At 72.7% G+C, this 55,948-nt stretch carries 54 protein-coding genes and 1 tRNA gene (2 of these 55 cut by a window edge); 23 read left to right on the forward strand and 32 right to left on the reverse strand.

All coding sequences use genetic code 11. The annotated features are described in order from the left end of the window. The 6 genes from ispD to ACIRD3_RS27715 all read left to right on the forward strand — a co-directional run. Window positions 1-27 carry the 3' end of a 2-C-methyl-D-erythritol 4-phosphate cytidylyltransferase gene (ispD, locus tag ACIRD3_RS27690; protein ID WP_402221828.1) on the forward strand. It extends 699 nt beyond the left edge of the window, so the window shows 27 of its 726 coding nt (coding positions 700-726); its start codon lies off the left edge, out of view; it ends in the stop codon at window positions 25-27. After that, window positions 17-517, forward strand: coding sequence for a 2-C-methyl-D-erythritol 2,4-cyclodiphosphate synthase (gene ispF / locus ACIRD3_RS27695; protein ID WP_402221831.1), 501 nt, complete (start codon window positions 17-19; stop codon window positions 515-517). Before ispD ends, ispF begins: the two co-directional genes overlap by 11 nt. 204 nt (window positions 518-721) lie before the next feature. Beyond that, window positions 722-1,117 carry a PPOX class F420-dependent oxidoreductase gene (locus ACIRD3_RS27700; protein WP_402221834.1) on the forward strand — a complete coding sequence of 132 codons (396 nt, stop codon included), beginning with the start codon at window positions 722-724 and terminating at the stop codon, window positions 1,115-1,117. Window positions 1,118-1,211: 94 nt separating this feature from the next. Further along, complete coding sequence (gene cysS / locus ACIRD3_RS27705; RefSeq protein ID WP_402221837.1) at window positions 1,212-2,606, forward strand: cysteine--tRNA ligase; 1,395 nt, start codon at window positions 1,212-1,214, stop codon at window positions 2,604-2,606. A gap of 147 nt (window positions 2,607-2,753) precedes the next feature. Further along, window positions 2,754-3,746: a 23S rRNA (guanosine(2251)-2'-O)-methyltransferase RlmB gene (gene rlmB / locus ACIRD3_RS27710; protein ID WP_402221840.1), complete on the forward strand. Its 993-nt coding sequence runs from the start codon at window positions 2,754-2,756 to the stop codon at window positions 3,744-3,746. 304 nt (window positions 3,747-4,050) lie between these two features. Continuing rightward, window positions 4,051-5,739 (forward strand): DoxX family protein, encoded by a 1,689-nt coding sequence (locus ACIRD3_RS27715; RefSeq protein WP_402221843.1) that lies wholly within the window; start codon window positions 4,051-4,053, stop codon window positions 5,737-5,739. A 201-nt stretch (window positions 5,740-5,940) separates the two neighbouring features. Here the strand turns inward: ACIRD3_RS27715 and ACIRD3_RS27720 are convergent, their stop codons facing one another. From ACIRD3_RS27720 to ACIRD3_RS27730, 3 genes are all read right to left on the reverse strand, one after another. Further along, the gene (locus tag ACIRD3_RS27720) at window positions 5,941-6,831 is read right to left on the reverse strand and encodes an NDP-sugar synthase (RefSeq protein ID WP_402221846.1); all 891 of its coding nucleotides are present in this window, start codon (window positions 6,829-6,831) and stop codon (window positions 5,941-5,943) included. A 45-nt stretch (window positions 6,832-6,876) separates the two neighbouring features. Continuing rightward, on the reverse strand, window positions 6,877-7,320 hold the full coding sequence (locus ACIRD3_RS27725; RefSeq protein WP_402221848.1) for a hypothetical protein: 444 nt from the start codon (window positions 7,318-7,320) through the stop codon (window positions 6,877-6,879). 237 nt (window positions 7,321-7,557) lie between these two features. Continuing rightward, window positions 7,558-8,655, reverse strand: coding sequence for an ABC transporter ATP-binding protein (locus ACIRD3_RS27730; protein ID WP_402221851.1), 1,098 nt, complete (start codon window positions 8,653-8,655; stop codon window positions 7,558-7,560). 283 nt (window positions 8,656-8,938) lie between these two features. On the opposite strand from ACIRD3_RS27730, the gene ACIRD3_RS27735 reads away from it, so the two are divergent. Beyond that, window positions 8,939-9,012, forward strand: a tRNA-Thr gene (locus ACIRD3_RS27735). 75 nt (window positions 9,013-9,087) lie between these two features. Here ACIRD3_RS27735 and ACIRD3_RS27740 read toward each other — a convergent pair. From ACIRD3_RS27740 to ACIRD3_RS27805, 14 genes are all read right to left on the reverse strand, one after another. Next, entirely contained in the window at window positions 9,088-10,254 is a 1,167-nt protein-coding gene (locus ACIRD3_RS27740; protein WP_402221854.1) for a tyrosine-type recombinase/integrase, read from the reverse strand. After that, a complete protein-coding gene (locus ACIRD3_RS27745) occupies window positions 10,254-10,475 on the reverse strand; it encodes a helix-turn-helix domain-containing protein (protein ID WP_402221857.1) in 222 nt (73 codons plus the stop codon). Before ACIRD3_RS27745 ends, ACIRD3_RS27740 begins: the two co-directional genes overlap by 1 nt. Then, the gene (repSA, locus tag ACIRD3_RS27750; RefSeq protein ID WP_402221860.1) at window positions 10,460-11,887 is read right to left on the reverse strand and encodes a replication initiator protein RepSA; all 1,428 of its coding nucleotides are present in this window, start codon (window positions 11,885-11,887) and stop codon (window positions 10,460-10,462) included. Before repSA ends, ACIRD3_RS27745 begins: the two co-directional genes overlap by 16 nt. Before the next feature lie 69 nt (window positions 11,888-11,956). Continuing rightward, window positions 11,957-12,130: a hypothetical protein gene (locus ACIRD3_RS27755; protein ID WP_402221863.1), complete on the reverse strand. Its 174-nt coding sequence runs from the start codon at window positions 12,128-12,130 to the stop codon at window positions 11,957-11,959. A gap of 5 nt (window positions 12,131-12,135) precedes the next feature. Beyond that, window positions 12,136-12,324: a hypothetical protein gene (locus tag ACIRD3_RS27760; RefSeq protein ID WP_402221865.1), complete on the reverse strand. Its 189-nt coding sequence runs from the start codon at window positions 12,322-12,324 to the stop codon at window positions 12,136-12,138. Between the two features lie 104 nt (window positions 12,325-12,428). Further along, on the reverse strand, window positions 12,429-12,968 hold the full coding sequence (locus ACIRD3_RS27765; RefSeq protein ID WP_402221868.1) for a GGDEF domain-containing protein: 540 nt from the start codon (window positions 12,966-12,968) through the stop codon (window positions 12,429-12,431). A gap of 86 nt (window positions 12,969-13,054) precedes the next feature. Continuing rightward, entirely contained in the window at window positions 13,055-13,588 is a 534-nt protein-coding gene (locus tag ACIRD3_RS27770) for a hypothetical protein (protein WP_402221870.1), read from the reverse strand. 13 nt (window positions 13,589-13,601) lie between these two features. Next, window positions 13,602-13,799 (reverse strand): hypothetical protein, encoded by a 198-nt coding sequence (locus ACIRD3_RS27775; protein WP_402221873.1) that lies wholly within the window; start codon window positions 13,797-13,799, stop codon window positions 13,602-13,604. A gap of 15 nt (window positions 13,800-13,814) precedes the next feature. Next, window positions 13,815-14,006: a mobile element transfer protein gene (locus ACIRD3_RS27780; RefSeq protein ID WP_402221875.1), complete on the reverse strand. Its 192-nt coding sequence runs from the start codon at window positions 14,004-14,006 to the stop codon at window positions 13,815-13,817. Between the two features lie 20 nt (window positions 14,007-14,026). Continuing rightward, window positions 14,027-14,710 (reverse strand): DUF2637 domain-containing protein, encoded by a 684-nt coding sequence (locus tag ACIRD3_RS27785; RefSeq protein WP_402221878.1) that lies wholly within the window; start codon window positions 14,708-14,710, stop codon window positions 14,027-14,029. Between the two features lie 78 nt (window positions 14,711-14,788). Continuing rightward, window positions 14,789-14,959 (reverse strand): hypothetical protein, encoded by a 171-nt coding sequence (locus tag ACIRD3_RS27790; RefSeq protein WP_402221881.1) that lies wholly within the window; start codon window positions 14,957-14,959, stop codon window positions 14,789-14,791. Window positions 14,960-15,044: 85 nt separating this feature from the next. After that, on the reverse strand, window positions 15,045-16,424 hold the full coding sequence (locus tag ACIRD3_RS27795) for an FtsK/SpoIIIE domain-containing protein (protein WP_402221884.1): 1,380 nt from the start codon (window positions 16,422-16,424) through the stop codon (window positions 15,045-15,047). A 4-nt stretch (window positions 16,425-16,428) separates the two neighbouring features. Further along, window positions 16,429-16,770 carry a hypothetical protein gene (locus tag ACIRD3_RS27800; protein ID WP_402221886.1) on the reverse strand — a complete coding sequence of 114 codons (342 nt, stop codon included), beginning with the start codon at window positions 16,768-16,770 and terminating at the stop codon, window positions 16,429-16,431. A gap of 136 nt (window positions 16,771-16,906) precedes the next feature. Next, window positions 16,907-17,686, reverse strand: coding sequence for a GntR family transcriptional regulator (locus ACIRD3_RS27805; protein ID WP_402221889.1), 780 nt, complete (start codon window positions 17,684-17,686; stop codon window positions 16,907-16,909). Between the two features lie 17 nt (window positions 17,687-17,703). On the opposite strand from ACIRD3_RS27805, the gene ACIRD3_RS27810 reads away from it, so the two are divergent. Next, a complete protein-coding gene (locus ACIRD3_RS27810) occupies window positions 17,704-18,183 on the forward strand; it encodes an NUDIX hydrolase (protein ID WP_402222000.1) in 480 nt (159 codons plus the stop codon). Window positions 18,184-18,192: 9 nt separating this feature from the next. On the opposite strand, the gene ACIRD3_RS27815 is transcribed toward ACIRD3_RS27810, so the two are convergent. The 7 genes from ACIRD3_RS27815 to ACIRD3_RS27845 all read right to left on the reverse strand — a co-directional run bounded on the left by ACIRD3_RS27815 (window position 18,193) and on the right by ACIRD3_RS27845 (window position 25,716). Next, window positions 18,193-19,161 carry a nuclease-related domain-containing protein gene (locus ACIRD3_RS27815; protein WP_402221892.1) on the reverse strand — a complete coding sequence of 323 codons (969 nt, stop codon included), beginning with the start codon at window positions 19,159-19,161 and terminating at the stop codon, window positions 18,193-18,195. 1,363 nt (window positions 19,162-20,524) lie between these two features. Further along, complete coding sequence (locus tag ACIRD3_RS27820; RefSeq protein WP_402221894.1) at window positions 20,525-20,893, reverse strand: hypothetical protein; 369 nt, start codon at window positions 20,891-20,893, stop codon at window positions 20,525-20,527. Window positions 20,894-21,267: 374 nt separating this feature from the next. Further along, window positions 21,268-22,473 (reverse strand): sensor histidine kinase, encoded by a 1,206-nt coding sequence (locus ACIRD3_RS27825; protein ID WP_402221897.1) that lies wholly within the window; start codon window positions 22,471-22,473, stop codon window positions 21,268-21,270. Further along, window positions 22,470-23,228: a two-component system response regulator CseB gene (cseB, locus tag ACIRD3_RS27830; RefSeq protein WP_402221899.1), complete on the reverse strand. Its 759-nt coding sequence runs from the start codon at window positions 23,226-23,228 to the stop codon at window positions 22,470-22,472. The genes ACIRD3_RS27825 and cseB overlap by 4 nt, the downstream gene beginning before the upstream one ends. Next, window positions 23,225-24,091 (reverse strand): hypothetical protein, encoded by an 867-nt coding sequence (locus ACIRD3_RS27835; protein ID WP_402221902.1) that lies wholly within the window; start codon window positions 24,089-24,091, stop codon window positions 23,225-23,227. The genes cseB and ACIRD3_RS27835 overlap by 4 nt, the downstream gene beginning before the upstream one ends. Window positions 24,092-24,359: 268 nt before the next feature. Continuing rightward, window positions 24,360-25,154, reverse strand: a complete 795-nt coding sequence (locus ACIRD3_RS27840) for a class F sortase (protein WP_402221905.1) — start codon at window positions 25,152-25,154, stop codon at window positions 24,360-24,362. An 82-nt stretch (window positions 25,155-25,236) separates the two neighbouring features. Further along, complete coding sequence (locus ACIRD3_RS27845; RefSeq protein WP_402221908.1) at window positions 25,237-25,716, reverse strand: hypothetical protein; 480 nt, start codon at window positions 25,714-25,716, stop codon at window positions 25,237-25,239. A gap of 396 nt (window positions 25,717-26,112) precedes the next feature. Here ACIRD3_RS27845 and ACIRD3_RS27850 point away from each other — a divergent pair, with 396 nt between their 5' ends. The 3 genes from ACIRD3_RS27850 (at window position 26,113) to ACIRD3_RS27860 (ending at window position 29,096) form a co-directional block, all read left to right on the forward strand. Continuing rightward, entirely contained in the window at window positions 26,113-26,253 is a 141-nt protein-coding gene (locus ACIRD3_RS27850; RefSeq protein ID WP_402221910.1) for a hypothetical protein, read from the forward strand. A 162-nt stretch (window positions 26,254-26,415) separates the two neighbouring features. Beyond that, window positions 26,416-28,194 (forward strand): ABC transporter ATP-binding protein, encoded by a 1,779-nt coding sequence (locus tag ACIRD3_RS27855; protein WP_402221912.1) that lies wholly within the window; start codon window positions 26,416-26,418, stop codon window positions 28,192-28,194. Continuing rightward, entirely contained in the window at window positions 28,194-29,096 is a 903-nt protein-coding gene (locus ACIRD3_RS27860) for a serine/threonine-protein kinase (RefSeq protein WP_402221915.1), read from the forward strand. The genes ACIRD3_RS27855 and ACIRD3_RS27860 overlap by 1 nt, the downstream gene beginning before the upstream one ends. A gap of 171 nt (window positions 29,097-29,267) precedes the next feature. Here the strand turns inward: ACIRD3_RS27860 and ACIRD3_RS27865 are convergent, their stop codons facing one another. Then, window positions 29,268-30,065 carry a hypothetical protein gene (locus ACIRD3_RS27865; protein ID WP_402221918.1) on the reverse strand — a complete coding sequence of 266 codons (798 nt, stop codon included), beginning with the start codon at window positions 30,063-30,065 and terminating at the stop codon, window positions 29,268-29,270. A 214-nt stretch (window positions 30,066-30,279) separates the two neighbouring features. Here ACIRD3_RS27865 and ACIRD3_RS27870 point away from each other — a divergent pair, with 214 nt between their 5' ends. From ACIRD3_RS27870 to ACIRD3_RS27890, 5 genes are all read left to right on the forward strand, one after another. Further along, the gene (locus ACIRD3_RS27870) at window positions 30,280-31,548 is read left to right on the forward strand and encodes an MFS transporter (RefSeq protein ID WP_402221921.1); all 1,269 of its coding nucleotides are present in this window, start codon (window positions 30,280-30,282) and stop codon (window positions 31,546-31,548) included. A gap of 184 nt (window positions 31,549-31,732) precedes the next feature. Further along, window positions 31,733-31,966: a hypothetical protein gene (locus tag ACIRD3_RS27875; protein ID WP_402221924.1), complete on the forward strand. Its 234-nt coding sequence runs from the start codon at window positions 31,733-31,735 to the stop codon at window positions 31,964-31,966. A 140-nt stretch (window positions 31,967-32,106) separates the two neighbouring features. Continuing rightward, on the forward strand, window positions 32,107-32,652 hold the full coding sequence (locus tag ACIRD3_RS27880) for a methylated-DNA--[protein]-cysteine S-methyltransferase (protein WP_402221926.1): 546 nt from the start codon (window positions 32,107-32,109) through the stop codon (window positions 32,650-32,652). A 253-nt stretch (window positions 32,653-32,905) separates the two neighbouring features. Continuing rightward, window positions 32,906-34,324 (forward strand): family 2B encapsulin nanocompartment shell protein, encoded by a 1,419-nt coding sequence (locus ACIRD3_RS27885; protein WP_402221929.1) that lies wholly within the window; start codon window positions 32,906-32,908, stop codon window positions 34,322-34,324. Between the two features lie 349 nt (window positions 34,325-34,673). Further along, window positions 34,674-35,723: a family 2 encapsulin nanocompartment cargo protein polyprenyl transferase gene (locus tag ACIRD3_RS27890; RefSeq protein WP_402221932.1), complete on the forward strand. Its 1,050-nt coding sequence runs from the start codon at window positions 34,674-34,676 to the stop codon at window positions 35,721-35,723. Window positions 35,724-35,784: 61 nt separating this feature from the next. Here ACIRD3_RS27890 and ACIRD3_RS27895 read toward each other — a convergent pair whose 3' ends face one another. Next, the gene (locus ACIRD3_RS27895) at window positions 35,785-36,825 is read right to left on the reverse strand and encodes an NAD-dependent epimerase/dehydratase family protein (RefSeq protein ID WP_402221935.1); all 1,041 of its coding nucleotides are present in this window, start codon (window positions 36,823-36,825) and stop codon (window positions 35,785-35,787) included. 141 nt (window positions 36,826-36,966) lie between these two features. Here ACIRD3_RS27895 and ACIRD3_RS27900 point away from each other — a divergent pair, with 141 nt between their 5' ends. After that, a complete protein-coding gene (locus ACIRD3_RS27900) occupies window positions 36,967-38,322 on the forward strand; it encodes a DUF1254 domain-containing protein (RefSeq protein WP_402221938.1) in 1,356 nt (451 codons plus the stop codon). Between the two features lie 61 nt (window positions 38,323-38,383). Next, entirely contained in the window at window positions 38,384-39,718 is a 1,335-nt protein-coding gene (locus ACIRD3_RS27905) for a DUF1254 domain-containing protein (RefSeq protein ID WP_402221941.1), read from the forward strand. Between the two features lie 377 nt (window positions 39,719-40,095). Here ACIRD3_RS27905 and ACIRD3_RS27910 read toward each other — a convergent pair whose 3' ends face one another. Next, window positions 40,096-41,976: a hypothetical protein gene (locus ACIRD3_RS27910; RefSeq protein ID WP_402221943.1), complete on the reverse strand. Its 1,881-nt coding sequence runs from the start codon at window positions 41,974-41,976 to the stop codon at window positions 40,096-40,098. A gap of 170 nt (window positions 41,977-42,146) precedes the next feature. On the opposite strand from ACIRD3_RS27910, the gene radA reads away from it, so the two are divergent. Beyond that, the gene (gene radA, locus ACIRD3_RS27915) at window positions 42,147-43,706 is read left to right on the forward strand and encodes a DNA repair protein RadA (protein ID WP_402221944.1); all 1,560 of its coding nucleotides are present in this window, start codon (window positions 42,147-42,149) and stop codon (window positions 43,704-43,706) included. A gap of 201 nt (window positions 43,707-43,907) precedes the next feature. Then, a complete protein-coding gene (gene disA, locus ACIRD3_RS27920) occupies window positions 43,908-44,966 on the forward strand; it encodes a DNA integrity scanning diadenylate cyclase DisA (RefSeq protein ID WP_391551439.1) in 1,059 nt (352 codons plus the stop codon). Between the two features lie 177 nt (window positions 44,967-45,143). On the opposite strand, the gene ACIRD3_RS27925 is transcribed toward disA, so the two are convergent. After that, entirely contained in the window at window positions 45,144-46,013 is an 870-nt protein-coding gene (locus ACIRD3_RS27925; protein WP_402221946.1) for a hypothetical protein, read from the reverse strand. Window positions 46,014-46,239: 226 nt separating this feature from the next. Between ACIRD3_RS27925 and ACIRD3_RS27930 the strand changes: the two genes are divergently transcribed. Beyond that, complete coding sequence (locus tag ACIRD3_RS27930; protein ID WP_402221949.1) at window positions 46,240-47,166, forward strand: A/G-specific adenine glycosylase; 927 nt, start codon at window positions 46,240-46,242, stop codon at window positions 47,164-47,166. 71 nt (window positions 47,167-47,237) lie between these two features. Here ACIRD3_RS27930 and ACIRD3_RS27935 read toward each other — a convergent pair whose 3' ends face one another. Then, entirely contained in the window at window positions 47,238-48,833 is a 1,596-nt protein-coding gene (locus ACIRD3_RS27935; RefSeq protein ID WP_402221951.1) for an MDR family MFS transporter, read from the reverse strand. A gap of 221 nt (window positions 48,834-49,054) precedes the next feature. Here ACIRD3_RS27935 and ACIRD3_RS27940 point away from each other — a divergent pair, with 221 nt between their 5' ends. Next, window positions 49,055-49,693, forward strand: coding sequence for a TetR/AcrR family transcriptional regulator (locus ACIRD3_RS27940; RefSeq protein ID WP_402221954.1), 639 nt, complete (start codon window positions 49,055-49,057; stop codon window positions 49,691-49,693). Between the two features lie 27 nt (window positions 49,694-49,720). Here ACIRD3_RS27940 and ACIRD3_RS27945 read toward each other — a convergent pair whose 3' ends face one another. Beyond that, on the reverse strand, window positions 49,721-50,674 hold the full coding sequence (locus tag ACIRD3_RS27945; protein WP_402221956.1) for a M23 family metallopeptidase: 954 nt from the start codon (window positions 50,672-50,674) through the stop codon (window positions 49,721-49,723). Window positions 50,675-51,033: 359 nt separating this feature from the next. Between ACIRD3_RS27945 and ACIRD3_RS27950 the strand changes: the two genes are divergently transcribed. After that, window positions 51,034-52,215, forward strand: coding sequence for a threonine aldolase family protein (locus ACIRD3_RS27950; protein WP_402221958.1), 1,182 nt, complete (start codon window positions 51,034-51,036; stop codon window positions 52,213-52,215). A gap of 111 nt (window positions 52,216-52,326) precedes the next feature. On the opposite strand, the gene ACIRD3_RS27955 is transcribed toward ACIRD3_RS27950, so the two are convergent. Then, window positions 52,327-54,603 (reverse strand): immune inhibitor A domain-containing protein, encoded by a 2,277-nt coding sequence (locus tag ACIRD3_RS27955; protein ID WP_402222003.1) that lies wholly within the window; start codon window positions 54,601-54,603, stop codon window positions 52,327-52,329. Between the two features lie 412 nt (window positions 54,604-55,015). Continuing rightward, window positions 55,016-55,948 carry the end of an ATP-dependent Clp protease ATP-binding subunit gene (locus ACIRD3_RS27960; protein WP_402221961.1) on the reverse strand. It continues 1,587 nt past the right edge of the window, so only the last 933 of its 2,520 coding nucleotides appear in the window; its start codon lies off the right edge, out of view; its stop codon occupies window positions 55,016-55,018.

The following is a 55,948-nucleotide window of genomic DNA, read 5'->3' on the forward strand; positions in this document are numbered from 1 at the left end:
CGCCGGAGGGCCTCCGATGCCTACTGACCCGCAGCTCCCCGTGATCCCCCGCGTCGGGATCGGCACCGACGTGCACGCCTTCGAGGAGGGCCGCCCGCTCTGGGTGGCCGGACTGGAGTGGCCGGACGCCGGGGTCGGGCTCTCCGGGCACTCGGACGCCGACGTGGCCGCGCACGCCGCCTGCGACGCGCTGTTCTCGGCCGCCGGCATCGGCGACCTGGGTGCGCACTTCGGCACCGACCGTCCGGAGTGGGCCGGCGCCTCCGGGGTGAAGCTGCTCGGCGAGGCGGCCCGGTTGGTCCGGGCGGCGGGCTTCGAGATCGGCAACGTCGCGGTCCAGGTGATCGGCGTCCGGCCGAAGATCGGCAAGCGGCGGGCCGAGGCGCAGGCCGCGCTCTCGGAGGCGGCGGGCGCCCCGGTGTCCGTGTCCGGCACCACCACCGACGGGCTGGGCCTGACCGGCCGGGCCGAGGGACTGGCCGCGATCGCCACCGCCCTGGTGTACGAACGGCGTTGACGGCCCGCGGCCCGGACCGCCGAGCCGGATCGGGGAGCCGGCGGGGGGCGGGCCGGGAGGAATGACGCGCGGGCCGGGAAGAAACGCGCGTCTGACGGGTGTTCACCAGGGCGTGCGGGGGCCCGAGTCGATACTGTCGGCTCCGGGCCCGCGCGGGGCTTCCCCTCGGGTCGCAACCGTCGCCGATGAGATGAGGTTCGCCAGATGACCGCCCAACTCTCCGACCGTGCCAAGGCGTTGATCGACGGCAAGAGCTTCGCCGTGGTCTCCACGATCCAGCCCGACGGCAGCCCCCAGTCCTCGGTGGTCTGGGTCAAGCGGGACGGCGACGACATCCTGTTCTCCACCGTCGAGGGCCGCCGCAAGCACCTCAACCTGAAGCGGGACCCGCGCGTCTCGATCCTGCTCAACCCGGCGGACAGCCCGTACGAGTACCTGGAGGCGCGCGGGGAGGTCACCATGACCACCGAGGGCGGCCGGGAGCTGATCGACGAGCTGGCCGCCAAGTACCGCGGGGTGGACAAGTACACCTGGGACGGCCCGGACGACGTCCGGGTGATCGTCCGACTCACCCCGCGCAAGGTGGTCGGCAGCCTCTGACCGCCCTCCCGCACCAGCCGTTCCCCGGGATCCGCGCACCGTTGTCCCGGGGAATGTGGCGGGGCACCCCCCGCCGCCCACTACGCTTGACGCTGTGAGCATTCGTCTGTACGACACCAGCACCCGCCAGGTACGCGACTTCGTCCCGCTTGTACCGGGTTGTGTCTCGATCTACCTGTGCGGCGCTACCGTCCAGTCGGCGCCACACATCGGGCACATCCGGTCCGGCCTCAACTTCGACATCATGCAGCGGTGGTTCGCCTACCGCGGCTACCAGGTGACCTTCGTCCGCAACGTCACCGACATCGACGACAAGATCATCGCCAAGGAGCGCGAGCTCGGCACGCCGTGGTGGCAGATCGCCTACGCGAACGAGCGCGCCTTCAACGACGGTTACACCGCGCTGGGCTGCCTGCCGCCGACCGCCGAGCCGCGGGCCACCGGGCACGTGCCCGAGATGATCGAGATGATGCAGGGGCTCATCGAGAAGGGCCACGCCTACGCGGCCGACGGCAACGTCTACTTCGACGTGAAGTCCTACCCGGACTACCTCGCGCTCTCCAACCAGAAGCTGGACGACCTGCGCCAGCCGAGCGGCGAGGGCGAGACCGGCAAGCGGGACCCGCGCGACTTCGCGCTGTGGAAGGCGACCAAGCCCGGCGAGCCGAGCTGGGAGACCCCGTGGGGCCGCGGCCGTCCCGGCTGGCACCTGGAGTGCTCGGCGATGGCCCACAAGTACCTGGGCGCGGCCTTCGACGTCCACGGCGGCGGGCTGGACCTGATCTTCCCGCACCACGAGAACGAGATCGCCCAGTCCAAGGCCTACGGCGACGACTTCGCCAACTTCTGGGTGCACAACGCCTGGGTCACCATGGCCGGCGAGAAGATGAGCAAGTCGCTGGGCAACTCGGTGCTGGTCTCCGAGATGGTCCGGGCCTGGCGCCCGATCGTGCTCCGCTACTACCTGGGCGCCGCGCACTACCGCTCGATGATCGAGTACAGCGAGGAGTCGCTGCGCGAGGCCGAGGCCGGCTTCGGCCGGATCGAGGGCTTCGTCCAGCGCGCCGTCGAGCGCTGCGGCACCGTCGACGCGGCGCCCGAGGTGCCGCCGGCCTTCGCCGAGGCGATGGACGACGACTTCGGCGTGCCGCAGGCGCTCGCCGTCGTGCACACCGCCGTCCGCCAGGGCAACAGCGCCCTGAACGCGGACGACAAGGAGAGCGTGGTGGCGCGACTGGCCGAGGTCCGTGCGATGCTCGGTGTGTTGGGTCTCGACCCGCTCGACCCGCACTGGGCCGGGACGGAGCGCGGCGAGGACCTGCACGGCGTGGTCGACTCGCTGGTCCGCCTGGTCCTGGACCAGCGGCAGGCGGCGCGCGAGCGCAAGGACTTCGCCACCGCGGATGCCATCCGCGACCAGCTCGGCCTGTCCGGGCTGGCGATCGAGGACACCCCGTCCGGCCCGCGCTGGACGATCAACAACCAGTGACAACCAGTAACCCCGTCCCACGATCGGGGTGATGGGTGGGCCGTACCGGACCGGTGCGGCCCTCCCGCATGACGTAGCGCATGCCGCCGGCCGCCGCCGGACAGAGCGGGGCGGCCGGGGCATGCCGGACAGACAGGAAGTACAGCCATGGCCGGCAACAGCCAGCGCAGGAACCGCCGCAACCCCGGATCGAAGAAGGGTGCGTCTGTCGGTACCGGCGGGCACAGCCGGAAGGCGCTCCAGGGCAAGGGCCCGACCCCGCCCGGCGAGGCGCGCAAGGGCCACCCCAAGCAGCGCGCCGCCAACGCCGCGGTCAAGCGCGAGCGGGACGCCAAGGCCCGGGCCGGCATGCGCCGCGCGGGTGCCGGCGGCCGCGGAGGCCGCGGCGGCGCGGGCAGCGCCGAGCTGGTCTTCGGCCGCAACTCGGTGGTCGAGGCGCTGCAGGGCGACGTCCCGGCCAACGCGCTGTACGTCCAGCAGTTCATCGACACCGACGACCGCGTCCGGGAGGCCTTCCAGGCCGCCAACGACCGCGGCATCCCGCTGATGGAGGCCCCGCGGCCCCAGCTGGACCAGATGACCGGCGGCATGAACCACCAGGGCCTGGTGCTCCAGGTCCCGCCGTACGAGTACGCGCACCCCGAGGACCTGCTGGCGGACGCCGCCGACGCCGGTCAGGACGCGCTGATCATCGCGCTGGACGGGGTCACCGACTCGCGCAACCTGGGCGCCGTGGTCCGTTCCGCCGCCGCCTTCGGCGCGCACGGTGTGGTCATCCCCGAGCGCCGCGCGGCCGGCATGACCGCCGGTGCCTGGAAGACCTCCTCCGGCGCCGCGGCCCGGCTGCCCGTCGCCCGGGCCACCAACCTGACCCGCACCCTGGAGGCCTACCAGAAGGCCGGTCTGATGGTGGTCGGCCTGGCCGCCGACGGCGAGGCCGAGCTGGGCGACCTGGAGCTGCTGACCGGCCCGGTCGTGATCGTCGCGGGCAGCGAGGGCAAGGGCCTGTCCCGGCTGGTCTCGGAGACCTGCGACATGCGGGTGCGGATCCCGATGTCCGGCCTGACCGAGTCGCTGAACGCCGGTGTCGCGGCGGGCATCGTGCTGTACGAGGCCGCCCGGCTGCGCGCCAAGCGCTGAGGCCGCCCGGCGTCGCGTCAAGCGCTGAGGCCGCCCGGCGTCGCGTCAAGCGCTGAGGCCGCCCGGCGTCGCGTCAAGCGCGGAGGCCGCCCGGCTGCGTGCCGCCGCACGTGGTGTGGGCGCCCGTGAGCACTCAGCACATCTGCTGGGCGGGGCGCAGGCGTTCTTCCGAATTGTCCGCAAGCCGAGTGAAAGGCGATCGGGCCCGACCGGGTCCGATCGCTTTTTTCATGATCACTTCAAGTGTGCGCCGGACATCCACCCGGGAGAGTGTCCAAAGCGGCCGTCACCCGGTTAGACGGGCGTGGACACCAGAACACCTCGGCGCCCCCTGTTCGGCGGCGGCAGCACCGGGATAGACGCGGGCCCCGGCCTCAACACCGTCAAGGTGGAGTCGGACCCGGCGCGGCTCAGCAGCACCCAGGCGAGCTTCCGGCTCCGACTCGGCGCCCCGGTCGCGCCGCTGATCGAGGCTCCGGCCGGACTGCTGTCCACCGGCGCCGCGTTCGGCGACCCGTACGCGAACCAGGGCCTGATCCGTCGTCCGCTGGTCACCCCGCAGGTCGTCGTGCCGGCCTCCGCCGTCCCGGCCATGGCCGGGGCCGGTGCCGGTGGCGGCGCCGGTGGTGGACCGCGTCGCAAGGGCCGGGTCACCGCCGTCACCTGGACCGGTCAGGCGCCCCCCGGCGACCTGGCGGCCACCCAGCTGCTGGAGGCCGTGCGCCAGGGCGGTGCCCCGGCCCGCGGCGGCGGCGTCGGCCTGGCCGAGGCGGACACCCAGGTGATCCCCTCCCTCGCGGGTGCCCGGACCGTCCCCCGCCAGCCCCGCGAGGGCACCGGCAGCGCCACCGACGCGGGCGTCGGCCCGGTCGGCGAGCCGCACGGCTGGACCCCGAGCGGCGAGCTGCCCGAGGTCTCCGCCGCCGACGCCGAGGGCAAGCAGCCCTGGTACCCCGGCCGCCGGGTCGACCTCGGCCTGGTGCTGCTGCCGCTGCGCGCCGTCCTCGGCTCGCTCTCGGTCTACGCCGGGTTCAGCAAGCTGTGCGACCCGGTGTACTTCGACGGCGGCGAGCGCGGCTCGATGATGCGCTGGCTCTCCTCGCTGCACCCCTGGAAGGTCGCCGAGCCGCTGCTGGCCTTCGCCATGGCCCACCCGGTGGGCGCCGGCCTGGTGGTGTCGTTCACCGAGATCGTGGTCGGCGTGCTGACCGTCCTCGGCCTCTGGCAGCGGCTCGCGGCCGGGGCGGCGATGGCGCTCTCCGCCGTGCTGCTGTTCACGGTCAGCTGGCGGGCCGTACCCGTCTACGACACGCCCGACCTGATCTTCCTCGCGGCCTGGAGCCCGCTGCTGATCGCCGGAGCGCCGTTCGCCTCCCTGGACGGCCGGCTCAACCTGGAGGCCTGGCGGCGGTTCGGCACGGACGCGCCCGGGGCGCTGCGCCGCCGGGTGCTGCGCCGGGGCGCGGTGGTCACCACGGTCGTCGTCGGCCTCACCCTGCTGCTCGGCTCGATGCTCGGCGCCGCCGTCCGCACCGGCGCCCGCGCACACCAGGCGCCGACCCGGCCGGACACCGACTACGGCACCCCGGTGTGGCCGTCCGGCGGCCCGTCCGGCACGCCCGGGGGCAAGGGCCCGTCCACCTCGCCCTCGCCCGCCGCCCCGCGCCCGGCCACCCCGACGCCGAGCGCCACCACCCCGTCCGCCCCGCCGAGCGCCAAGGCGACCGGCCCCACCCCGAGCGGCAAGGCGCACTCCGGCAAGCCGGAGACCGGGGCGGGCTCCTCGCCGGCCCCCGCCGCCCCGTCCGCCGGGGCGGGCGGCTCCGCCCCCGCCCAGCGCAGCACCCCGGGCCCCGGCGGCTCGGGCCCGGCACCCAAGTCCAGCCCGAGCTCCGGCTCCGGGCTGCTCGGCGGGGTGCTGGGCAGCGCGCCGCTGGCCGACCTGTCCGGCGGCGGCCGCTCCTCCCGTCCGGGGGCGCCGACGGCGACCTGAGGCGGCCGGGGCGGCGTCGGGCGGCCGGCGGTGACGTCGGGCGGTTGACGGCCCGGCGCGGTTGACGGCGACGTCGGGCGGTTGACGGCCCAGGGCCGTCGGGACACCGGTCGGCCCGGGTGCTCCGTGGGGGAGCACCCGGGCCGACCGGTGTTCTGGCGTCCGCCGCCGTGCGGTTGTCCCGGGCGTCGCCCGTCGGTGCTACCGGGACTGGGGTGCGCGGCCGGCACCGGCCGCGAGCTCCTTGGCGGCCTCGGTGAGGTCCTTCGCGGTGTCGATCGCGCGCCAGTACACGCCCTGCGGCAGCTGGTAGCCCGCCAGCCGCTTGCTGCGGGCGAGTTGGGGGAACGTGGTGCGCTCGTGGTCCCCCACGTCCGGCAGCAGCTCGGCGAACTCCGGGCTGAACACGTACAGGCCGGCGTTGATCAGGAAGGGCGAGGGCGGCGCCTCGATGAAGTCCAGGACGTTGCCGAACTGGTCGGTCTCCACGGCGCCCCACGGGATCCGCGGCCGGGCCAGCGCGAGCGTCGCGACGGCGTCCCGCTCGTGGTGGAAGGCGGCCATCTCGCGCAGGCTGAAGCGGGTCCAGATGTCGCCGTTGGTGGCGTACCAGGGCTCGTCCGGGCGGGGCAGCGCCTTGGCCGCGTACTTGAGCCCGCCGCCGCGCCCGAGCGGCTCCGCCTCGACCACCGTGCGCACCCGCAGCGGCAGGTCCGCCTTGTCCAGCCACTCCTCCAGCACGTCGGCGAGGTGCCCGCAGGAGATCACCGCGTCGGTGACGCCCTCGGAGGCCAGCCAGGCCAGCTGGTGACCGAGGATCGGCGTCCCCGTCCCCGGGATCTCGACCAGCGGCTTCGGCCGGTCGTCCGTGTAGGGGCGCAGCCGGGAGCCCTGACCGCCGGCCAGGATGACGGCCTGGGTGACGGGCGTGGAGGTGGGCCGGTGCGGGGGGTGGGGCTGCGCGGAGCTGAGCGAACCCGGGGAGCTCTGGGAACCCGGAGCGCCCGGAGAACCCGGAGAGCCCGAAGGGCCGGGAGAGTTCGGGGAGTTCGGGGACGCGAGGTCGGCGGTGGGGCCGGAGTCAGCGGTCATGCCTGAACAATAAGCCCGCCGCTCCGGCCGGGACCGGTACTGGCGTCAGCCCACCACGCCCGCCGCGAACGCCCCGTCGCAGACCGGGCGGGCGAAGGAACGGGCCCGCTGGACGTCGCCCTGGTACTTGCGCACCGCCGCCTTGCCCAGCTCGGTGGCCAGCGAGGTGCAGTACGGCGTCAGCGAGGGCTGCTCGCGCATCGAGCGCTCCAGCAGGTCCAGCGCGGCGGACGGGTTCTTCGCCCGCAGCTCGTCCAGCAGGGCCACCCGCAGCGACTCCTGCGGGGCGAGCCCGTCGGCGGTCTTGGTCGCGGTGGTGGAGCGTCCGATCCCGGCGCCGTCCCCGCTGGACGCCGCCACGACCTGCTGATCGAGCCCGGTCGGCGGGGCCCACGGGACCCGGGTCACGGCGAGGGTGCCGGTGGTCACCAGGACGACCGGCAGGGTCAGGGCGACGGTCTGGCCGATACGGCGCACAAGCTGCTTCACCCTCAGGAGAGTAGCGGTGGGTGCGGGCCGGATCGCCCTCCGTTACACCATCGAGTGACACGGTGTCCGGGTTCGTCCCCGCGCCGTGTTGACGCGGGGGTGTACGGACGGAGCCCGTCGGACCCGGGGAGGGGTCCGACGGGCTCCGTCGGGGCGGTTGCGCCCGGCCTGCTCGGTTCGCCCGTGCCTACCGGGCACCGCCGGCTGCTCCCGTGCCTGCCGGGTGCCGCCGGCTGCTCAGTCGCAGACGCTCAGGCGAACCCCGGTGCCGGTCGCGAAGACGTGCGTCTCGTTGGCGATCGGCACCACGTGGATGGTCTCGCCGCGGGCCGGGATCTGGCGGCCGGGCACGCGGACGACCAGCTCCTTGTCCTCGCCGCCGATCTTGGTGGTGCCGTAGACGAAGCCGTCCGAGCCGAGCTCCTCGACCACGTTCACCGTCACCGCGACGCCCTCGATGCCGCCCGCGGGGACGATCTGGAAGTGCTCGGGGCGGACGCCGACCGTCACCGTCTTGTCGGTGCCGGCGCCGGCCAGGTTCTCGCGCGAGATGTTGACGACCGAGCCGCCGAACTTCACGCCGCCGTCCACCAGCGGAACCTCGACCAGGTTCATGGCCGGCGAGCCGATGAAGCCGGCCACGAACAGGTTGGCGGGCTTGTCGTACATGTTGCGCGGGGTGTCGACCTGCTGCAGCACGCCGTCCTTGAGCACCGCGACCCGGTCGCCCATGGTGAGCGCCTCGGTCTGGTCGTGGGTGACGTACACCGTGGTGATGCCCAGGCGGCGCTGCAGGCCGGCGATCTGGGTGCGGGTCGAGACGCGGAGCTTGGCGTCCAGGTTCGACAGCGGCTCGTCCATCAGGAAGACCTGCGGCTGGCGGACGATCGCGCGGCCCATCGCGACGCGCTGGCGCTGACCGCCGGAGAGCGCCTTCGGCTTGCGGTCCAGGTACTGGGTGAGGTCGAGGATCTTCGCGGCCTCTTCGACCTTGGTGCGGATCTCCGCCTTGTTCACGCCGGCGATCTTGAGCGCGAAGCCCATGTTCTCGGCGACCGTCATGTGCGGGTAGAGCGCGTAGTTCTGGAACACCATGGCGATGTCCCGGTCCTTCGGCGGCAGGTGGGTGACGTCCCGGTCGCCGATGCGGATCGCGCCGGCGTTGACGTCCTCCAGGCCGGCCAGCATGCGCAGGCTGGTCGACTTGCCGCAGCCCGAGGGGCCGACCAGCACCAGGAACTCGCCGTCCGCGATCTCCAGGTCCAGGGCGTTCACCGAGGGCTTGTCCGCCCCCGGGTAGACACGGGTCGCCTTGTCGTACGTGACAGAAGCCATGGTCGTTGCTCTCCTTCACCGGCAGGAACGTGCCGGACGATCCGAGTAAAGGGGGGATGTACTTGTCCGTCGCCCCGCCAATGGTCTGAACCACTAAACGAACCGACTCCCGGCGACGCTACCCGCGCCCCCGCGCCTTGTCAGCCCCCCGCCACCCCGATTTCGGCATCGGTTCCATCACGCCCACCCCGTCCCACCAACCCCCGGATATCCCACCACCCCGCCACCCCGGCCCGGTAGACTGCCCCCGGTGCCGCCGTGATCCCTCGCGGACGGCCACCGTGCCTCCTTAGCTCAGCTGGCCAGAGCACCGCTCTTGTAAAGCGGGGGTCGTCGGTTCGAACCCGACAGGGGGCTCAGCGGCGGGAACGCCAGAAGGGCCAGCTCACCGGGGTGATCCGGTGGGGCTGGCCCTTCGTCGTTGCTGCGGAGCTACTCGGGCCGTGCCGCGGGTGTGCCAGATGCGTCCGGAGGGTTGTCCTTGCCGAGTTCCCTTCGGGCGGCTTCGCCCATGCGGTCCGCGATGGCACGGTCCCGGTCGTTGCTCCGGTGCTGGTAGATCAGCGCGGCCCGGAAGGTGCTGTGGCCCATCCGCGCCATGAGCTCGCGGAGGGTCGCGCCGTTGCGCGCGGCGAGCTCGTTCCCGAAGTGCCGGACGTCGTGGAAATGGACCTCCGGCGGAAGGCCGGCCTTCTCCTTCGCCGCCACCCAGTCGTCCCGGAAGTTGCTCCGGCGTAGACGACCGCCCCGCGGGCCGACGAAGAACAGGCCGTCCTGCCCCGTGGCGGCGTGGACCTCCAGGTGGTGCTCCAAGTCCGGGACGATCAGGTCCGGGAACGCGACCGGACGGAAGCCGGCGTCGCTCTTGGGCGCCTTGGTGATGAGCTTGCCGGTGCTCAGCTCGGCTTGGTTGCGGCGGACCCAGAGGATGCGCGCTTCCAGGTCGACGTCCCGCCGGCGCAGGGCAGCCAGTTCGCCGAGCCGCAGTGCGGTGAACGCCGTCAGCAGCACGAGGGCCCGCCATTGGGGCTGGATGGCTTCCGCGACGGCGTAGATCTCCTGGATGGTGAGCACCGGGCGGTCCGGGACGTCGTAGGTGTCGGCGCCCTTGATCCGGCACGGATTGCGCTTGATCAGCTCGTCGTCCACGGCGGTGGTCATGATGCTGCGGAGGAGTTGGTAGGCCTTCACGACGGTCGGCTCGCCGACTCCCGCTTCCAGGAGGCGGGTTCGCCACGTTCGGACCCGAGCGGGCGTGATGTCGGACACGAAGCGGGCCCCGAACGTGGGCTTGATGTGCAACCGGAGTACGCCCTCGTACCGCTCCCTGGTGGTCTCCTCCAGCTTGCGGTCCTTGAGCCACTCGTCGGCGAAGTCCCCGAATTTCACCTTCCCGGCGTCCGGATCAGTCCACTGGTCGCGCTTGATGTCGGCCTCGATGAGCGTGAGCGCGACGTCGGCGTCCGTCTTGGTGGGGTAGGTCTCTTCACCAGGCCGCATAAGGCCGGCGACCGGGTCGGGGTAGCGGATCTGCCACCGGCCGGAGGGGAGTTGGCGGACCGAGCCGAAACGCCGGCGGTTACCCCTGGAATTGGCCATCACGCCACCTTCCGGACCGGCCGACGGCGAGCGGTCACCGGCTGCACGGTCCGTTCGGCGATGTAGGTCGCGACGGCCGAGGCCGGGATGCGCACGTGGTGACCGAGCTTGACGAAGGTGATGCGGCGCTCGGAGATCAGTCGGCGGGGGAATCGCTCCCCGCTGGTCTCCCAGGTGCCGAGCAGTTCGGCGACCTCCTTGGCAGTCAGCAGACGGTCCATGCCTGGTCCTCCCCTTCTCGCGCGATCTGCGCGGCTACTTCCTCTCGGGCTGTGGTGCGGTTTTCGTGCAACTCGCGTGCGATGGCGGCGGCGAGCATGGATTCGCCGGGGCTGTTCCCGGCGCCGGCGAAGGCCCAGTGGGCAATGACGACGGTTTCGGCGTCGGGCAGGTCGTCCAGGTCCGGGAGTCCGGCGGCGAGGAGCCGTTCGCGGAGTTCCTGGCGGGCTTGGTCGGCACGGTAGTCGGCGCGGACCTGCCGGAGAGCACCGAGGGTGGTCGAGTACTTGGGGGACTTGCTGGAGAAGTGGCCGCGGAAGCCGAGCATGTGGGACCAGTGGGCGAGCAGGCGGTCGGGGTAGTGCTTGTCCAGGTCCCAGCAGGCTTCGATGAGGCGGCGGGTGTGGGCGGGCAGGTCGTGCCGGTCGAGGTCACGGCGCTCCAGGATGCGGCGGTCCACGGTTTCGGTTGTCTCGGCGGACTTGGTGGCGTACTTGGCAACGTACGAGGCCACTGCCTGCTCGGTGATCTCGCCGGTCAAGAAGGCCCCGATCTGGCGGACGTCGACCTGCGTACCCCACTGAAGGACCCGGGCAGGCTGGTCACCTCCGGCGGCGACGGGGACGCCGGCGCGGCGGGTGGCTTCCCGGATCGCGGCGTCCAGCAGGCGCACGGTTGCCCAGTCGGGCGGAGGTGTGCCGGGACCCTTGGGGCCGTCGATGCGGATGACGGCGTGGAAGTGCACGGCGCCCCGGCGTTGGTACTCGGCGACCTTGCCGAACGAGAGCTTGGCCTGCTGCTTGAACTCGTACTGGTAGAGCCCGGTCATCTTCGCCATGACCCGGAACAGGTAGATCGTGAAGCGGCGCCACAGGTCCGGGGCGTGGTTGTTCCACAGCACCGCGTGCCCGTAGTCGTACGTCTCCGGGGCGAGCGGCGTGCCCAGCAGCGGCGAGCCCTTCGGGTGGGTGGAGCCGCAGCGGCAGGTGCCCTTGTCGGGCCGGTTGTGGACCGGGCCGAACGAGGGGGCGGTGAGGGTGGCGAAGACCCGGGGGTGGGAGCGGACCGTGGTCGGAACGTCCTTGGCGGTGTCTCCGACGAGGCCGGCGCGGATCAGGTGGTAGGTGTCCGCCGAGTAGGTGCGGGCGCACGAGGGGCAGCGGGAGGCCCGGCGATTGCCACAGGCGACCTTGAGGCGGTGGCCGGGTTCATGCTGGGTGGAGTAGCGGTGCCAGACGGCGCCGGTCGGGGCGTGCGTGAGGGTCCGGAAGCCGCTCAGGTGGATCGGGTTGGCGCACCCGCCGGTGCGGCGGATCTGATCCTGGAGCTTGGGCAGGTCTCCCCGGGCGGCGAGTCGCGCGAGGTCCTTGAGCGCCAGAGAATCGTGCGCCAGGTGGTTGGTGAGGGTGGTCATCTGCTCACCTCCGTGAGGGTGTGGGCCCCGGAGCCGGGCCGGTGGTGGCCGACGGCACCGGGGCGGTGGTCAGGACTTGTCCGGGTGGGGCTGCGGGTGTTGGTCGGTCCAGGTCTCGGCACAGACCTTGTGGACGGGCTTGCCGCGGTCCGAGCGCAGGTTCGTGGGCTGGTCGCAGACCCCGCAGGGCTCGGCTTTGGCGTTCCAGTGGCGGGAGTCGTGCCAGTCGAAGAGGGCGCCCACCGGCGTCAGCCGCGGGTGGTGGCGAGGCCGACGGCGGGGCGGGTCACGGTGCCGGTGCCGTGGCAGGCGGGGCAGTAGGCCGGAATGGTGGTGCGGGTGCCGTCGGGGTGGCGGGTGCCGGTGTCGATGGCGGCCTGGGCGAAGCCGTCGCAGTCGGGGCAGATCCGGGCCGGGGCGGGGGTGGTCTGGGGCATGATGAAGGTCTCCTTCTGGGCGTGGTCGAGTGCTGCGTTCGGATGGGTGAGGCCTTCCGGGGCGGCGGGATGCTTGGCGGCTTGTTGCCGCCCCGGAGGGTTGGTCAGCGGCGGCGGGACAGTCGGTCGCCGGGCTTGTGGGCGTACATGTCGCGGTCGGCGGCGGAGAGTGCCTCGGTCAGCAGCAGGGCGGCCGGGTGCGATGTGCCGACGGTGGCGCCGACGTCGAGGAGCAGGTCACCGACCGGCACGGGTTCCGTCAGCGCGGCCCGCAGGTCGTCGAGGCGGTGGCCGGAGTCAAGGACGACGGCGGCGAACTCGTCTCCGCCGAGGCGGGCGGCCATGCCGTGGGAGCCGCACCAGGCAGTGAGGCGCTGGGCCGTGGCGGCGAGCACGGAGTCGCCGGCGGCGTGACCGTAGGTGTCGTTGATCGCCTTGAAGTCGTCGAGGTCGACGAGCAGGACGGTCGTGCGCTCGGCGTGGGCGCGGATCAGGCGCTCGGCCCGCATGGTGAAGCCGTCGCGGGTGAACAGGCCGGTGAGCGGGTCGCGGCGGGCGGTGGCGAGTCGGTGGTGCAGCCAGGCGCTGTGGGCGGTCCAGCCGAGCAGGGGAGCACCGGCGGCGAGCATCGGGACGAGGTTCATCGGGCGTGTCCTTTCTGGCGGGTGGGCGAAGGCCGGGCGGGGCGGCGGGATGCTTGGCGGCTTGTGCCGTCCCGGGGCCGGGCGGGTCAGATCCGCAGGGACAGGGCGCGGGCGGCGGCCCGGTCGAGCAGGTGGTGCACGTCGGCCTGGCGGGTGGTGGGCGCGTCGTTGAACACGTCCGGCGAGCTGACGGGACGGCCGGTGGCGTGGAGGACTTCCATCACTCGGGTCCGGGCACGGCGGACGGTCTCCGGGGTGCCGTAACCGTGGGCGAGGACGGCGGCCTGGGCACCGAGGAGGCAGACGCGGCCGGCGGTGTCCCACATGGCGCCCTGGAGCCAGCCGAAGGCGTGGATGTAGCGGGAGGTGAGCCCCAGGTGGTCGGCGACTGTGACCGGGACGGGCCGGATAGGGCGGCGGGTGATTCGGTCGAGCAGGGTCGGGCGGGGCAGCGGGTAGCCGGCGTTCCAGGGCTGGAGCACGGTCCCGAGTGGGCAGACGTACGGGGCGGTGTGCCGGGCCGGGGCCGGAAGGGAGGCCAGGTAGGCCTCGATCTCGGCGACGAGGGCGGAGCCTTCCGGGGTGAGCAGCAGCGGTGCGGGGGCGAGGATGGTGCTCATGTCGGCCGGCCTCTCAGTGCTTCTGGGTCTGGTTGACGATCTGCACGCCGGACTTGGTGGTGTCGTCGATGGCGGAGGCGAGGAAGGTGTCGGCGAGGTAGAAGCCGAAGAGGCCGATCAGGACGGCGACCCACAGCCGGATGCCGAGGAACTTGATGGCGGCCCAGGTGGCGATGCCGAGGACGAGCACGACGGGCAGGGTGATGGTCATCGCGGAGGTCTCCTGTCAGCGGACGGCGCAGTGGTGGGTGCGGGCGGCGATCTCGGCGGCGGGCCGGGAGTCGTAGTCGGCGGAGAAGCCGCAGCGCGGGGCGGTGCAGGCGGCGGTGTGCTTCTCGCGGCCGCGGTTGTCGTAGTAGGTGGCGACCTGGACGGGGCCGATGCGGATCACGTTGCGCGGGCGGATCGGGCGCGGCATGTGGTGATCTCCTCTCTGGTTCAGGCGAGTTGGGCGGCGATGGCGTCGGCGAAGTGGGGCGGGACGCCGAGGCGGGCTCGGAGGGTGTCGGTGTCGATGGGGTGGCCGGTGCGGGCCTCGTGGTCGGCGGCGACCTTGCGGGCGTGTTCGACAAGGGCCGTGGGTACGGCGATCGGAGGCGCGGGAGCCGGGGCCGGATCGGGGGCTGCGGGAAGGGCTGGCGGGGTGTCGACGGCGGGCTCGATGGCCACCGGTTCGGGTTCGGGCTCCGGGACAGCCGCAGGCTCCTCCGGCTCGTCATAGAGCGGGTGTTCGGGCTCGGGGCCCTGGGCGGGCGGGTTGCTGTGGGCGAGGAGGGTGCCGCCGAAGAACGCGAGGGCGGGCCAGCCGGCGACCAGGATTCGCAACCAGGTCGGCACGTGGCCGAGGTCGAGCAGTCCGGCGGTGGCGACGTTGGCGCCGAGGGAGGCGGTCAGGGCGATGGCGAACCAGGTCCAGGCAGAACGGGCCGGGAGGCCGGCGGCGCGCAGGGTTCGCATCCGGTGCCAGGAGGCGACGAGGAGCAGGTCGACGGAGACGGGGTAGGCCCAGGCCTTCCAGTCGTGCTGTCCGGCGGCTTCGGCGATGTCGTGGAGGTGCGCGAAGGACAGGGCACCGGCGATGGCGGCTTGCACGATCACCGCATCCGGGCGGGGCAGGCGCATCGGTCGGTCTCCTTTGGGGAGTCGAGCCGAGGCCGGGCGGGGTTCGGGGCTTCCTGCCACCCGGCCCCGGCGTCTTGGTTACTCGGGGGTGGTGCCGGATCCGAGGCACGTCGGGCACAGGACCTCGACCTCACCGACGTCACGGGCTTTCCTGCCGCGTCCGGCACGGTGGATCTCGCGGACCCAGCCCTCACCGGCGCAGGCGGTGCACTTGGCCGGGGCGGCGGCCTTGGGCGTTCGTTTGGGCATCGGTGGTCCTCTCAGGCGGTTCCGGGCAAGGCTCGGGTAGGGACTTGGCGCGGAGCGGTCGCGCCGGCCGATGGTTCGCGTGGGGTTACTCGGTCACCACATGGGGCTTGACCAGCGACGTGGGCTCGGACGAGGCGGCGGCCGGCGGGACGTGGGGCCGGAAGCGGCTCAGGGTGGGCAGGTCCGGGACGAGGTGCGCGGTCTGCCGACAGACGGCCGCGGCTTCGGCGAGGGACAGGTTCGGGGTGCGGATGTGGGTCCAGCCCCCGGAGGAGTCCCCGGCCACCGCGACTCCGGGCATGTCGGGGGCGATCTGGGTTGCGGCGAGAACCGCCTCCGGTGAGATGTCGGCAAGCCCCATCTCCGCCGAGTACTTGTCGTTCACCCGGTGCACCACGCGGCCGGTGAGCTGAGCCCGGAGCATGGTCGCGCCCTTGCCGAGCTCGGAGCCGAAGCGCTGCCCGCAGATCTCCGCGAACATCCCGGCCGCACGGCCGAGTTGGGCCAGGCGGATCAACTGCGTGACCATGCGGTCGCGGCGCTCCTCGTCCTTGCGGGTGGCGACCAGGAACAGTTCGGCCACCTCGTCGACCAGCAGCACGATCGGTATCGGCCGCAGCTTCGCCGGCAGGCCCCAGACGTCCGAGGTGATCTCCTCGTCCGGCACCGCGCGTGAGATGCCTTGGTGCTGTCGGATCAGCTCGTACCGTTCCTCCATCTCCTCGACCAGGGCATCGAGCAGTGCGGAGGCCATCTCCGGGTCCGTGGCGAGTGCCGACAGGCGGGGCGCGAACGGGGCTTGCTCGACGCCGCGCTTGCAGTCGATCCCAACCAGGGCCACTCTTCGGCGGGCGAGCCCGGCGATCAGGTTGCGCATGTAGACCGACTTGCCGGTCAACGTCGCTCCGAGGGTCAGGCAGTGCGGGATGGCCCGGTAGTCCCGCACGTACGCGGTGCCGTCCTCCCGCATTGCCACCGGCACCAGCAGGTCACCGGTCGGCAGGTGGCGCGGCATGCGCACCCGTCGGAGCACGTTGAAGCCGGTCAGCCGCAGCTCCACCACCCCGGGCTTGATCACCGCGACGTGCACGGTGTGCACACCCCAGGCGTGCCGCAGGCGTTCCGCCGAGGCCGTGACATCTGCTGGTTCCTGGCCGGGAGCCAGGCGGAGGCGGATGCGCAGGCCGGTCGTGGTCGGCCGCAGCCGGCGGACCTTCGGCGGCACCGGGCGGATCTCCCGCCGGGTGGTGGCCCGCAGCATCAGCACCCGCAGTCGGGACGGCGTGACCGTCAGCCCGCAGGCGTCCATCGTGCTCGCGTACGTGGCGGCGAAACGCGCCGCGGTGACCGGCAGGCCGACGGCCGACCAGTAGACCGCCGGAGCCTTCACTCGGGCGAAGGCTGCACCACCGGCGACGGCGGCGAGCGGTCCGGCCACCTCAGCGAGTACCAGGGCCCCCGACACGGTCTCAGCCCCGAGCCGGGACGAGGGAGGTGACGGCCGTCGCGCGGAACGAAATCCCGTGCCGCTTCTGGCCGTTGAACTCGTTCTCCCAGTCGCGGGCCTTGAGGCCGGTGAGCGCGACCGGCATCCCGACGGCCAGCCCCTCGGACAGGCCCGTCTCCGGCACCGAGACGGTGTAGAGGCTCGCCTCACCCTCGTCCGCGATGGTCAGTCCGATCGTCATCATCTTCGCGCCGGTCTCCCGGTCGACGGCGATCTCTCCGGTCTGGCGGTTCACCACCTTCGGCGCCGGCGGGACGGCCACGAACACGAACGCGGTGGAGGTGTCGACCTTGAACACAGCCATGACGGCTCTCCTCTAGATGAGGTGATCTCCTGCACTCATGTACAGGAGCTACGAGTAGAAGAGTGCCCTACTCATGTACATAAGTAAACCCGCCGCGGGAAGAATCTCGCGGCGGGCTGCGGAGCTTGACGTTCCGTTAGTCCCGGGCGGGGAACCGGTAGTCCAGAACGAACTGGTCAGCGGCCATGACCGTGTCGCAGACCTCCACCACACGACCCGCCGTGGTGATGGCGTCCCGAACCAGATGGATCACTGGAGCGCCGGGGCTCAGCGCGAGAGCGGTCGTCTCGGGCTTGGTCGCGAGCCGCGCCCGCACGGTCTCCGTGAACTCGGCAAGAGCGTGACCGTGCTCTTCGAGGCGGGCGTAGATCCCGCCGCCACCGGGGTTTTCGGCGAAGACCTCGGGGATGTCCTTCACCACGTCCCAAGGCAGGTACGACGTGGCCTCCTCGGTCGGCACACCGTCGCGGAAGTAGCGGCGCTTGCGGGCAAGCACCTGCGCGCCGACCGGGACGCCCAACCGCTCGGCGATCTCCGCAGGAGCGTCGGTCGGACCGACGAACAGCACCGTCACCGAGGGGAGACCACCGGACACCTCGGCCTCAGCGAGGTACGCGGCCTTGCCGGCGTTGCGGTGAGCACGACGGAAGCGGTCCGACGACTTGCGCTGCACGGGTGGGCGCGAGCGGACGAACGAGCCGCGGCCGTGGTGCGTCTCGATGAGCTGTGCCGTACGGAGTTCCGCGATGGCCTTCCGGACAGTGCCCGACGCGACGCCGTACCTCTGCATCAGGTCGGCTTCACTGGGTACTGCCGCGCCAGGAGCGAGAGCCCCCGTCTTGATCTGTGCCGCGAGGTCATCCGCGATCTGCAGATACTTCGCCTTGGCCGAGGAGGCCACGTCACCACTCGCCATAGTCCTTCAGGGCTCCTATTCTCCTGTACATGAGTAACAGCGCCGCGAAGCCCCAGTCAACGCCGCTCCACTCCGTGTCTGTCGCCGGAGCTGTGGTCCGCGAGGACGGGCGTGTCCTGGCGATCCGCCGCGCTGACAACGGCACCTGGGAGCCCCCGGGCGGCGTGCTCGAACTGGCGGAGACCGTCGAGGACGGCGTGTGCCGCGAGATCTACGAGGAGACCGGGCTCAAGGTGAGCGTCGAGCGACTCACTGGCGTGTACAAGAACGTGACGCGTGGAGTCGTCGCCCTGGTCTTCCGGTGCCGTGCAGACGGTGGGACCGAGCAGCTCACGGACGAGTCGACCGCGGTGGAGTGGCTGACGCCGGCGGAGGTCTCTGAGCGGATGGCCGATGTCTACGCCGTGCGCATGCTGGACGCACTCCGAGACGATGTCGCCCCGAGCATCCGGACCCACGACGGCCGGAACTGGCTCAACGAGCAGGCTGCGAGCTGACGAGTCGGCCTACTGCTTGCCGAATCGGCTCCAGACAGGCCGCCGCCGTGCGATGTCGAAGAGGGACGCAACGCGGTGAGGTGGCAGAACGGCCGGCCGTGCTGTGAGGGCATCCGCTATCCGCTCGCCGTCCAAGACCATGACGTCGGGCTTGCCCTTGTGCGTCAGCTGACGTGCGCCGACCACAGCGATGACCGGCTGTACGGGCACCTCGACACCGGACCAATGGCGCAGCAGGGCAGCGGTCTTGGCGGCTTCGGCTGCTGACTTCTGAAGGTACGGGAAGCTGTTGCGGTTGACGGTCAGGTACTTGTCGCCGACCCACACGTGCGCGTCCGGATGGTGCTTAGTGTTCACGGTGAACACGCCCGGGGGACCGATCACCACATGATCGATGTCGGCGCCCGAGGGAAGCGGGATTCCATGCAGGACGTACCAGCCGGATCCGCAGAGTCCATCGAGGATCCCGCCCACACGTTCCTCACCGCCGAGCCCCTTGGTCAGCTCTGCACTGGCCAGGTCATCACCCACGATCCGGGCGACAACGCGCACCAGCCACTTCCGGCGGCTCTGGTCGGCCTGGATCATGCCTCGCACGCCGGTGCCAGGGCGGTTTCGCGCGAGGTCGTCCTCCTCGGAGAGCTGAGTCGGCAGAGCCGGGATCGTCGCAGGTGGCGGCGTCAGAGGCGTTGCGAGCGGAGCGGCAGGAGCTGACACACGCCGGGGCGTCGTCGGTCGTGCGGCGGGAACGTCAGGGTTCTTGGAGACCACGGTCAACGGCGGAATCGTGCGACCACAGGACTGGCACCACGCCGTGAGCTTCTGCACCGATGCATCGCGGTAGCTCTCGTCATTGATCGTGACGACCCCGGTTTGGCAGTCGAGCCATGCCGCGGCCTCACCCCGGACGCCGACCACGTTGACGTACACGCGGTCCTGCCCGGGCCGACGCCACGGCTTGACCGTCAGTTCCCCCACGCTGCCCCCTGCCGTCGGCTGTCCTACCAATGAAGACAGCATGCTCGCGGAGGGGCTGACAAGAACGTGATCAGCCAAGCCAGTTCAGCCCACAGACGGGTGGGAGAGGGGTGGTGAGGAAGTACTAAGGAAGGAGGGTGGATGGTGTGGGAGGGAGACTGTTACGAGTTTCGCTACTTCATCAAGGGCGCGCACAGCGCGCCAGCGCGCGGCCCAGCCGCTCGCCGTCGCTCCTGTCTTGCGCCCCGCTCCGGCGGCGGCCGGCCGCGCACATCGAGCGTGCGGCCGGGAGGGGTGCCGAGGTCAGAGCCCGTCGTGGCTGGGGTCGGGCGGCTCCACGGTTTTACCCACCTCCCAGGCTCGGGACCCGAGTCGAGCAAGAACGGGGGGCCACTCGGCCAAATTGCGGTCAGGCCCAAAGCCCTGACCGAGTCGCAACAGCTTACGGCCCCCCGATCATGCTCGACCCCAAACCAGGCAGGACACCGGCCAAAACCGCTCCACCGCCCTGAATGCCCTTCCTGGTCGTTCACGGGTCAGCAACGACGTACCACTGCCTCATGTCTGGATCGAACTCGTCCGGACCCTCCGTTAGGGGTATGAAGCCATTCCGAGCGGCCATGTGCTCACTGGCGCGGTTTCGCAGGTCGATCCGACATACGACGAGAGTGCTCTCGCTCCGAGACCGTTCGACTGCGTCACTGAGCGCCCTGTCGCAGAGCTCATCGGCTACGCCCCCGCCACTCTCGCGCCACTCCAACGCGACGCCCATCGCGGCCAGCAGTCGGATGGGTCCCTCGTATCCGCCCAGCGTTTCCCGAAGCCAGCTGTCGTACTCAGGGGCGGGGAGCATGTGAGCAGCCGCGGCAGCGAGCTTCTGATCTGCCGCGACTGCTACACACACGCGTGAATCGTCGGCTCGCCCTGGCAAAGCCAGAGACGGAGCAGTCTCATGGAACCACTTCTGAACGATCAGTTCCCACGGACGCGGATGAGGCACCGGCTTCTTGCGTTTAAACGCCGAAACGGGTGCCGGACGAGTGCATGTGAAGGTCTCAAGACGCAGCCGATCATTTGCATCGGCCAAGCGCCAGACCAGATCGTTCAACCGTGCGACCGCACCTTACGCCGAGCTAGCTGACCAGTTTGGAGGTGACGCCGGAGCTCTGCTGCTGCCTCCTGAGACATCGGCGCGCGCAGCCGGCGGTCGTAGGAGTCGACGTCCATGGCTTGATCAGCCGAGGCGTGTGGAACGGCTACGACCATGGGCCTGCTTTGCGCCACAGTGAGCATCCGGGTGACGTGGGCGGCCAAGGTGTTGGTCGTGGGCAAGCCGACTCGGATAGGACCGACACCATTCCCACTACTTAGCGTCATCGTCTGCGGTGTCACCGAGATCACTCCCCCCTGTCTTGTCGAAGATCTCAGTTGCGCGTTGCAGAACATCGATCAGCTCCTGCAGTCGGGCGCGCGAGAGTACGTATCGTCCCAGAGTCTCTACCCGGAGGGAACCCATCTCGCGTAGGCGCTGTTCCATCTGCGCGGGCGTTCCGTTCAGGATTGGCGGTTCTACCTGCCCGATCGTGAGGTAGACCGAGTCAGGCTGACCACTGGTGTCTGGCAGGCCTACCGATGCAAGGAACTGGTTGGCGGGGCGAGCGAGCTGGTCAGTGTTGTGCCAAGCCAGATCGATCGCAAAACGGCTGTCGGGGCTAGGCTCGGGCGCGGTCACACCAACAGTGTGCCACTGGTAGATGAGGCCTACTCGCTGTCTGCCAGGCTGGTGCTTGATCGCGTTCCCGCGTTGCGACTCTGACACCTGACATGTGGCCGTCTGTAGCCTTCCGGATTCCTTCGGTTTCAGCGAAGAGATGTCGGCCCGGTCGTGCCACAGACGTGCCAGATCGGGTGGTACATGGCGGTCACTCGCGGGCGCCGGCGGTGCAGCGGCCGGGGAAGCGGCAGGGTAGCCGAGCCGCAGGTCACGCCGGGTGTCGAACGCCTGTCCTTGTAAAGCGGGGGTCGTCGGTTCGAACCCGACAGGGGGCTCCGTGGTGAAGGGCCGGTCCGACGGGTGTCGGGCCGGCCCTTCGGCGTGGGTGGGGGTCAGTCGGGTGGGAGGGTGAGGGTGGCGAGGGCGCCGCCGGTGGGGTGGTTGGTGAAGGTGAGGGTGGCGCCGATGACGCGGGCGTGGCCGGTGGCGATGGTGAGGCCGAGGCCGTGGCCGCGGCCGCGTTCGGGGGCGTTGGTGCGGAAGCGTTGGGGGCCGTGCCGGAGCAGGTCGTCGGGGTAGCCGGGGCCGTGGTCGCGGACGGTGATGCGGTGGCCGTCGACGTGCAGGTGGACGGGGGCGGCGCCGTGGCGGTGGGCGTTGAGGACGAGGTTGCCGAGGATGCGGTCGAGCCGGCGCAGGTCGGTGCGGACCTGCCGGTCGGCGGCGACCTCGACCGTGACGTCCAGTCCGGTGAGGGAGACGGTGCGGCGCACCGCGCGCTCCAGGGGGACGGCGGAGAGGTCGGGGGACTCGGCGTCGGCGTCCAGGCGGGAGACCTCCAGCAGGTCCTCGACCAGGCCGCGCAGGGCTTGGACGCGGTTCTGGACGAGCTGGGTGGGGCGGCCCGGCGGCAGCAGTTCGGCGGCCGTGACCAGTCCGGTGAGCGGGGTGCGCAGCTCGTGGGCGACGTCCGCGGTGAAGCGCTGTTCGTCCTCCAGCCGGCGGTGCAGGGTGCGGGACATCAGGTCGACGGCGGCGGCGAGGTCGGCGACCTCGTCCTTGCCGTCGACGAGTTCGCCGATCCGGGTGTCCGTCCCGCCGGCCGCGATGCCGCGGGCGGCGGTGGCCGCGGTGCGCAGCCGGCGGCTGATCCGGTCCGCGACGAGCACGCCGACCAGCACGGTGGTGAAGACCGCGGCGACGACGGTGAGCAGGATGATCCGGTCCAGGTCGGCGATGGCCCGGCGGTCCTGGCCGAAGTCCACCCGGACGGAGAGCACGCCGTGCTGCACCGGGCCGGCCGCCCACATCGACTCGCCCGCGCCGCCGGCCGCGAGCATCGAGCCCTTCCGGCCGCTCTCGGCGAGGGTGCGCAGCCGGTCGGGCAGGGCGGGGTCGTCCAGCGCGGTGCCCGGTCCGGTCAGCTCGGGGCTGCGGCCGTAGCCGGTCAGGGCGGAGTCGAGGGCGGTGAGCGCGGTGGCGCGGGCCTGGTCGACGTGCTGACGGATCATCGCCCGGTGGACCAGCAGGCCGACGGCCACCGCGACCAGGACGGAGATGGCGGCGACGGCGGCGGCGATCTGGCGGCGCAGGGTCATGCCGGGCGCCGCAGCTTGTAGCCGAACCCGCGGACGGTCTCGATCCGGCCGGAGCCGATCTTGGCGCGCAGCCGCTGCACGTGGACGTCGACGACCCGGGTGTCGGCGCCCCACTCGTAGTCCCAGACCCGTTCGAGCAGGGTGGAGCGCTCCAGCACGATGCCGGGTGCGGCGGTGAACTCCAGCAGCAGCCGCAGTTCGGTGGGGGTGAGCGGGACGAGACGGTCGTCCACCCGGACCTCCATGCTGTCGGTGTCCACCCGCAGGCCGTCGAAGCTGCGGACGGCGGGGGAGGGGAACGGGGAGGGGGTGGAGGCGGCGGGTGAGGGTGAGGGGGCGTCGGACGCGGGGGCGTCGGTGGCCGGGACGACGCGGATGCGGCGTAGCACCGTACGGATCCGGGCGACCAGGACGGCGCTCTCGAACGGCTTGACGACGTAGTCGTCCGCGCCGGCCTCCAAGCCGGAGACCACGTCCACCGGGTCGGTGCGCGCCGACATCATCAGGATCGGCAGCTGGCTCTCCTCGCGGATCCGGCGGCAGAGGCCGACGCCGTCGAGCAGCGGCAGCATGACGTCCAGCAGGAGCAGGTCGGGCCGGACGGCGTGGAAGGCCTCCAGCCCCTCCAGGCCGTCGGCGGCCGTGGTGACCGGGAAGCCGTAGCGCTCCAGCGCCATCCGGGTGGCCTCGCGGATCACCTCGTCGTCCTCGACCAGGAGGATGTGCGGGTGGGCGGGGGTGGCGGCGGAGGTCATCGCTTCGGCTCCGGGGACGCGGCGGGGGCGGCGGGCTGGACGGGGGCGGCGGGCTGGGCGGTCGGCCGGGGTGCGCGCGGGGACGGGACGGCCGCGCCGGGGGCCGGGGCCTGCGGTCCGCCGGCGGGTGAACCGGTCGGCACCGCACTGGCCTTGGGGGTGGCGGTCGGTCCGCCGGCGTCCGCGCCGGTCGGCGGCAGCACACCGAGGCCCTCGTCCTTCCGCTCCAGCAGGACGAGCCTGCTCCCGTCCCAGCGGTAGTGGCTGCTGGTCCGGACGTAGACCGTGGTCGACTCGTACAGCCACAGCTCGGAGCCGATGGTCTCGGCACTGAAGTTCCGTTCGACGGGCACCCGCAGGACGGGCAGCAGACGGTCCTCGGCCAGGGTGTAGACGTGCAGCACCACCGGCCCGGGGGTGACGGCGGTGGTGATCAGCGAGAGCCGTCCGTCCCCGGTCAGGTCGCGGAACTCGGGGCTGCGCACCTCGCAGCCGGCGCAGGAGTCGAGCGCCTGCCGCTCCTCCTGGGTGACCGCGGGGTCCTTGGCGAGGACGGTGCGGACGTCGACGGCGGTGATGTCGCCCCCGGGGACGGTCAGGTCCGGTACGGGCTGCGGCGGCTGCGCGGTGCCGCCCGTACCGGTGGCGGACGGGGTCGGCGACGGCCCGGCGGTCAGGTGCGGCCAGAGCGGCTGGCGGACGGGCGGCGGCGTGACGACCGCGGCCGGGCCCTGGTCCTGCAGGCCGCCGGGGGACGACCGGCCGAAGGCCAGGGCGGCGAGGGCGAGGAGGACGACCAGGCCGGCCAGGGCGGCCACCGGGAGGGCGGCGGGTCGGCGGCGGGGTGGGGGTGTCGCTGCCACGGTCGGTGCTCTTCCTCCTGGTGTGCGGCGCGGTGCCGGGGCCGGGTGCCGGGGTCGGGCGTCGGCGCTGGTGCCGGTGTCGCGGCCGGGCCCGGTCCCGGCGCTTCGCCGCCGTGGGCGTCCTGGTGGTAGGTCGTCCCGGCGGCCTCCAGCGGTTCCGCCGCGTTCGGGCCGGCCGGACCGCCGTCAGTGCGGTCGGACCGCGGTCGGGCTGCGGTCGGACCGCGGTCGGGCCCGGCGGGCCAGGGTCTGGCCCGCCGGGCCGCGGTCAGGCCGGGTCCGCCAGCACGATGATGTTGTCCGTCCAGTGGCCGTCCGAGCCGATCCGCCCGCCGCAGGTGATCAGCCGCAGCGCGGGCGCGGGCGTGTCGCCGTACACCTGCTCGGTGGGGAAGCCGTCCTTGGCGGCCTGGAGCAGCGTGCGGACCTTGAAGTCCACGGTGCTTCCGTCCGCGCGCCGTACCCGGATCAGCTCGCCCGGCCGCAGCTTCGGCAGCTGCCGGAAGACCGCCGGGCCGTGCACGGTGTCGTAGTGCCCGATCAGGACGGCGGGTCCGGTCTCGCCCGGGGTGGGGCCGTTGCGGTACCAGCCGACCTCGTCGCCGCGGTCGGCCGGCGGCACCTGGACCGTTCCGTCGGCGTTCAGGCCGAGGTCGGTGACCGGCGCGTCCACCCCGGCACCGGGGATCAGCAGGCGGGTCGGCGGCGAGGCGGGGAGCGGCTTGGGGGCGGCGGCAGCGGGAGTGGTGGTGGTGGCGGTGGGCGGGGCCGCCGGCGGGGTGTCCGTGGCGCTGCCGTGGCCGGAGGCTTCGATCCGCACCACCGGGGTCTGCCGGCCGGACAGCGCCAGCGAGGTGCCGAGCACCAGGCAGAGCAGGCCCGCCGTGCCGAAGACCGTACGGCGCAGGGCGCTCGGGCCCGCCGTGGCGGCCCGGCGCCGTCCGCGCCGGCGGCCGGGCCGGTCGGAGCGCTGGTCGGGCCGGTCGGCGCGCTGGGCTTCGCGCCGGTGGCCGCCTCGGTGGCCGCCTCGGTGTCGGCGGCCGCGGCTGTCGGTCCCCACCACCGGGGCGGCCCCGGCGCCGCTTCCCCGACCGGCCAGGTGCGGGGGAACGGCGCCGGGGTGCCCGGTGGACTCGGGACCGGTGTCAGCCGCGCGCACCGGAGCGGCGGCGCAGGACGGCGAAGCCGAGTGCCGCGGCGCCGACGGCCGCGACGGCGCCGCCGCCCGCGAGCATCAGGCCGGAGCCGTCGGTGGCACCGGAGCCGTCACCGGCCTGCGCGGCACCCTTCGGCACCTCGCGGACCTGCGGCTGGGTGCCGGCCGGCGCCTGCGGAGCGGGCACGGCCCGCGGGGACGCGGCGGCCCCGCCCGGGGCGGCGGGGGAGGCGACCGGAGTGGGCACGGCCTTCGGGTCGACGGGCGCCGGGGAGGCTGCGGCGGGGGCCTTCGGCGCGGTGCCGGCCGGGGCGGCGGCGGCGCCGCCCGGAGCGGTCGCGGCGGGCTTCGGCGCGCCGTCGGCCCAGGCCTGACCGCCGGTGACGGCGGTCAGCAGCGCGGCGCCGGTCAGGGCGCAGACCGCCAGGACGCGGCGGGCGGGCGAACGGTCGGTACGGCTCCTGCTCATGCGGTGGTCTCCATCTGTGTCGGTGTCGGTGTCGGTGGGTGCATCGGTCTTCGCTGCGGCGTGGTCTCGCTGCGGCGCGGTCGCGGACGTTCGTCGTCGGCGCCGAACGCGGGCAGGCCCTCGTCGCGGACGCCCTCGGGCCGGTACGGCCGGTGCGGCCGGGGCGTCGACACTGACGGTAGGAGGGGCGTGTCGCGGTCCTCGGCCGGTCGTGTCACGGACGGCCATCGGCTGCGTAACGGCCGCTTCCGTCACAGTCGTTGCTCGTCACGTCCCGCCCGCTGGCAGAGATCGCGCCGCCAGAATGCGCGCTGCTCGATTTCGCGCCGGCCGGTGAGTGCCCCCGGCCCCCGGCGCGTACCTCTGGGTGGGGGACCGCAAAGGATCAACAGAGAGGTGGCAGCGATGAGCATGCTGGCCAACCTGGTGCCGGCGATGCGGCATCCGCACAAGCGGACCCGGACCGGCAAGGAGACCAGGACCTCGAAGACCAAGGACCGTCGTCGCCGCCGCCATGGCAGCAACTCGCGGCACTGACGGCTCCGCCGTCCTGTCAGGGCCGGGCCGCCGTAGGCCCGGCCACCTCCCCGGAACCGGACCCGTACCGTGTGGTCGCTGCGACGCCTGATGGCCGCGGCTGCGTCCGCGGACGCGAGGGCCGACAGCCGCGCGAACGACGGCCGCGGGGCCGACGACCCCGTGGCCCCCGTCGTCGAGCAGGCCCCGGCCGTCCCGCTGCGGCGGGTGTTCGGGCGGTTCTGGCCCTACACCCGCGGGGGCCGGCGCTGGCTGGCCCTGCTGCTGGGGTTCGTGCTGCTCGGGCCGGTGGTCGACGCGGCCGCGATCTGGCTGTTCAAGGTCGTCGTCGACGACGTGCTGGTGCCGCGCAGGCTCGGGCTGTTCCTGCCGGTCGCGCTCGGTTACGCGGGGCTGACGCTGCTGGCGGGGGGCCTGCGCTTCGCCGACGAGACGACCTCGGCCTGGGTCAGCGAGCGCTTCCTGCTCGCCCTGCGCACGGACGTGTTCCGGCACCTGCAGGGCCTGTCCCTGGGGTTCTTCGAGCGGCGGCGGCTCGGTGACGTCCTGTCGCGGCTGACCGCGGACGTCGAGGCGGTCGAGACCTTCCTCCTCTCGGGCGTCCTCGACGCGGTGGCGTACGTCGCCGAGCTGGCCGTCTTCCTCGGCGTGCTGTTCTACCTGCGCTGGGACCTCGCCGCGGTGGCCCTGGTCGTCGCGCCGGTGTTCTGGCTCGCCGCCCGGCGCTTCTCCGTCCTGGTGAAGGCCGCGTCGCGGGAGCGGCGGCGGCGCAGCGGCTCGGTCAGCGCGCTCGCCGAGGAGACGCTGGACAACATCGCGCTGGTGCAGGCGTACAACCGGCAGGACTGGGAGCAGGAACGGTTCCGCCGGGAGAGCCTGGCACGGTTCCGGGCGACGATGGTGGCGACCCGGCTGCGTGCGCTGTTCGCGCCGATCGTGGAGGCGCTGGAGCTGGTCGGCGCGCTGATCGTGCTCGGGCTGGGCACCTGGGAGCTCGCCAACGGCCGCCTGACGCTCGGCGAACTCCTCGTGTTCGTCGCCCTGCTGAGTCGGCTGTACGGTCCGATCCGCGGCATCTCGCGGCTCAGCAACGGCTTCTACTCCGCCTCCGCCGCCGCCGAGCGGATCATCGAACTGCTCGACCAGCGGCCGCAGGTGAGCGATCCGCCGAGCCCGTTGCGCCCCGCCCCGGTCCGCGGCTCGGTGGCCTTCGACCGGGTGTGGTTCCGCTACCCCGGCACCACCCGGGTCGCGCTGTTCGACGTGTCCTTCCGCGCCGAGCCCGGCGAGACGGTCGCGCTGGTCGGGGAGAGCGGAGCGGGCAAGTCGACGACCGCCAGACTGCTGCTGCGGTTCTACGACCCGGAGCGCGGTGCCGTCCGGCTCGACGGCGTCGACCTGCGCGAACTCGCCCTGGCCGACCTCCGGCGGCACATCGCGGTGCTGCTGCAGGAGACCCTGGTGATCCACGGCACCGTGCGGGACAACATCGCCTACGGGCGGCCGGGCGCGACCGATGCGCAGATCGTCGCCGCCGCGAAGGCCGCCGACGCGCACGAGTTCGTCAGCCGGCTGCCGGACGGCTACGACACCGTGGTCGGCCGGCAGGGCGGTCTGCTCTCCGGCGGGCAGCGGCAACGGATCGCGATCGCCCGGGCGATGGTCCGGGACGCGCCCGTCCTGCTGCTGGACGAGCCGACCACCGGACTGGACGCGGAGTCCGGGCGGCGGATCCTGGAGCCGTTGGGGCGGCTGATGAGCGGGCGGACCACGATCGTCATCTCGCACAACCTGCTGACCGTGCGGAACGCGGACCGGATCGTGCTGCTCCGCGGCGGCTGCGTCGCCGCCCGCGGCACGCACGAGGAGTTGCTGGCCCGCGACGACGGCTACGCCCGGCTCGACCGGCTGCACCGGGCACCGCTCCGGGAGGTGGCCTGATGCGCGCCGAACGTCCTGACCCCGAACGTCCTGACCCCGAACGTCCTGACCTCGAACGTCCTGACTCCGAACCTCCTGACCCCGAACGTCCACTCCCCGCAGGCGAGTTCATCGCCCCCGGCTACCAGGTCCTGGGGCACCTGTGCCGTACCGGCTGGCTCGACGTCTACGACTGCTGGAGCGAGGAGCGCGACTGCCGCTGCGTGGTCAAGGTGCTCCGGCCCGACCGTCGCCGCGAACGCCGACTGCGCGAGCGCCTGCTCCGCGAGGGGCGCTGGCTCACCGAGTTCACCCACCCCCACCTGGTGCGCGGTTACGGCACCGGCGAACGCCCGCAGCCGTACGCGGTCCTGGAGACCCTCACCGGCGAAACCCTCGCCCACCTGCTGGACACCCGACCGCGCCGCCCGGCCGCCGACGACCTGGCCCTGCTCGGACTGCACCTCTGCTCGGCGACCCGCTACCTGCACCGGCAGGGCCTGCTGCACCTCGACCTCAAGCCCTCCAACATCGTCATCGACTGCCGCCGCGCCAAGGTGCTCGACCTGAGCATCGCCCGCCCCCCGGGCCCGGGCACCCCCGGCATCGGCACGGACGGCTACCTCGCCCCCGAACAGGCCGCGGGCGGCACGCTCACGGCGGCCACCGACGTCTGGGGCATCGGCGTCACCCTCTACGAGGCCGCCACCGGTGAACTGCCCTTCGGGGGCGAGTCGTTCAGCCAGATCACCCCGATCGCCCCGGTGGCCCGAAGCCGTCGCCTCCCGCGTCCCCTCGCCGCCGCCATCGACGCCTGCCTCAGCCTCGCTCCCGACGACCGCCCTGACCTGCCCCAACTGGCGGAAACCCTGGACGAGTTGCTTCCCCGGAGCCGCCGCGCGGCGCCGCCCCCGGAGGAGTAGCGGCGGCCGGAGCGCCCCACCGTCCCCTGCGGCCGACAGGCGCGCCGGCCGTCGGGTTGCGCCGAGCCCGACGTCCCTGGTCGCCGCCAGCCCGGCACATCCCCGAGGCCCCTACCGCGCCCGGCTGCCCGTCCTGCCCTCCCGCGCCCCGCCTTCCCCCCGACCCTCCCGCTACCGCGCCCCACGCAGTCGGCGGAGCGTCCACCCCGGCCCGAGCGCCCCGGTGTGGGTGGTGAAGAGCTCGGCGGCGCGCCGGTAGGAGAGGCGGGCGCGGCCGGTGTAGGGGCAGCGGTCGGGGGCGGGGGTGCCGGCGGGGGCGCGGCGGTCGGTGAGGAAGAGCGGGCCCGTGCCGCGGCCGGCGACGAGGAGCGGCAGGAGGCGGGCGGTGCCGGGCCCCCAGTGGACGGGGGTGTGCCCGGGGCGGGTGCGGCGGTGGAGGAGGTCGAGGTGGTCGGTGTCCAGGGCCAGGACGGTTTCGATCGCGGCGCCGGACTCGTGCAGCAGGTGCCACAGCGTCTGCTCGCGCAGCGGCGCGCGCAGGGCGAACAGGGCGCGCAGCTCGTCCGGGGTCAACGGGGCGGTGGAGGCGTCCGGCTCGGGCAGGGCGCGGGGGCGCAGTTCGGCGGTCGGGTCGGCGTCGATCCAGCCGCGGGCCCGCCACCAGGCCACTGCCGCGCGCAGGGTGGCGAGTTCCCGGTTGAGCGTGCGCGGGTCGGTGCCGGCACCGCGGCGGGTGAGGGCGGTGCGGAGCCGGTCGGCGGCGTCCGGGTGGTCCAGCAGGGCCAGCGGCAGGACGGGCGGCCGGGCGCGCCGCCGTTCGGGGCCGGTGGGGGCGGGCCGGTCGGCGAGGGCCCAGGCCCAGGTGTCCAGTGCGATCCGGTAGATCCGCCGGGAGCCCTCGGCGAGTCCGGAGGCGGCCAGGTAGCGCTGTACGGCGGCGCCGTACTCGACCGGGGGGAGCTCTGTCACGCCAGCCTTCTTCCGCAGTAAACGACCGTATCCGGGCCTCGTCCGAGGCCATCGAAGAATACTCGCTCGCCGCAGTAAAGCCCAGGTGAACGCCCATATTCGTGTCCATTTACTGCGGCGATGAAGCCCCCTCCCGACATTGATGCCAAAAGGCTCAAGTTTTTCGCCGGAACCCCTTGAACCCCGCCTCCCCGGAACCTCAGACTTGCTGCCCATGGCAATGGACACCGAACGGATCCCGGCCCGCCGAAGGCGTCTGGGAGACCGTCTCGCCGTGCTGGGCGAGCGCGATTTCACCTGGTTCTTCACCGGGTACACCACCTCTCTCCTCGGCTCCTCGATGGCGCCGGTGGCGGTGGCCTTCGCGGTGCTGGACGGCGGCGGCAGCGGCAGCGATCTGGGCTGGGTGATGGCGGCCCGCATCCTCCCCGTGGTGGTGGTGCTGCTGGCCGGCGGGGTGATCGCCGACCGGCTGGGCAGCCGCCGGGTGTTGCTGGGGTCGGACGTCCTGCGGGGCCTGGTGCAGGCGGTGTTCGCCGGGCTGCTGGCGGCCGGGCACGCGCCGGTCTGGGCGATGGTGGTCCTGGTCGCGGTGTGGGGGATCGGCGAGGGGCTGTTCATGCCGGCCTTCGGCGCGATCGTGCCCGCCCTGGTGCGCCGCAAGGAGCTGATGGCGGACGCCAACACCCTGCTGGGGCTGTCCCGTTCGGTGTCCACGGTGGTCGGCCCGGCGGTGGCCGGCCTGGTGACCGCGACCAGGGGCCCGGCCGCGGTGCTGCTGGTCGACGCGGTGACGTACGGGGTCGGCGCCTTCGCACTGGCCCGGCTCCGGCTGCCCGGGCGGGCGGCAGCGGACGGCGGCGAGTCGATGCTGCGGGAACTGCGGGCCGGCTGGTCGGAGTTCACCGCCCGACCGTGGCTGTGGATCACCACCGCGCAGATGGGCCTGTTCAACCTGCTGGTGTGGGCGCCCTTCCTGGTGCTCGGCCCGCTCACCGCGCAGCGGGACCTCGGCGGTGCCCGCGACTGGGGCCTGGTGATGGGCGTGTACGGCGCCGGCGCGGTGCTGGGCGGCGTGCTGATGCTCGGCCGCAGGCCCGGCCGTCCGCTCGCGGTGGCCACGCTGGCAGGCCTGGGCTGGGCGCTGCCGTCCGGGGCGCTCGCGGCCGGGGCGTCGTTGCCCTGGGTGGTCGCCGGCGCGCTGGTGGCGGGGGCCGGCTCGGCGGTCTGCGGAACGCTGTACGCCACCACGATGCAGGAGTGGGTGCCGGTGGAACTGCTCGGGCGGGTGACCTCGTTCGGCGCGCTCGGCTCCTTCGTCCTGGGGCCGCTCGGTCTGGCGGCGGCCGGTCCGCTGGCCGCCCGGTCCGGGACGGGAACGGTGCTGCTGCTCGGGTCGCTCTGGCAACTGGCGGCCGGGGCCGTAGTGTTGGGGATACCGGCCGTACGGAATCGCCGCTGGGAGGAGGGCCCGGTGGACTGACCGATCCCTCGGACGGTTCCGGGGCGCACCCCCGGCCCCGGTGCGGTCCCACCGCGCACCGCGCCCGGCCGGCCCCGGAGCGAAACCGGCTGCCCCACCCGCGCACGCACGCCTCCGCGGCGGGCGGGGCGGCCGACCCGGTCGTACGGTGGAGGGTGCGGGGGGTGACGGAGGAGGTCTTCCCATGCCCGGTTCGCTCACCATCAGCCACCACGAGTCCGCGGTGGCCCTGGACCACACGGACGCCGAGCGGCTCGCCACGGTGCTGGCAGAGCTGGCGTACCTGCTGGAGATCCCGGGCCCGAACCGGATCAACGAGGCCCAGCTCGCCCTGCTGTGCGAGGGCCGCACGCCGGACCGCGCCGAGCTGGCCCGCTGGGCCCAGGCGCTCGCCACCCAGCTGAAGGGGCGGCTCTGACCGACTCCGTACCCGCTCGGCCCGACTCCGTACCCGCTCGGCCCGCCGACCGCCCGCCGTACGATGGCGCGCGGGGCGGGGACGCCCTCCGGGTGCCGGGGTGGCCGGCGGCCGGTCCGGCGGAGGGTGGGGGCCCGAGCGTGCCGCAGTCCTGGTCGATGTCCTGGCTGACCGTGCCGACGCCGCTGCCCAGCGGCCCGATGCACATCGCGGTGACCCCGCTCGGCGTCGCGGCGGCCGGTTACGGCGGGCGCGAGGGTGAGGCGCCGCCGTGCACCGACGAGTCGAAGATCGCCACCGTCACCGAGCGGATCGGCGCCTACCTGGCGGGCCGCACCCATGAGTTGGGCCTGCCGATCGACTGGAGCCTGAGCTCCGGACCGCACCGCGCCGTGCTGCAGACGCTCTGGCGCGAGGTGCCGTACGGCCGGACCGTCACGTACGGCGAACTGGCCGCCCGCAGCGGGGTGTTCGAGGACGTCACGGAGCCCGGTCTCGCCGCCCGGACGGTCGGGCAGATGATGGCCGCCAACCCGGTTGCGCTGTTGGTGCCCTGTCACCGGGTGGTGGCGGCGGACGGGATCGGCGGTTTCGGCGGCGGCCGGGTCGGCATCGAGGTGAAGCGCTGGCTGCTCACCCTGGAGGGGGTGCTGGAGCCGACGCTCGACTGGAACGGGCCGCTGTAGCCGCCGAGTTGCCGGACAGGAGTCACACCGATGGGGGAAGATGGGGTCCCGTCGGCCGACGGCGCGCGTCCTGTTCGAATAGAAAATCGAATGAATATCGATCAGGTGATCTAGTCGTACTATTTGTTCGGTTATTCCAAACCACTCGAATGAGTGATTGCGGACCGCCCTCGAACGGGCCCACGATGAAGCTGCGACACGAATGCGCAAGGTGACACTTCATCAGGTATCGGGTATGCGAAGGGCTCCCCTCATGTCGACCGAAACCAATGCCGGAATTCCCGCGCCCGGAGCGCAGCCGGAAGTCCGGCAGCAGCAGAGTCTGAGCACGGCGGGCGCGCGGAACCTCGCCACGACCACCAAGTCCGCGCCGCAGATGCAGGGCATCAGCCCGCGCTGGCTGCTCAGGAAGCTGCCCTGGGTGCAGGTGTCCGGCGGTACCTACCGGGTCAACCGCCGCCTGCGCTACGCGGTCGGCCGCGGCCGGGTGGACTTCGTCAAGACCGGTTCCGAAGTGCGGATCGTCCCGCCGACGCTCGCCGAGGTGCCGGTGCTGCGCGGCTTCCAGGACGAGGCCGTGCTGGAGGAGCTGGCCTCGCGCTTCGTCCAGCGGGAGTTCGCCCCCGGGGACGTCCTGGTGGAGGCCGGCGCGCCGATCACCGAGGTCTTCCTGATCGCGCACGGCAAGCTCGACCGCATGGGCACCGGCAAGTACGGCGAGGAGACGGTCGTCGGCACCCTCGCCGACGGCGACCACCTCGGCGACGAGGCGGTCCAGCAGAACGGCGGCACCTGGCCGTACACCGTCCGCGCCGCGACCTCCGGCACCGTGATGGCGCTGTCCTGGCCCTCCTTCCAGGAGCTGCACGACCGCTCCGAGGCGCTGCAGCTGCAGGTCATCGAGTACCTCAACGGCTTCCAGCGGGCGCAGAACAAGCACGGCGAGGCCGCGATCGACCTCTCCGCCGGCCACCACGGCGAGTACGAGCTGCCCGGCGCCTTCGTGGACTACGAGCTCAAGCCGCGCGAGTACGAGCTGAGCGTCGCGCAGACCATCCTCAAGGTGCACAGCCGCGTCGCCGACCTCTACAACCAGCCGATGAACCAGACCGAGCACCAGCTCCGGTTGACCATCGAGGCGCTGCGCGAGCGCCAGGAGCACGAGCTCATCAACAATCCCGAGTTCGGCCTGCTGGAGAACGCCGCCTACGACCAGCGGATCCAGACCCACTCCGGCCCGCCCACCCCGGACGACATGGACGAGCTGCTCAGCCGGCGCCGCAGCACCAAGATGTTCCTGGCCCACCCCAAGGCCATCGCCGCCTTCGGCCGGGAGCTCAACAAGCGCAGCCTCTACCCGGGCACGGTCGAGGTCGACGGCAAGCAGGTCATGGCCTGGCGCGGGGTGCCGGTCTTCCCGTGCAACAAGATCCCGGTCGTCGGGAACACCAGCTCGATCATCGCGATGCGGGTCGGCGAGGACAACCAGGGTGTCATCGGGCTGCACCAGACCGGAATTCCGGACGAATACCAGCCGAGCCTTTCGGTGCGGTTCATGGGAATCGACGACAAGGCCATCATTTCCTACCTGGTGACCGCCTACTACTCCGCCGCGATCCTGGTGCCGGACGCCGTCGGCGTCCTGGAGAACGTGGACATCGCGCAGCGCTGACGCCCGGCGGGGCCGGGCGCGGAACCCGCGCCGTCCGGTCGGAGGTGCCCGGCGCACCCCGGCCGGACGGCGCGTCCCGCCACGTCCCGACCACGGTCCCGATCGCGTGCGGGCAGGGCTTCGCGCGGGCGTCCCGCCGCGGTACGCCCGCCGTCCGTGCGCCCCGCCGTCCCCGCACCCCACCGTCCGTACGCCCTGCCGCCGTACGTCCCGCCGTCACCGTGGGCCCGGCCGGCCCCGCACCGACCGGCCCCGGCCCGCGTCCGAACACCGCCCGACACCCACAGCGCTACCCGGGCCCGCCCACGCCGGGCCCATCCCACGACATGCGCCGACAAGGGGGAGACCCATGACGAGTCCCACGCTGGAACGGGACCACAAGGAGGGGCACGAGGCGGCGGACATCCTCGCCCGTGCCCGCGCGCTGGTCGACCCGGTCATCCGGGCCGCCGTCGACTCGCTGCCCGGCACGATGCGCAAGGTCGCCGGCTACCACTTCGGCTGGTGGGAGGCGGACGGCACGCCCTCCACGGCCTCCGCCGGCAAGGCGATCCGGCCTGCCATGGTCCTCGCCGCCACCCAGGCCCTGGGCGGCTCGCCCGCCGAGGCCGCGGCCGCGGCCGCCGCGGTGGAGCTGGTGCACAACTTCACGCTGCTCCACGACGACGTCATCGACCGGGACGACACCCGGCGCCACCGGCTCACCGCCTGGCGGGTTTTCGGCACTACCGAGGCCATCCTGGCCGGGGACGCCATGCACTCCCTCGCGCTGCGCCTGCTCGCCGAGGACGGCCACCCGGCCGCGCACGGCTCCATCCGCCGGCTCGCCGACTGCGTGGTCGAGCTGTGCGAGGGCCAGCAGATCGACTGCGCCTTCGAGCAGCGCAACGACGTCTCGCTGCCCGAGTGCCTGGCGATGGCGGAGGCCAAGACCGGTGCCCTGCTGGGCGCCGCCTGCGCGATGGGTGCCCTGTACGGCGGGGCGTCCGAGGACGCGGCGCAGGCGATGGACGGCTTCGGCCGGGAGATCGGCCTGGCGTTCCAGCTGATCGACGACCTGATCGGGATCTGGGGGGATCCGGCGGTGACCGGAAAGCCGGTCGGTGCGGACCTGGTCGCCCGGAAGAAGTCGCTGCCGGTGGTCGCGGCCCTGGGCTCCGGCACCGCGGACGGCGAGCGGCTGGCCGAGCTGTACGCGCTCGAACGTCCGCTGACCCCGGAGGAGTTGGCGCAGTGCGCGGCCGCCGTCGACGGGGCCGGCGGGCGCGGTTGGGCGCAGGGGCAGTCCTGTGAGCGGATGGCCGCGGCGATGGCGCAGCTGGCCGCCGCCGTCCCGGAGCCGTCCGCCGCCGACGAACTGCTGGCGCTCGCCGAGCTGGTCACCCGCCGCACGCACTGAGGGCGCGGCCGGGAGGCGGGTGGTCGGCCGGGCCGACTTCCCGCTCCAGGGCCCGCCTCCGCTATCCCAGGGCGTCCAACAGGCGCCGCTCCTTGGCGGGTTCGATGCCCAGTGGCGTCGCCGTGCCCGGCCGTCCCTTGCGCCCCTCGGCGTCGGTGTCCTCGGCCGGGCCGCGCGTCCGCAGCCACTCCCAGGTGTCCCGCGCGGTCTCGGCGAACGGCCGACAGCGCAGCCCGGCCGCCTCCGCCCGGCCGGTGTCGGCGAGCCAGGTGCCGGCCAGCTCGGGCAGATCCGGTGCCCAGAGGGGCAGTTCGCTCCACGGCTCGACCCGGTCCGGTCCCTCGGCGAGCAGCGGCCCGTCCGCGACCCAGACCAGTTCGGTGCCCGTGCCGCCCGCGACCGCCCGGCAGGTCTCCAGCCATGCGCCGAAGGTCAGCCGCCCGGGCGGCGCCGTGGTGAGGAACCGGCCCGCCGTCCGGGCCGTCAGCCGGTCCAGCCCGAACGCGGCGAAGTCCCGGACGTCGATCACCTGCATGCTCCGCTGCGGGTCCCCCGGGGCGAGCACCCGCCCGCCGCGCGCCATCCGCTCCAGCCACCAGGGCAGCCGGCCACCGATCTCGTACGGTCCGATGAGCAGCCCGCTGTTGAGGACGAGCGTGCGGTCGGCCCCGAAGCCCTCCAGCACCGCGCGCTCGCAGCCCGCCTTCAGAGCGGGGCTGAACGGCCGGCCGGGCGGGGTGTCGGCGGGGCAGGGGTGCCGCGGGGAGTCCTCGCCGATCACCCGGGCGGGCCAGTCCGCGAAGGCGTGCACGGAGGAGACGACGGTGTAGTGGCCGGCCCGCTCGCGCAGCAGTCGCGCGCTGAGCGCGGCCTGGGCGGGCTGCTGGGCGGAGGTGTCGACGACGGCGTCCCAGCTCCGGCCGTCGACCAGCCGGGCGAGGTCCTCGGCGCTGTCGCGGTCGCCCCGGACGGCCTCGACCCCGGGCAGGTCGGCGGCGCTGCGGCCGCGGTTGAAGGTGGTCACCTGGTGGCCCCGGGCGAGGGCCTCGGCGGCGTAGGCCCGTCCGAGGAAGGACGAGCCTCCGAGCAAGAGGATCTTCATACCGCCCACCTTCTCCCCGTCGCCCCGCCGGTACGCCCGGATTCGCGCTGAGCAGATGCCGCGCCCTCCCGGCCCACTTAGCATCCGATCTGTACCGGTCTGCAACGGTTCGACCCGATTAGGCAGTGGGAGAGCGACAGCATGGTCAACCCGGCACTCGTGGACCCGGCCACCGTCCGCGCGACCGCCGCCGAAGCGTGGATCCGCGCCCAACCGATGCTGCGCAACTACCGCTCCCTCTACGCCCAGGCCCTGGACGACGCGGACCCGTCCTACCTCGGCGGCTTCGGCCGCTTCCGCCACCACCCGCGGCCGCCCACCTCCGCCGACCCTCCGAGCGGGGCGGGCCGCGGCGCCGAGCCCGGGGACACCGCGTACTCCCGCGCCTGGCTCGACCTGCGCGCCGAGCCCTGGGTCGTCTCGGTCCCCGCCGAGGACCGCTACCACGTCCTCCCGCTGCACGAACTCGACACCGTGTACGCCGGTTTCCTCGGCTCCCGGACCACCGGGCCCGACGCCGGCGACCACCTGGTGGCCGGCCCCGACTGGCACGGCGGGCCCCCGCCGGGCATCCGCAGCGTGATCCGCACCGCCACCCGGCTGGTCGGCATCGTCGGCCGCACCCGGCTCACCGGGAACACCCCCGCCGAGGTCGCCGAGGCCGCCGCCGTCCAGCAGAGGTACCGCCTGCGCCCGCTGCACGAGTACGCCGGCACGCCCGCGCCGCCGCCCGCCCCCGAGCCGGTCTGGCCGGTCTGGCGCGAGGAGGTCCCGGACGGCCTGGAGTTCCTGGCCTTCCTCGACTTCCTGCTCGGCTTCTTCCCCCTGGCCGGTCCCGTCCCGCTCCCGCCCGCCGAGACCGACCTGCGCGGCCGCCTCACCGACCTCGGTATCGACGGCCGCGGCGAGTTCGAGCCCGCCGCCCTCCCGCTGGAGCTGCGCGCCGAGATCGCCGACGGCATCGCCGACGGCCGCGCGAGGCTGGACCGGGCCATCGCCGAACTCCGCGACCGCGCCGGACTGTTCGGCACCCGGGAGCAGCTCGGCGCGGACTTCCTCCGCCAGGCCGTCGGCGCCGCGACCGAGCTCCACGGACTGCCCGCCGAGGAGGTCTGGTCCGGCTCCTGGGAGGCGGACGGCGCGGGCCGCCGCCCGCCGCACGCCGGCGACCGCGACCACGTCATCCGCTTCGCGCCGGACGCGCTGCCGCCGGCCCGCTTCGGCTGGTCCGCCACCCTGTACGAGCTCCCGGAGCGCCGGCTGGTCGACAACACCCTGAACCGCCACGCGATCGGCGACCGCACTCCCGGCCTGGTCAGCGACCCGGACGGCGGACTCACCCTCCACATCCGGCACAAGCGGCCCGCCGACGCCGACCACTCCGCCAACTGGCTGCCCGCCCCGGACGGCCCGTTCACCGTGGTGCTCCGGCTCTACGGTCCCGACCGGGTCGTCCTCGACGGCCGCTGGCACCTCCCGCCGCTCGACCCGCGCTGACCGGAAACCCCGGCGACCGACCCGACCCGATCCGACCGACCGACCGTGCGAAGGACCCCCGATGAACCAGCCCGAGCTGGAGGCCCTGGCCGCCGACGCGTACGTCTACGGCTACCCGATGGTCGCCGGCCTCACCATGGTCGAGCGCTTCACCAGGGGCGGCCTGGGCACCCTGCCGGCGGCGCCGTTCAACCACTTCAGCCACGCCACCCGGCTGGCCGGTCCGGACGACCGCTTCGTCTCGGTCAACAACGACACGATCTACTCGATCGCCCAGCTCGACCTCTCCGAGGGCCCGCAGGTGCTGAGCGTCCCGGACACCGCGGGCGCCTACTACGTGCTGCAGTTCATCGACGCCTGGACGGAGAACGTCGCCTACATCGGCCGACGCGCCACCGGGACCGAAGCGCAGACCTGGCTCCTCGTCCCGCCCGGCTGGCACGGCACCCCGCCGGACCGGGAGCGGGTGATCGAGCTGCCGACCACCGTCGGCACCGTCGTCGGCCGCTTCGCCTGCACCGGCCCGGACGACCTGCCCCGGGTCCGGGCCCTGCAGTCCGCGCTCGCCCTGGAACCGCTGGAGCCGGGTGGCCTGGCCGCCGGACTGCCCGAGCCCGACCCGGACGTCCCCGAGCGGCTGGCCTTCTTCGAACGCCTGCGGGTGTGGATGCAGGCCTTCCCGCCGGCGACCGCCGACATCGAGTACCAGCGGCGCTTCGCCCCGCTCGGCCTGCTGGACGACGGCGCCTCGCCGTACCGCGCGGCCGCCCCCGAGTGGACCCTCGCGCTCGCCAAGGGCCTGGCCGCCGGCCGCGAACGGGTCGAGGACGCCACCCGCCCGCCCGAGGACCACCCACCCGGCGAGTGGCGCTCCGCGCTCCACCTGTTCGACTACAACACCGACCACCTGGGCCCCGGCACCCTGGACGACCCCGAGTGGCGCATCCCCGACCGCCGCGCCGCCTACCTCAGCCGCGCCGCCGCAGCCCGGGCCGGACTCTGGGGCAACCACGCCTACGAGGCCTCGTACGCGATGACGTACGACGACTCCGACGGCCGCCCCCTCAACGGCGCCAACAGCTACACCCTGCGCTTCGACCAGCCACCTCCGGTCGGGGCCTTCTGGTCCGTCACGATGTACTCCGTCCCGGACTACTACCTGGTGGAGAACCCGATCGACCGCTACTCGATCGGCGACCGCACCCCCGGCCTGGTCCACGGCGACGACGGCTCCCTCACCATCACGCTCCAGCACGACCAGCCCGAGGACCCGGTCGCCGCCGCCAACTGGCTCCCCACCCCACCCGGCGACTTCCGCCCGATCATCCGCCTCTACCAGCCCGAACCCCCCGTCCTCGACGGCACCTACCAAATCCCCCCGATCCACCGCACCTGACACCCCCACACCCCGCGCACGGAAGCTCGGCCCAGCCGACTTCCTGCGCACCCCCCTGCCCGCCGTGGCCCAAAACTGCGGACCGGTCTACCTGCTCCTCAGGGGCGCCCGCACAACCCTCCGCATGAAAAGTCGTTCCGGCCGACTTCCCCGCGCATTCCGAAAGGGACCGACACGCGAACTCGGCGGGCGCATGAATATGTCGACCGGTCGACATATCTCGCACATGGGCCTCCCGCCGTGCACAAGAAGTCGATTGCGCCGACTTTCCGTGCGCACCGACGCGCGCCTCTGGCTGGGGCCGCGTTGGGGCCGAGCCGTGCGCGCGAGAAGTCGGCCCGGCCGACTTCTCGCGCGCGGCCTGGTCGGCGCCCGGCCTAATGGGCCGTCGGTGACGGCGTCGGTGTCCCCGTCCCCGTTGCCGTCGGGTGGGGGGAGGAGGTGCTGGGGGGAGGCGTCGTGGTCGGCGTGCCCGAGGGGGACGGTGTGCCCGTGGGCGAGCCGGTCGGCGTCGGGTTCGACGGCGAGGGTGCACCCGTGGGGGCCGGGGTGGCCGTGGCGGTGGGGGCCGGGGTGGTGGAGGCCGTCGGCGCGGGGGTGGCCGGGGAGGAGGGGGAGCCGCCGCGGTTGTGCGGGCCGCCCTCCAGGGTGACCACCGCCTGCGAGGGCGGCAGTGCGATACGGGCGGTCCAGTGCGTCGTCGGCGCGAGGTCCTCGTCCACGGTGACGATCACGGTGATCCGCTGCCCGGGCGCGAGCGTGCCGGAGTCGCGGCTGAGCCGGAGCCAGCCGGCGTCCGTCACCGCGCGCCAGCGGATCTCGGTGGTGCCGGAGTCGGTGAGGGTGAGAACGGTACGGCTGCCGTACTCGGCGGCTTCGACGGTGAGCAGTCCGGCTGGGGCCGGGTCGGTGGTGCCCGGGCCGGAGGTTCGCTCGACCACGGGCTCCGGGGCGGCGACCAGGGTCGGGCTGCTGAGCGGGGTGGAGCCGTGGGCCGGGACCGGAACCACCGCGCCTTGGAAGGTCAGTCGCGGAACTCCCGGATGCAACGTTTCTGCACCGTTGACTCCATCGGCGCCGGCGCCACCCGCGCCCGCCAGTTCCAGCCCGGGCATCCCCGGCGCGCCCCGCCCGGCCTGCCACGGCTGCCGCGGTCGTTGCGCGGCGGACCGATCGGTCTCGTCCACGCGCACCGCCGAGACCGAGGCCGTCGCTCCGGATCCGCCGCCGCTCCGGTGCCCGGCCCAGAGGGCGATCACCGGCGCCGCCAGGACGGCTGCCAGGACCCCGGTGGTCACCACGCGTCGACGGACCGCCAATCCGCGACCCGCGTCCGGCACCCGGTGCCGGGGGAAGCCGCTCTGGTCGAACCGCAACCCGGGCTCCCCGACCGCAGCACCCCCGGCCCCCGGCCCGCCCACAGCACCCACGACACCCACGACGCCGGCCGCACCCCCCGCCCCCACGGAAGCCGGCGCCACCAGCAGCGGCAGCCCCGAGAGCCCCGCCGCGCCCTCCGCCGCCTCGCCGGCCACCCGCTCGGCCGTCCCGCGACAGGTCGGGCAGTCCACCACGTGCTGCACCAGCTCCCGCCGCAGCGCCGGGCCGAGCACCCAGTCCCGCCAGGACTCCGCCCCGGCCCCGCCGAGCCGGTCCAGCTCCGGGCAGCTGCCCACGCCCAGCACCAGCAGCGCCGCCCTGGTCCGGGCCACTTCGGCCTCGGCGCCGGTGAGCAGCTCCCGGGTCCGCTCGAACGGCAGGCCCAGCACGGCCGCCACCTCCAGCGGGGTGAGCCGGTGCCGGACGGACAGCTCCAGCGCCTCGCGCTGCTCCGGGTCGGTACCGGCCGCCTCCGGCCAGGCGAGCGAGGCCAACTCGCGCCGCCGCCGGGCCGCCTCGGTCTCAACCCCGCCGGCCCCGCCGGTCCCGTCGGCAGCCCCGATCCCGCCGACCCCGTCGGCAGCCCCGGCCCCACCGAGGGGGTCGGTCCCACCCTCGCCCCCGCCCCCGTCCGCGAGCCGCCGCAGGCAGCAGTACCGGGCCAGCGAGAACAGCCACGCCCGTACCAGCCCGGGCTCGGCCAGCCGGGCGCCGTGCCGCTGCGCCAGCTCCCGGACCTCGCGCAGGGCGTCGGCGGCGGAGTCGTGTTCGCACAGCACCGAGAGGCAGTAGGTGAAGAGGCCGTCCACGTGCCGGTCGTACGCCGTGAGCACGGCGGCGGCGTGCGGCCCGACCGGCCCCACAGTTCGCGTTGTCACCCGTCCGACGGTAGAGACCCCGGACGGCACGGCCCCGCCATTCGCGCCGTATGTACTTCTTTCGGGTAACAACATCGCCCATCCGTGTGGACGCCCGGCGAGCCCCCGCAGCGGGCCGGCGGCGCCCTGCTCGGGCCTCGCTGTCGTACCCAGGCGCTACCGTGGGCGCCATGCCTCCGCGTTCCAAGACCACCGCCAAGCCGCGCCCGGCGTACCGCTGCACCGAGTGCGGCAACCAGCTGCCCAAGTGGGTCGGCCGGTGCCCGGAGTGCAACGCCTGGGGGACGGTCGAGGAGTACGGCGCGGTGCCGATCCGGACGACGGCCGCCGGTCCGGTCAGCGCGCCCGCCCGTCCGATCGCCCAGGTGGACGGCCAGGTCGCGACGGCCCGCTCGACGGGTGTGCCGGAGCTGGACCGGGTGCTCGGCGGCGGGCTGGTGCCCGGGGCGGTGGTGCTGCTGGCCGGCGAGCCCGGCGTCGGCAAGTCCACCCTGCTGCTGGACGTCGCGGCCAAGGCGGCGACCGACCGGCACCGCACGCTCTACGTCACCGGCGAGGAGTCGGCCGGACAGGTCCGGCTGCGCGCCGACCGGATCAACGCGCTCTCCGAGCACCTCTACCTGGCCGCCGAGTCCGACCTGGGCGCGGTGCTGGGGCACATCGAGGCGGTCAACCCCGGCCTGCTGATCCTGGACTCGGTGCAGACCATCGCCTCCGCCGAACTGGACGGCGCCCCCGGCGGCCCGGCCCAGGTCCGGGAGGTGGCGAACGCGCTGATCCGGGCGTCCAAGGAGCGCGGCATGGCGACCCTGCTGGTCGGCCACGTCACCAAGGACGGCCAGATCGCCGGTCCGCGCCTGCTGGAGCACCTGGTGGACGTGGTGCTCAGCTTCGAGGGGGACCGGCACGCCCGGCTGCGCCTCATCCGCGGGGTCAAGAACCGTTACGGCGCCACCGACGAGGTGGGCTGCTTCGAGCTGCACGACGAGGGCATCGTCGGCCTGGCCGACCCGTCCGGCCTCTTCCTGACCAGGCGTGACAAGCCCGTCCCGGGCACCTGCCTCACCGTCACGCTGGAGGGCAAGCGCCCGCTGGTGGCGGAGGTGCAGGCGCTGATGGTGGATTCGCAGATCCCGTCGCCGCGCCGCACCACCTCGGGCCTGGAGTCGCCCCGGATCGCGATGATCCTGGCCGTGGTCGAGCGGCACGGCGGGGTGAAGCTCGGCAAGCAGGACATCTACACCGCGACGGTGGGCGGCGTGAAGCTGAGCGAGCCGTCCGCCGACCTCGCGGTGGCGCTCGCGGTGGCCAGCTCCTCCACCGACACCCCGCTGCCCAGCAACCTGGTGGCGATCGGCGAAGTCGGTCTGGCGGGCGAGGTACGGCGGGTGACGGGTGTGCAGCGGCGGCTCGCCGAGGCGCACCGGCTGGGCTTCACCCACGCCCTGGTCCCGCCGGACCCGGGCAAGGTGCCGCCGGGCATGAAGGTGGTCGAGGTGGCCGACATCGGCGAGGCGCTGCGGGCCATCCCGGGCCGTCGCCGGGCCGCCGCCAAGCCGCGCGGCGAAGCCCGCGGAGAGGCCCGCCCCGATGCCCGCCCGGACGGCCGCGCGCAGTCCCGTGGTGAGGCTCCGTCGGCGCCGCCCGCGCCCCGCTCGGCCCCGGTCGCGGCCTACCCGGAGGAGCTGATGGACGGCTGGGAGCCGCTCGACTCCGACGAACTGCGCTGACCCAAGCCCTGCCGCAGCCACACGCAGTTAGACTTTCCCCAGTCTCATTGGCCAGAAGGCAGTACCGAGCGGTACTGAGCGACAGAGCAACAGACCGCGGACGGGCGCACGGCACGAGGCGCGCGGCACGGGGTCGACCGGAGGAGTCACGTGGCAGCCAGCGACCGGGGGGCGGACAAGGCCTCCCGTGAGGAGGCCCTGCTGCGGGCCTCCCTCACCGCCATCGCCCCCGGCACGGCGTTGCGTGACGGCCTGGAGCGGGTCCTGCGCGCCAACACCGGCGGCCTGATCGTGCTGGGCTTCGACAAGACGGTCGAGTCCATCTGCACCGGTGGTTTCGTGCTGGACGTCGAGTTCACCGCCACCCGGTTGCGCGAGCTGTGCAAGCTGGACGGCGCCGTGGTGCTGGACAAGGACATCACCAAGATCGTCCGGGCCGGCGTCCACCTGATGCCGGACTCGACCATCCCCACCGACGAGACCGGCACCCGCCACCGCACCGCGGAGCGGGTCAACCGGCAGACGGGCTACCCGGTGGTCGCGGTCTCGCACTCGATGCGGCTGATCGCGATGTACGTCAACGGCACCCGCCGGGTGCTGGAGGACTCCACCACCGTGCTGTCCCGCGCCAACCAGGCGCTGGCCACGCTGGAGCGCTACAAGCTGCGCCTGGACGAGGTGGCCGGCACGCTCTCCGCGCTGGAGATCGAGGACCTGGTGACGGTCCGGGACGTCACGGCCGTGGCCCAGCGCCTGGAGATGGTCCGGCTGATCGCCACCGAGATCGCCGGCTACGTGCTGGAGCTCGGCATCGACGGCCGCCTGCTCTCGCTGCAGCTGGACGAGCTGATCGCGGGCGTGGAGCCGGAACGCGAACTGGTCGCCCGGGACTACTTCCCGGAGCGGGCCGCCAAGAAGGGCCGGACGGTCAACGAGGTGCTGGCCGACCTGGAGGCGCTCACCCACGCCGAGCTGCTCGACCTGCAGACGGTGGCGAAGGCGCTCGGCTACTCGGGCTCGCCGGAGTCGCTGGACTCCGCGGTCTCGCCGCGCGGCTACCGCCTGCTGGCGAAGATCCCGCGCCTGCCCAACACGGTGATAGAGCGCCTGGTCGAGCACTTCGGCGGCCTGCAGAAGCTGCTCGCCGCGAGCATCGACGACCTGCAGACGGTCGAGGGCGTCGGCGAGACCCGGGCCCGCTCGGTCCGGGAGGGCCTGTCCCGCCTTGCCGAATCGTCCATCCTGGAACGCTACGTCTGATCCGACGCTCGGACGGTTCACGGCCCCTGGGGAAACGCTTCCCCAGGGGCCGTCCCGCGTCCCCACCCGCGCCCGTCCCCGGGTCCGCGTCCCCACCCGCGCCCGAACGGCGCGTGCCCGCCGACGCCGGAGCCCCCGGCCGCGCGGCCGGGGGCTCCGAAGCGAGGTGACCGTCCCTCAGTTGTCCAGCCTGATCGAGGCCCGCGCCGAGACCTTGTCCCCGGCGAGGCCGGTGAGTTCGGCGAGCACCACATAGGTGCCGTTGGCCGGCGGCGTCTGGTCGGCGGCGGTCGCGCACTGCGGCTTGCTGCGGCTGCGGTCCCAGGTGAAGGTCTCGGTCTGGCTGCCGTTGGCGGCCAGCTGGACCCAGATGCTGCCCTTGTCGTTCGGGCAGTCCCCCGAGGACCAGACCCGGTCGCCGTTGCTGGCGCTCACGGTGATCGCGGAGGCGATCCGGCCCAGGTCCACCCGGCAGTTGGCGCCGGAGTTCTTGACCGTCAGGGCGAGCCGCGGCTTGTCCTTGGGCTGGAACGAGTTCTGGGTGCCGGCCAGCTCCAGGGCGACCTGCGAGGAGGCGCAGACCGGAAGCGCCATGATCTCCGGGGTGTTGACCGCCGGAACGCCGCCGCCCGTGCCGCCCGAACCACCGGAGCCGCCCGTGCCGCCCGCCGCACCGCCGCCGGTCCCGCCGCCCGCGCCGCCGGAGCCGCCCGCGGGGGCCGGGTTGGCGCCCGTGCCGCCGCTCAGGTTGACCTCGGTGCCACCGCCTCCGGCCACCGGGCCGCCGCCGCTGCCGCCCGAGCCGCCGCCGGGGCGCGCCGCGGGGCCGCTCGGCGAGGCGCCGGGCGTGATGGCCTGGGCCGGGGTCTGGGACGGAACGGCCTGCGCGGCCTTGCTCCCTGAGCCGTCGTCACCGCCTCCGCCCTGGTCGGTCATCAGCCAGGCGATCAGGGCGATGACCGCCGCGACGGCGGCGAGCACGACGACGCGCCGGCGCCAGTAGATCGAGGCCGGCAGTGGTCCCACGGGTTGACGCAGAGAGGGCACGATCAAACTCTACGAGACCGTGTGTGGTGATTGACTCATCAACACCGCACAGTCGTCCCTTCCTTCACATGATCCGCCATTTGATCCGTTCGAGGGAGCCCCGAACGGCTGATTTCCGGGACATCGCCGAGGGGATCCGGACCGACGCCTTCCGCTTCGATCCCGCCTCGATCCCGCCTCGATCCCGCTTCGACCGGACCGTCGGGCGTGGGAGGATCGAAGGGCCATGACTGCCATCACCGCCACCTCCACCGCCACCGACGCCACCCGTCTGCCGCTGCCCCTGCCGCTGTTCCACTCGACCGTCCTGGACTGGTACGAGGCGACCAAACGGGACCTGCCCTGGCGAGCCCCCGACGCGACGCCCTGGGCGGTCATGGTGAGCGAGTTCATGCTCCAGCAGACCCCGGTCAAGCGCGTGCTGCCCGCCTGGGAGGCCTGGCTGACCCGCTGGCCGACCCCGGCCGCGCTCGCCGCCGAGGCCCCCGGCGAGGCGGTCCGGATGTGGGGCCGACTGGGCTACCCACGCCGCGCGCTGCGGTTGCACGCGGCCGCCGTGGCGATCACCGAGGAGCACGGCGGCGCCGTCCCGGACGACCACGCCACGCTGCTGTCGCTGCCCGGGGTGGGGGAGTACACCGCCGCGGCGGTGGCCTCCTTCGCCTTCCGCCAGCGGCACGTGGTGCTGGACACCAACGTCCGCCGGGTCTTCGCCCGCGCGGTGACCGGCGTCGAGTACCCGGCGCAGGCCACCACCGCCGCCGAGCGCCGTACCGCCACCGCGCTGCTGCCCGACGACGCCGAGACCGCCGCCACCTGGGCGGTCGGCGTGATGGAGCTGGGTGCGCTGGTCTGCACCGCGCGCGGCCCGGAGTGCGGGGAGTGCCCGCTGTTCGCCGGCTGCGCCTGGCAGCGGGCCGGCCGCCCGCCGTACGAGGGCCCGGCCCGGCGCGGTCAGTCCTACGAGGGGACGGACCGCCAGGTGCGCGGCAAGCTGCTCGCGGTGCTGCGCGAGGCGCACGGCGAGGTCGAGCAGGCCCGGCTGGACGAGGTCTGGCCGGACGCGGTGCAGCGGGCCCGGGCCCTGGACGGGCTGGTCGCGGACGGCCTAGTCGAGCCGGTCGAGCAGGGCGTCTACCGCCTGCCGCAGTAGGAGGAACGACGGCGCCCCCGGGAGGCTCGAAGCCTTCCGGGGGCGCCGTGTCCGTACGGCCGGGCGGACCGTCAGGCGGCCGCCGCCTCCAGCGGGGCCTCGGCCGGCTTCTCGCCCTGGCCCGTCCCGCGCAGCGGCACCTCGCGCAGGAACAGCGCGGCGGCGATCGCGATCACGGCCACCCCGGCGCCCCAGAGGAAGACGGTGTGCATGCCGTTGGACACCGCGTGGTGGTAGGCGTCCTGGATGTTCTCGGGCAGCTTGCGCAGGGCGGCCGGGCTCATCTGGCCCGGGTCCTTCACACCGCCGCCCGCGGCGGCCTGCTCGCCGAGCTTCTCCTTCATGGTGTCGGTCACCCGGTTGTTGAACAGCGCGCCGAACAGCGCGACACCGAAGGAACCGCCGATGGTGCGGAACAGGGTGGCGGTGGAGCTGGCCACGCCCATGTCCTTGAGCTCCACGCTGTTCTGCGCCACCAGCATGGTGATCTGCATCAGGAAGCCCATGCCGGCGCCCAGCACGATCATCCAGCAGGCCGAGGTGAAGCTGCTGGTCTCGGTGCCCATGGTGGAGAGCAGGACCAGGCCGCCGGTCATCACGACGGTGCCGATGATCGGGTAGATCCGGTACTTGCCGGTCTTGGTGACCGCCTGGCCGACCACCAGCGAGATCACCAGCATGCCGAACATCATCGGCATCAGCAGCAGGCCGGAGTTGGTCGCCGAGGCGCCCTGGACGATCTGCTGGTAGAGCGGCAGGAAGACGGTCGAGCCGAACATCACGAAGCCGACGATGAAGCCGATGATCGAGACCAGGGTGAAGTTCAGGTTCTTGAACAGGGTCAGCGGGAGCATCGGCTCCTCGACCCGCTGCTCGACGTAGCAGAAGGCGATCAGCGAGGCGGCGGCGAGCGCGGCCAGGCCCAGGATCTGCTTGGAGCCCCACGCGTACTGCTGGCCGCCCCAGGTGGTGATCAGCACGAGCGAGGTGATGCCGACGGTGAGCAGGACGGCGCCCAGGTAGTCGATCTTGGCGGTGCTGCGGACCTTCGGCAGCTTCAGGGTCACGATGACCACGGCGAGCGCGACCACGCCGAGCGGCAGGTTGATGTAGAAGGTCCAGTGCCAGCTGAGGTGGTCGGTGATGAAGCCGCCGACCAGCGGGCCGCCGATGGTGGCGAGGGCCATCACCGCGGCGAACATGCCCTGGTACTTGCCGCGGTCACGCGGCGGGACGAGCGCGCCCATGATCGACATCACGCCGACCATCAGGCCGCCGGCGCCGAGGCCCTGCACGGCGCGGAAGCCGATCAGCTCGTTCATGTTCTGCGACAGGCCGGACAGTGCCGAGCCCACCAGGAAGATCACGATCGAGGTGAGGAAGGTGCCCTTGCGGCCGTACATGTCGCCGAGCTTGCCCCAGATCGGGGTGGAGGCGGCGGTGGCCAGGGTGTAGGCGGTGACCACCCAGGACAGGTGCTCGGCACCGCCCAGGTCGCCGACGATGGTCGGCATCGCGGTGCCGACGATCAGGTTGTCGAGCATGGCCAGCAGCATGGTGACGACCAGACCGACCATCACGAGGCGGATCTCGCGGGGTGACCGCGGCTGTTCCTCCTCGGCCTTCTTGTCCTCCGGTACCGGGCCGGCGGTCTTGGACTGTGACATGAGGTGGGGTCTCCCGGAGGGGTGGTTCGGACGGAGCGTCGGGCCGTGCGCGGTCACTTACTTGTCGCCCGGCTAGTTTATCGATCGTCGGCACGGTAGGTTGTTCCCTAGCCGGTCGTCAAGCCAGTTTCCGAACCGGGCACCTGGGCAGGGAGAATGTTGCCCGGGGCGGACGCCACCGGGAGTCCGCAGCAGTCACCGACGCAGTCATGAGGCAGGCCATGGGCACTCCGCACAGCCCCCGCAGCGACACCCGGGCTCGCATCATCGAGGTGTCGCTGGAGCTCTTCTCCGAGCAGGGGTACGAGCAGACCTCACTGCGCGAGATCGCCGACCGCCTGGGTGTGACCAAGGCCGCGCTCTACTACCACTTCAAGACCAAGGACGACATCGTCCTGGGCATCGTGGAGCGGATGGCCGCGCCGATCGACGAGACGATCGCCTGGGGCCGGACGCAGTCCTGGAGCCCGGAGATGCGCGACGAGCTGATCCGCCGCTTCGCGGACGGGATGGCCGAGCGCGCCCCGCTGCTGCGCTTCTTCCACGAGAACCAGCCCGCGCTGCGCGAGTCCCCGGCCGGCCTGGCCTTCCGGGACCGCATGATCACCATGATGCAGCTGGTGCACGGGCCGGAGGCCGGCTTCCCGGACCGGCTGCGGGCCGCGATGGCGCTCTTCACCGTCCACTCGGCGATGTTCCTGCTCAAGCAGGACCACACGGACGGCGGCCACGCCGAGAACGTCTGGGGCGAGCCGCTGGACACCTCGACGGCCACGCTGGACGAGGCGATCGGGACGGCCCGGGACATCGCCCTGGAGATCGGCGGCCGGATCAGCCACTCCGCCCCGGCCCGTTCGTGAGCGCCGGAGCCCGCCCCTGAGGGCCGGTCAGAAGTTCGTGACGCCGTGCCCCGCGAGGTACGCGATCGGGTTGATCACGGCGCCGTAGCGGTTGCTGGTGCGGATCTCGAAGTGCAGGTGCGGCCCGGTCGAGTTGCCGGTGCTCCCGGACAGTCCGATCCGCTGGCCGGCCGACACGTGCTGGCCCGCCGAGACCGCGAGCGAGGACATGTGCGCGTACTGCGCGAAGCGCCCGTCCGCGAGCCGCAGCACGATCTCCTTGCCGTACGCGCCGTCCCAGCCGGCCGACACCACGGTCGCGTTGCCGACCGCCAGCAGCGGCGTGCCCGGGGAGATCGCGAAGTCCACTCCGGTGTGGTACCCGGCCGCGTAGCTGCGGTTGGCGACCCCGAAGGGGTTGCTGGTCGGCGCGTCCGGCACCGGCGCCGACCACTCGGGCGCAGGCGCGGGAGCGGGCGCGGGCTCCGGCTGGGGCGCGGGCGCGGCTTCCGGCGCCGGCGCGGGGGCTGCCTCGGGCCCGGCCGCCGGGGCGGGCGCCTCCACCGGCAGCAGGTTGGCCGCCACCGCCACGAACTGCTGGGCCGAGTCGTCCTCGGGCAGCTTGTACGGGCTCGGCCCGGCCACCTGGACCAACCCGGGGCTGGGCACCTCCGCCCGCGGCGCGGTGAAGGCCGAGCTGCCCGGCGTGGTGGGCAGCACGGTCTGCGCCGAGGCGCTGCCCGAGCCGACCGCCAGCAGGACACCGGCGAGCAGCGCCGTGACCGCCCCGGCCGAGGCCAGCGCGTGGTCGTGCTCGGCCCGCTGACGGCTGCCCGGCAGGGTGGTGTGCCGGGGCGTGCCGAGCGTGCGCAGCGGCGCCGTCTGGGTGCGGACGGCATGGCCGAGCCGGGGCTGCCAGGCCGCCGCCTGGGCCACCGTACGGGCGGCCGCACGGGCGGCGAGCCGGCGCAGGGCCGGCCCCACGGGCGGGACGGTGGACATCGGTGGCCATACCTCACGGGTCGGACGGGGGCAGCGCGAAGCGCCCGTTCGGGCGGCTGCTGGGCGGGGGACCACTCAGGTGTAACCGTCACCGAGCGGAGTCCCAAACGGTGTGACGTACTACGGCGTGTAGTGGGCGCACTGCCGGAGATTCCGTCCGACGGAACAACGATCATGTGGTCCGGTCCTTCATGACCGCTTCGGGTGAGTCGGCTCATCGCCCCGGGCCGGCTACTACCGCCGGTCGTACCGCGCCGGGGGCCTGTGACCAGTGCCACGCGTGGCCGTGGTTTGACCGACTCGAACAGCTTTCCGTCCGCACCGCTGACCGGCCCCGCCCGCTGCGGGACCATCGACGCATGTATGGCAACAGGACCGAAGACCCCGACGCCGGTGACCGCCCGAGCCCGGCGGACCGCCGCTTCGCCGCCCTGCGCGGCTGCGAGCGCATCCTGTCCGGCACCCGGCCGCAGACCGTCCGCGAACGCCTCGCGGCCCTGGCCGACCCGCCGGACGGCCGGGGAGCCGTCCCCGACCTGGACGCCCGGCCGGACCAGTACGGCGACGGCGTGGTCCGCGAGCTGGAGCTCCGGACCGCCGAGCTGCTCGGCACCGAGGACGCGGCCTTCTTCCCGACCGGCACGATGGCCCAGCAGGCCGCCCTGCGGATCCACGCCGAGGCCGCCGGGCTGCGCACCGTCGTCACCCATCCGCTGGCCCACACCGACCGGCACGAACGGCACGCGCTCGGCGTCCTCTCCGGACTGCGCAGCCTCTGGCCGACCACCGCGCCGCGCCAGCCCACCGCCGAGGAGGTGCGCGCCCTGGAGGAGCCGTACGCCGCGCTGAGCCTGGAGCTGCCGCTGCGGGACGCCGGCTTCGTCCTGCCCGGCTGGGCGGAGCTGCGGGCGGTCTCGGAGGTGGTGCGGGAGGAGCACGGCGCGGCGCTGCACCTGGACGGCGCCCGGATCTGGGAGTCGGCCGTCGCCCTCGGCCGCCCGCTGCCGGAGCTGTCCGCCCTGGCCGACTCGGTCTACGTCTCCTTCTACAAGACGCTCGGCGGGATCAGCGGCGCGGCGCTGGCCGGTCCGGCCGGTTTCGTCCGCACCGCCAAGGCCTGGCGGCACCGCTACGGCGGGCAGCTCTTCCAGCAGTGGCCGGCCGCCCTCGCCGCCCTGGCCGGGCTGGAGCGCGAACTGCCGCTGCTGGGAGGGTACGTGGCGCACGCCCGGACGGTCGCCGAGGCCCTCGCCCGGGCCTTCGCCGCCGTCCCCGGCGCCCGGGTGCACCCGGCCCCGCCCCACACCCACCAGTTCTGCCTCTGGCTGCCGTTCCCGGCCGAGGAGTTGGAGGAGGCCTCGCTGGCGCTGGCCGAGGAGAGCGGGATCGGGCTGTTCGGCGCCTGGCGCGAACGCGAGCTGCCGGGGCTGGCGATGACCGAGGTCACGGTCGCCGCGCCCGCCCTCGACTGGACCGGCTCCGACGTCGAGGTGGCGGCCGCCGCCTTCCTGGACCGGTTGTCCACCCTCCGCAAGGTCTGACGGAGCGCAGCGAACGGAAAAGCGTCCGGCCCGCCCCCGCGCGATGCGGGGACGGGCCGGACGTGGAGCTGTCAGAGCCGCCTGGTCACAGGCTGATCGCTACGGGCTCGATCAGTTGTCGACCGGACGGACCCGGATCCAGGTCTCCAGGTAGTTCGAGGACTCGTTCTCGACCTCGATGCTGGTGCCGGTCTTCGGGACCTGGACGCTGCTGTACGGGTTGTCCTTGGTCCAGTAGTCCTTCAGGTCCGAGAACTCGTCGACGCCCTTGGACTTCGGGATGACGGTCTCGACGCCGGCCTTGTGCAGGGTCAGCGCCGGGACGCGACGCGAACCGAAGGTCGAGTCGGCGCCGTTGATGCGCGGACGCATCAGGGTGCCGTCGGACCACTTGAGCGGGGTCGGGTGCGAGTCGACCGGCAGGATCAGGCCCTGGCCCGGGTGCGCGCTGACGTTGTTGTCGGTCTGCGACTCGTCCCAGTACCAGATCAGCAGGCCGGGCTGGTACGAGTAGTGCTCGACCCAGTTCGGCTTGTCGGCGAAGCCGAAGTTGTACGGGCCGGTCTTCAGCGTCTGGTCGAAGGACACGTACTGCCGGTTCTCCGCGATGTAGTACTGCGCGTAGTCCTTGGTGTACGAGCCGCCGAAGCGGGTGAAGCCGCTGGAGACCCAGCCGTTGTCACCCTTCTCGACGTCGTCGCTGAACAGGGTGGCGCCGTCGGCGACGACCGCGATGTTGTCCAGCGCGAGGCCACGGAAGTGCAGGCCGCCGTCGGTGGTGTTGTGGTAGCGGAACTGGATCTTCTGGCCGGCGTAGGCGTCCAGGTTGAACGACAGGTCACCCCAGGTGGCGAGCTGGCCGTTCACGGCCGGGCGGCCGTTCTCCTTGGGCAGCGCGGCGCCGTTCCAGGTGCCGTCCACGACGGTCCAGGTCTTGCCACCGTCGGTGGAGACCTCGCCGAAGGCGTAGTCGAAGTCCTGCTCCAGCTCGTACCAGGCCTTGGCGTTGATGCTGGCCTTGGTCTTGCCGGTCAGGTCGATGTCACGGGTGAGCGTGACGTTCAGGTTGTCGGCGCTGCCGCTCCACCACTCACCGGTGCCCGCGAAGGGCTTGTTGATCTCGGTGGTGATGCTCTTCTTCGGCAGGTCGACGATCAGGGCCTGCGGCAGGTTGGAGTTGTACTCCGCCGGGCCGATGTGGTGCGTCGACTCGGTGCCGGCCTTGGCGTGGTCGGCCTTCAGCCAGCCGAGCTTGAACTTGCTCCAGGCGTCGAAGTCGTTCGGCATGTCGCCGATCGAGTTCTTGCCCTCGCCGAGCCAGGAGCCGGAGGACATGATCGACCAGAAGCCGACCGAGTTGTCGATGCCCTTGCCGGCGGTGTCGTAGAGGTCCGGCAGACCGAGGTCGTGGCCGTACTCGTGCGCGAAGACGCCGAGGCCGCCGTTCTCCGGCTGCATCGTGTAGTCGCCGATCCAGAGGCCGGAGTTGCCGACCTGGACGCCACCGAGCTTGTTGCCCTCGGGGCCGGCGGAGCCGGTCAGGTTGCCGTAGACGTACGAGCGGTGCGCCCACAGGGCCTTGCTGCCCTGCTTGCCGCCACCGGCCGACTTGTCCTCACCGGCGTGCACGATCTGGAAGTGGTCGATGTACCCGTCGGGCTGGTTGAAGTTCCCGTCGTGGTGCGAACCGTAGCGGTCCCACTTGTCGTACGTGGCCAGGGTCGCCTTGATCTGAGCCTCGGTCTGACCCTTGGCCAGCTGGTCCTTGTACCAGATGTCCACGGCGTCGCGGATCAGGTCCTGGGCGCTGGCGCAGACGTTGGAGCCGCAGTAGTCCGAGCCGTACCGGGCCTCGTTCCACGGGACACGGACCCAGTCCTGGACCACGCCGTCGACCGAGTAGCGGCCCGAGGACTGCTTCTCGTAATAGGTCTTCAGCGAGGGCTTGTCCTTGCTGAAGTAGAGGTCCTGGTAGTGCTGCTGGTTGTAGTCAGCCTGCCAGGCGGTCGAGTTGTTGGTGGCCGGGTCCGGCTTCGCGATCTCGTTGTGCTTCGGGCCGGGCTCACCGCCGTACTTGACCTTGCCGTCGGCGGTCTTGGTGGTGTTGTCGACCTGGTCGCCGAAGTCGACGAGGATCGTGAAGATCTTGTCCGTGCGCTCGCGGGCGAGCTCCACGTACTTGTCCTTGCCCAGCTTCACGCTGGTGCTGCCGTTGTGCTCCTCGACCTGCGCGGTGCCGGCGAGCAGCTGGTCGGTGGCGGCCTTCTGCTCGGCCTCCACCTTCGCGGTCAGCGGGCCCGGGATGTTGTGCTCGGTGTTCTGGACGGCCTCGGCCGGGTCCTTCGGCGCGGGGGCCGAGCCGGCCGCGACGGCGGTGCCCGGGAACATGCCCGCGCCGAGCGTGACTATGACCGCTGCGGCGGTCGCGACCGCAGCGGTTCTCCTGGTGTTCTTCAACGTTGTGACGTCCTCCCCGACCGGGGCCAGCTCATGGCCAAAGCCCGGCAAACCAAAATGAAAGACAGGTGGACGTCATTTGATACAAGCGTGCATAAAAAAGATAGACCTTGACCGTGACATGGTCACGGCGCTATGCTCCGCGACTTCCCATCAGCTGACCATCTGTCAACCGTATGCTCATTAAAGCTGACTGAGAAATCGGACGCACCCATACCAAGCAGCACAGAAGCCCTGCACTTCTGCCGGTGCGGGGGAGCACTCCGGCGACGCGGAACGCACCGAGCCCCCGGCGCGAACGCCGGGGGCTCGGTTGCTGTGAAGTTGTCTGTTAAAAGTTGGGCTACTTCGTCAGGTCGGGACCGGACGAGGCGACCGCGGCCGGGGTGTCCGCGACGGCCGACTTCTCCTCGCCGCGGAACGTGAACTTGGCGTCCTTGCCCTCGCCCTCGACGTCGACGACGACGATGTGGCCGGCCCGCAGCTCGCCGAAGAGGATCTTCTCGGAGAGGTGGTCCTCGATCTCGCGCTGGATGGTGCGGCGCAGCGGACGGGCACCCAGGATCGGGTCGTAGCCGCGCTTGGCCAGCAGCTTCTTGGCCTCGACGCTGAGCTCCAGGCCCATGTCCTTGTCCTTGAGCCGCTCGTCCACCTTGGCGATCATGAGGTCGACGATCTGGATGATGTCGTCCTCGGACAGCTGGTGGAACACCACGATGTCGTCGACACGGTTCAGGAACTCGGGGCGGAAGTGCTGCTTGAGCTCCTCGCCGACCTTCGCCTTCATCCGCTCGTACCCGCTCTGGGTGTCACCCGTGGCCGCGAAGCCCAGGTTGAAGCCCTTGGAGATGTCCCGGGTGCCGAGGTTGGTCGTCATGATGATGACGGTGTTCTTGAAGTCGACCACGCGGCCCTGGGAGTCGGTCAGGCGACCGTCCTCCAGGATCTGCAGCAGCGAGTTGAAGATGTCCGGGTGGGCCTTCTCGACCTCGTCGAAGAGGACGACCGAGAACGGCTTGCGGCGGACCTTCTCGGTCAGCTGGCCGCCCTCCTCGTAGCCCACGTACCCGGGCGGGGAGCCGAACAGCCGGGAGACGGTGTGCTTCTCGGAGAACTCGGACATGTCGAGCGCGATCAGCGCGTCCTCGTCGCCGAAGAGGAACTCCGCCAGCGTCTTGGACAGCTCGGTCTTACCGACACCGGACGGACCGGCGAAGATGAACGAACCGCCGGGGCGCTTCGGGTCCTTGAGGCCCGCACGGGTGCGCCGGATGGC

The organism is Kitasatospora sp. NPDC093550 (genome assembly GCF_044764985.1).
In the GTDB taxonomy this organism is placed as follows: Bacteria; Actinomycetota; Actinomycetes; order Streptomycetales; family Streptomycetaceae; genus Kitasatospora.

Bases quoted from the DNA above. Each gene is read 5' to 3' on its own strand.
- ispF (WP_402221831.1), top strand. From the start codon at position 17: ATGCCTACTGACCCGCAGCTCCCCGTGATCCCCCGCGTCGGGATCGGC.
- ACIRD3_RS27700 (WP_402221834.1), top strand. From the start codon at position 722: ATGACCGCCCAACTCTCCGACCGTGCCAAGGCGTTGATCGACGGCAAG.
- rlmB (WP_402221840.1), top strand. From the start codon at position 2,754: ATGGCCGGCAACAGCCAGCGCAGGAACCGCCGCAACCCCGGATCGAAG.
- ACIRD3_RS27720 (WP_402221846.1), bottom strand. From the start codon at position 6,831: ATGACCGCTGACTCCGGCCCCACCGCCGACCTCGCGTCCCCGAACTCC.
- ACIRD3_RS27730 (WP_402221851.1), bottom strand. From the start codon at position 8,655: ATGGCTTCTGTCACGTACGACAAGGCGACCCGTGTCTACCCGGGGGCG.
- ACIRD3_RS27740 (WP_402221854.1), bottom strand. From the start codon at position 10,254: ATGGCCAATTCCAGGGGTAACCGCCGGCGTTTCGGCTCGGTCCGCCAA.
- ACIRD3_RS27745 (WP_402221857.1), bottom strand. From the start codon at position 10,475: ATGGACCGTCTGCTGACTGCCAAGGAGGTCGCCGAACTGCTCGGCACC.
- repSA (WP_402221860.1), bottom strand. From the start codon at position 11,887: ATGACCACCCTCACCAACCACCTGGCGCACGATTCTCTGGCGCTCAAG.
- ACIRD3_RS27760 (WP_402221865.1), bottom strand. From the start codon at position 12,324: ATGCCCCAGACCACCCCCGCCCCGGCCCGGATCTGCCCCGACTGCGAC.
- ACIRD3_RS27765 (WP_402221868.1), bottom strand. From the start codon at position 12,968: ATGAACCTCGTCCCGATGCTCGCCGCCGGTGCTCCCCTGCTCGGCTGG.
- ACIRD3_RS27770 (WP_402221870.1), bottom strand. From the start codon at position 13,588: ATGAGCACCATCCTCGCCCCCGCACCGCTGCTGCTCACCCCGGAAGGC.
- ACIRD3_RS27775 (WP_402221873.1), bottom strand. From the start codon at position 13,799: ATGACCATCACCCTGCCCGTCGTGCTCGTCCTCGGCATCGCCACCTGG.
- ACIRD3_RS27780 (WP_402221875.1), bottom strand. From the start codon at position 14,006: ATGCCGCGCCCGATCCGCCCGCGCAACGTGATCCGCATCGGCCCCGTC.
- ACIRD3_RS27785 (WP_402221878.1), bottom strand. From the start codon at position 14,710: ATGCGCCTGCCCCGCCCGGATGCGGTGATCGTGCAAGCCGCCATCGCC.
- ACIRD3_RS27790 (WP_402221881.1), bottom strand. From the start codon at position 14,959: ATGCCCAAACGAACGCCCAAGGCCGCCGCCCCGGCCAAGTGCACCGCC.
- ACIRD3_RS27800 (WP_402221886.1), bottom strand. From the start codon at position 16,770: ATGGCTGTGTTCAAGGTCGACACCTCCACCGCGTTCGTGTTCGTGGCC.
- ACIRD3_RS27805 (WP_402221889.1), bottom strand. From the start codon at position 17,686: ATGGCGAGTGGTGACGTGGCCTCCTCGGCCAAGGCGAAGTATCTGCAG.
- ACIRD3_RS27825 (WP_402221897.1), bottom strand. From the start codon at position 22,473: ATGACCCTGCGCCGCCAGATCGCCGCCGCCGTCGCCGCCATCTCCGTC.
- cseB (WP_402221899.1), bottom strand. From the start codon at position 23,228: ATGACCTCCGCCGCCACCCCCGCCCACCCGCACATCCTCCTGGTCGAG.
- ACIRD3_RS27845 (WP_402221908.1), bottom strand. From the start codon at position 25,716: ATGAGCAGGAGCCGTACCGACCGTTCGCCCGCCCGCCGCGTCCTGGCG.
- ACIRD3_RS27860 (WP_402221915.1), top strand. From the start codon at position 28,194: ATGCGCGCCGAACGTCCTGACCCCGAACGTCCTGACCCCGAACGTCCT.
- ACIRD3_RS27870 (WP_402221921.1), top strand. From the start codon at position 30,280: ATGGCAATGGACACCGAACGGATCCCGGCCCGCCGAAGGCGTCTGGGA.
- ACIRD3_RS27875 (WP_402221924.1), top strand. From the start codon at position 31,733: ATGCCCGGTTCGCTCACCATCAGCCACCACGAGTCCGCGGTGGCCCTG.
- ACIRD3_RS27885 (WP_402221929.1), top strand. From the start codon at position 32,906: ATGTCGACCGAAACCAATGCCGGAATTCCCGCGCCCGGAGCGCAGCCG.
- ACIRD3_RS27890 (WP_402221932.1), top strand. From the start codon at position 34,674: ATGACGAGTCCCACGCTGGAACGGGACCACAAGGAGGGGCACGAGGCG.
- ACIRD3_RS27895 (WP_402221935.1), bottom strand. From the start codon at position 36,825: ATGAAGATCCTCTTGCTCGGAGGCTCGTCCTTCCTCGGACGGGCCTAC.
- ACIRD3_RS27900 (WP_402221938.1), top strand. From the start codon at position 36,967: ATGGTCAACCCGGCACTCGTGGACCCGGCCACCGTCCGCGCGACCGCC.
- ACIRD3_RS27905 (WP_402221941.1), top strand. From the start codon at position 38,384: ATGAACCAGCCCGAGCTGGAGGCCCTGGCCGCCGACGCGTACGTCTAC.
- radA (WP_402221944.1), top strand. From the start codon at position 42,147: ATGCCTCCGCGTTCCAAGACCACCGCCAAGCCGCGCCCGGCGTACCGC.
- ACIRD3_RS27930 (WP_402221949.1), top strand. From the start codon at position 46,240: ATGACTGCCATCACCGCCACCTCCACCGCCACCGACGCCACCCGTCTG.
- ACIRD3_RS27935 (WP_402221951.1), bottom strand. From the start codon at position 48,833: ATGTCACAGTCCAAGACCGCCGGCCCGGTACCGGAGGACAAGAAGGCC.
- ACIRD3_RS27940 (WP_402221954.1), top strand. From the start codon at position 49,055: ATGGGCACTCCGCACAGCCCCCGCAGCGACACCCGGGCTCGCATCATC.
- ACIRD3_RS27945 (WP_402221956.1), bottom strand. From the start codon at position 50,674: ATGTCCACCGTCCCGCCCGTGGGGCCGGCCCTGCGCCGGCTCGCCGCC.
- ACIRD3_RS27950 (WP_402221958.1), top strand. From the start codon at position 51,034: ATGTATGGCAACAGGACCGAAGACCCCGACGCCGGTGACCGCCCGAGC.
- ACIRD3_RS27955 (WP_402222003.1), bottom strand. From the start codon at position 54,603: ATGTTCCCGGGCACCGCCGTCGCGGCCGGCTCGGCCCCCGCGCCGAAG.